This window comes from Kribbella sp. NPDC004875 (genome assembly GCF_042873375.1).
Classification (GTDB): Bacteria; Actinomycetota; Actinomycetes; order Propionibacteriales; family Kribbellaceae; genus Kribbella.
Map to the genome: position 1 here is coordinate 1 of NZ_JBIALI010000009.1, position 55,586 is coordinate 55,586.

At 69.7% G+C, this 55,586-nt stretch carries 57 protein-coding genes (1 of these 57 running past the window's edge); 20 read left to right on the plus strand and 37 right to left on the minus strand.

The window, feature by feature from the left end:
* Positions 1-462 precede the first annotated feature (462 nt).
* Positions 463-804 (minus strand): prolyl oligopeptidase family serine peptidase, encoded by a 342-nt coding sequence (locus ACFYRH_RS37865; protein ID WP_387785121.1) that lies wholly within the window; start codon positions 802-804, stop codon positions 463-465.
* On the minus strand, positions 770-1,351 hold the full coding sequence (locus tag ACFYRH_RS37870; RefSeq protein WP_387785123.1) for an alpha/beta hydrolase fold domain-containing protein: 582 nt from the start codon (positions 1,349-1,351) through the stop codon (positions 770-772). The genes ACFYRH_RS37865 and ACFYRH_RS37870 overlap by 35 nt, the downstream gene beginning before the upstream one ends.
* Before the next feature lie 229 nt (positions 1,352-1,580).
* Here ACFYRH_RS37870 and ACFYRH_RS37875 point away from each other — a divergent pair, with 229 nt between their 5' ends.
* Both ACFYRH_RS37875 and ACFYRH_RS37880 read left to right on the plus strand, forming a co-directional pair.
* The gene (locus tag ACFYRH_RS37875) at positions 1,581-2,249 is read left to right on the plus strand and encodes a Type 1 glutamine amidotransferase-like domain-containing protein (RefSeq protein WP_387785125.1); all 669 of its coding nucleotides are present in this window, start codon (positions 1,581-1,583) and stop codon (positions 2,247-2,249) included.
* Between the two features lie 61 nt (positions 2,250-2,310).
* Entirely contained in the window at positions 2,311-2,955 is a 645-nt protein-coding gene (locus tag ACFYRH_RS37880) for an alpha-ketoglutarate-dependent dioxygenase AlkB (RefSeq protein WP_387785126.1), read from the plus strand.
* 31 nt (positions 2,956-2,986) lie between these two features.
* On the opposite strand, the gene ACFYRH_RS37885 is transcribed toward ACFYRH_RS37880, so the two are convergent.
* Entirely contained in the window at positions 2,987-3,439 is a 453-nt protein-coding gene (locus ACFYRH_RS37885) for a hypothetical protein (RefSeq protein WP_387785128.1), read from the minus strand.
* A gap of 120 nt (positions 3,440-3,559) precedes the next feature.
* Between ACFYRH_RS37885 and ACFYRH_RS37890 the strand changes: the two genes are divergently transcribed.
* The 3 genes from ACFYRH_RS37890 (at position 3,560) to ACFYRH_RS37900 (ending at position 6,673) form a co-directional block, all read left to right on the plus strand.
* The gene (locus tag ACFYRH_RS37890; RefSeq protein ID WP_387785129.1) at positions 3,560-4,816 is read left to right on the plus strand and encodes an MFS transporter; all 1,257 of its coding nucleotides are present in this window, start codon (positions 3,560-3,562) and stop codon (positions 4,814-4,816) included.
* A complete protein-coding gene (locus tag ACFYRH_RS37895) occupies positions 4,816-5,454 on the plus strand; it encodes a pyridoxamine 5'-phosphate oxidase family protein (protein ID WP_387785130.1) in 639 nt (212 codons plus the stop codon). The genes ACFYRH_RS37890 and ACFYRH_RS37895 overlap by 1 nt, the downstream gene beginning before the upstream one ends.
* 79 nt (positions 5,455-5,533) lie before the next feature.
* A complete protein-coding gene (locus ACFYRH_RS37900) occupies positions 5,534-6,673 on the plus strand; it encodes a sensor histidine kinase (protein WP_387785132.1) in 1,140 nt (379 codons plus the stop codon).
* A gap of 3 nt (positions 6,674-6,676) precedes the next feature.
* Here the strand turns inward: ACFYRH_RS37900 and ACFYRH_RS37905 are convergent, their stop codons facing one another.
* Complete coding sequence (locus tag ACFYRH_RS37905) at positions 6,677-7,888, minus strand: alpha-hydroxy-acid oxidizing protein (RefSeq protein ID WP_387785133.1); 1,212 nt, start codon at positions 7,886-7,888, stop codon at positions 6,677-6,679.
* Between the two features lie 74 nt (positions 7,889-7,962).
* Between ACFYRH_RS37905 and ACFYRH_RS37910 the strand changes: the two genes are divergently transcribed.
* A complete protein-coding gene (locus tag ACFYRH_RS37910) occupies positions 7,963-8,718 on the plus strand; it encodes a FadR/GntR family transcriptional regulator (protein ID WP_387785135.1) in 756 nt (251 codons plus the stop codon).
* Here the strand turns inward: ACFYRH_RS37910 and ACFYRH_RS37915 are convergent.
* On the minus strand, positions 8,647-9,111 hold the full coding sequence (locus ACFYRH_RS37915; protein WP_387785136.1) for a DUF6069 family protein: 465 nt from the start codon (positions 9,109-9,111) through the stop codon (positions 8,647-8,649). The two genes, ACFYRH_RS37910 and ACFYRH_RS37915, sit on opposite strands and share 72 nt — an antisense overlap.
* A gap of 154 nt (positions 9,112-9,265) precedes the next feature.
* Between ACFYRH_RS37915 and ACFYRH_RS37920 the strand changes: the two genes are divergently transcribed.
* The 6 genes from ACFYRH_RS37920 to ACFYRH_RS37945 all read left to right on the plus strand — a co-directional run bounded on the left by ACFYRH_RS37920 (position 9,266) and on the right by ACFYRH_RS37945 (position 13,998).
* A complete protein-coding gene (locus ACFYRH_RS37920; RefSeq protein WP_387785137.1) occupies positions 9,266-10,408 on the plus strand; it encodes a sensor histidine kinase in 1,143 nt (380 codons plus the stop codon).
* Positions 10,405-11,052: a response regulator gene (locus ACFYRH_RS37925; protein ID WP_387785139.1), complete on the plus strand. Its 648-nt coding sequence runs from the start codon at positions 10,405-10,407 to the stop codon at positions 11,050-11,052. The genes ACFYRH_RS37920 and ACFYRH_RS37925 overlap by 4 nt, the downstream gene beginning before the upstream one ends.
* A gap of 10 nt (positions 11,053-11,062) precedes the next feature.
* On the plus strand, positions 11,063-11,728 hold the full coding sequence (locus tag ACFYRH_RS37930; RefSeq protein WP_387785140.1) for a response regulator: 666 nt from the start codon (positions 11,063-11,065) through the stop codon (positions 11,726-11,728).
* Between the two features lie 33 nt (positions 11,729-11,761).
* Entirely contained in the window at positions 11,762-12,187 is a 426-nt protein-coding gene (locus tag ACFYRH_RS37935) for a hypothetical protein (RefSeq protein WP_387785142.1), read from the plus strand.
* 76 nt (positions 12,188-12,263) lie between these two features.
* The gene (locus tag ACFYRH_RS37940) at positions 12,264-13,163 is read left to right on the plus strand and encodes an ABC transporter ATP-binding protein (RefSeq protein WP_387785144.1); all 900 of its coding nucleotides are present in this window, start codon (positions 12,264-12,266) and stop codon (positions 13,161-13,163) included.
* On the plus strand, positions 13,153-13,998 hold the full coding sequence (locus ACFYRH_RS37945; protein WP_387785145.1) for an ABC transporter permease: 846 nt from the start codon (positions 13,153-13,155) through the stop codon (positions 13,996-13,998). The genes ACFYRH_RS37940 and ACFYRH_RS37945 overlap by 11 nt, the downstream gene beginning before the upstream one ends.
* Here the strand turns inward: ACFYRH_RS37945 and ACFYRH_RS37950 are convergent.
* The 4 genes from ACFYRH_RS37950 to ACFYRH_RS37965 are packed head-to-tail and all read right to left on the minus strand — an operon-like array spanning position 13,991 to position 19,302.
* A complete protein-coding gene (locus ACFYRH_RS37950) occupies positions 13,991-15,259 on the minus strand; it encodes a glycoside hydrolase family 125 protein (RefSeq protein WP_387785147.1) in 1,269 nt (422 codons plus the stop codon). The genes ACFYRH_RS37945 and ACFYRH_RS37950 overlap by 8 nt on opposite strands.
* Positions 15,260-15,267: 8 nt before the next feature.
* On the minus strand, positions 15,268-16,479 hold the full coding sequence (locus ACFYRH_RS37955) for an ROK family transcriptional regulator (protein ID WP_387785149.1): 1,212 nt from the start codon (positions 16,477-16,479) through the stop codon (positions 15,268-15,270).
* Positions 16,472-18,064, minus strand: a complete 1,593-nt coding sequence (locus tag ACFYRH_RS37960; RefSeq protein WP_387785150.1) for a hypothetical protein — start codon at positions 18,062-18,064, stop codon at positions 16,472-16,474. The genes ACFYRH_RS37955 and ACFYRH_RS37960 overlap by 8 nt, the downstream gene beginning before the upstream one ends.
* Positions 18,065-18,096: 32 nt before the next feature.
* Complete coding sequence (locus ACFYRH_RS37965) at positions 18,097-19,302, minus strand: cysteine desulfurase-like protein (protein ID WP_387785151.1); 1,206 nt, start codon at positions 19,300-19,302, stop codon at positions 18,097-18,099.
* Between the two features lie 109 nt (positions 19,303-19,411).
* Here ACFYRH_RS37965 and ACFYRH_RS37970 point away from each other — a divergent pair, with 109 nt between their 5' ends.
* Entirely contained in the window at positions 19,412-20,365 is a 954-nt protein-coding gene (locus tag ACFYRH_RS37970; RefSeq protein ID WP_387785152.1) for a DMT family transporter, read from the plus strand.
* Positions 20,366-20,471: 106 nt separating this feature from the next.
* On the opposite strand, the gene ACFYRH_RS37975 is transcribed toward ACFYRH_RS37970, so the two are convergent.
* Genes ACFYRH_RS37975 through def form a run of 4 tightly spaced genes read right to left on the minus strand, consistent with a single transcriptional unit; the run spans position 20,472 to position 24,354 of the window.
* The gene (locus tag ACFYRH_RS37975) at positions 20,472-21,464 is read right to left on the minus strand and encodes a DMT family transporter (RefSeq protein ID WP_387785153.1); all 993 of its coding nucleotides are present in this window, start codon (positions 21,462-21,464) and stop codon (positions 20,472-20,474) included.
* 48 nt (positions 21,465-21,512) lie between these two features.
* A complete protein-coding gene (locus tag ACFYRH_RS37980) occupies positions 21,513-22,889 on the minus strand; it encodes an RsmB/NOP family class I SAM-dependent RNA methyltransferase (protein ID WP_387785155.1) in 1,377 nt (458 codons plus the stop codon).
* Positions 22,886-23,809 (minus strand): methionyl-tRNA formyltransferase, encoded by a 924-nt coding sequence (gene fmt, locus ACFYRH_RS37985; protein WP_387785156.1) that lies wholly within the window; start codon positions 23,807-23,809, stop codon positions 22,886-22,888. The genes ACFYRH_RS37980 and fmt overlap by 4 nt, the downstream gene beginning before the upstream one ends.
* Positions 23,806-24,354 (minus strand): peptide deformylase, encoded by a 549-nt coding sequence (def, locus tag ACFYRH_RS37990; RefSeq protein WP_387785157.1) that lies wholly within the window; start codon positions 24,352-24,354, stop codon positions 23,806-23,808. The genes fmt and def overlap by 4 nt, the downstream gene beginning before the upstream one ends.
* A 476-nt stretch (positions 24,355-24,830) precedes the next feature.
* On the opposite strand from def, the gene ACFYRH_RS37995 reads away from it, so the two are divergent.
* Entirely contained in the window at positions 24,831-25,940 is a 1,110-nt protein-coding gene (locus ACFYRH_RS37995) for a C39 family peptidase (RefSeq protein ID WP_387785158.1), read from the plus strand.
* Positions 25,940-27,070, plus strand: a complete 1,131-nt coding sequence (locus tag ACFYRH_RS38000) for a hypothetical protein (RefSeq protein ID WP_387785554.1) — start codon at positions 25,940-25,942, stop codon at positions 27,068-27,070. Before ACFYRH_RS37995 ends, ACFYRH_RS38000 begins: the two co-directional genes overlap by 1 nt.
* Here the strand turns inward: ACFYRH_RS38000 and ACFYRH_RS38005 are convergent, their stop codons facing one another.
* The 3 genes from ACFYRH_RS38005 to ACFYRH_RS38015 form a co-directional block, all read right to left on the minus strand.
* The gene (locus tag ACFYRH_RS38005) at positions 27,071-27,613 is read right to left on the minus strand and encodes a DUF1707 domain-containing protein (RefSeq protein WP_387785160.1); all 543 of its coding nucleotides are present in this window, start codon (positions 27,611-27,613) and stop codon (positions 27,071-27,073) included. It lies immediately after the preceding gene.
* A gap of 18 nt (positions 27,614-27,631) precedes the next feature.
* The gene (locus ACFYRH_RS38010) at positions 27,632-28,240 is read right to left on the minus strand and encodes an HAD family hydrolase (RefSeq protein ID WP_387785162.1); all 609 of its coding nucleotides are present in this window, start codon (positions 28,238-28,240) and stop codon (positions 27,632-27,634) included.
* A gap of 74 nt (positions 28,241-28,314) precedes the next feature.
* Positions 28,315-29,529, minus strand: a complete 1,215-nt coding sequence (locus ACFYRH_RS38015; RefSeq protein ID WP_387785163.1) for an MDR family MFS transporter — start codon at positions 29,527-29,529, stop codon at positions 28,315-28,317.
* A 64-nt stretch (positions 29,530-29,593) separates the two neighbouring features.
* Between ACFYRH_RS38015 and ACFYRH_RS38020 the strand changes: the two genes are divergently transcribed.
* A complete protein-coding gene (locus tag ACFYRH_RS38020) occupies positions 29,594-30,583 on the plus strand; it encodes an ArsR/SmtB family transcription factor (protein ID WP_387785165.1) in 990 nt (329 codons plus the stop codon).
* Here the strand turns inward: ACFYRH_RS38020 and ACFYRH_RS38025 are convergent, their stop codons facing one another.
* From ACFYRH_RS38025 to ACFYRH_RS38065, 9 genes are all read right to left on the minus strand, one after another.
* Entirely contained in the window at positions 30,584-32,617 is a 2,034-nt protein-coding gene (locus tag ACFYRH_RS38025; protein ID WP_387785166.1) for a primosomal protein N', read from the minus strand.
* A gap of 111 nt (positions 32,618-32,728) precedes the next feature.
* Positions 32,729-33,922, minus strand: coding sequence for a methionine adenosyltransferase (metK, locus tag ACFYRH_RS38030; RefSeq protein WP_387785168.1), 1,194 nt, complete (start codon positions 33,920-33,922; stop codon positions 32,729-32,731).
* 189 nt (positions 33,923-34,111) lie between these two features.
* On the minus strand, positions 34,112-35,224 hold the full coding sequence (locus tag ACFYRH_RS38035; RefSeq protein WP_387785169.1) for a winged helix DNA-binding domain-containing protein: 1,113 nt from the start codon (positions 35,222-35,224) through the stop codon (positions 34,112-34,114).
* A 550-nt stretch (positions 35,225-35,774) separates the two neighbouring features.
* Positions 35,775-36,701 carry a type IV toxin-antitoxin system AbiEi family antitoxin domain-containing protein gene (locus ACFYRH_RS38040; protein ID WP_387785170.1) on the minus strand — a complete coding sequence of 309 codons (927 nt, stop codon included), beginning with the start codon at positions 36,699-36,701 and terminating at the stop codon, positions 35,775-35,777.
* 334 nt (positions 36,702-37,035) lie between these two features.
* Positions 37,036-38,328 (minus strand): bifunctional phosphopantothenoylcysteine decarboxylase/phosphopantothenate--cysteine ligase CoaBC, encoded by a 1,293-nt coding sequence (gene coaBC, locus ACFYRH_RS38045; RefSeq protein WP_387785172.1) that lies wholly within the window; start codon positions 38,326-38,328, stop codon positions 37,036-37,038.
* A gap of 35 nt (positions 38,329-38,363) precedes the next feature.
* The gene (gene rpoZ, locus ACFYRH_RS38050; RefSeq protein ID WP_355478349.1) at positions 38,364-38,666 is read right to left on the minus strand and encodes a DNA-directed RNA polymerase subunit omega; all 303 of its coding nucleotides are present in this window, start codon (positions 38,664-38,666) and stop codon (positions 38,364-38,366) included.
* 2 nt (positions 38,667-38,668) lie between these two features.
* On the minus strand, positions 38,669-39,262 hold the full coding sequence (gene gmk / locus ACFYRH_RS38055; RefSeq protein WP_387785174.1) for a guanylate kinase: 594 nt from the start codon (positions 39,260-39,262) through the stop codon (positions 38,669-38,671).
* A gap of 64 nt (positions 39,263-39,326) precedes the next feature.
* A complete protein-coding gene (gene mihF / locus ACFYRH_RS38060) occupies positions 39,327-39,641 on the minus strand; it encodes an integration host factor, actinobacterial type (RefSeq protein WP_387785175.1) in 315 nt (104 codons plus the stop codon).
* 116 nt (positions 39,642-39,757) lie between these two features.
* The gene (locus ACFYRH_RS38065; protein ID WP_387785177.1) at positions 39,758-40,132 is read right to left on the minus strand and encodes a hypothetical protein; all 375 of its coding nucleotides are present in this window, start codon (positions 40,130-40,132) and stop codon (positions 39,758-39,760) included.
* 236 nt (positions 40,133-40,368) lie between these two features.
* Between ACFYRH_RS38065 and ACFYRH_RS38070 the strand changes: the two genes are divergently transcribed.
* Both ACFYRH_RS38070 and ACFYRH_RS38075 read left to right on the plus strand, forming a co-directional pair.
* A complete protein-coding gene (locus tag ACFYRH_RS38070; RefSeq protein ID WP_387785178.1) occupies positions 40,369-41,196 on the plus strand; it encodes a hypothetical protein in 828 nt (275 codons plus the stop codon).
* Positions 41,132-41,383, plus strand: coding sequence for a hypothetical protein (locus ACFYRH_RS38075; protein ID WP_387785180.1), 252 nt, complete (start codon positions 41,132-41,134; stop codon positions 41,381-41,383). Before ACFYRH_RS38070 ends, ACFYRH_RS38075 begins: the two co-directional genes overlap by 65 nt.
* 40 nt (positions 41,384-41,423) lie before the next feature.
* Here the strand turns inward: ACFYRH_RS38075 and ACFYRH_RS38080 are convergent, their stop codons facing one another.
* Both ACFYRH_RS38080 and ACFYRH_RS38085 read right to left on the minus strand, forming a co-directional pair.
* Positions 41,424-41,804: a hypothetical protein gene (locus tag ACFYRH_RS38080; RefSeq protein ID WP_387785181.1), complete on the minus strand. Its 381-nt coding sequence runs from the start codon at positions 41,802-41,804 to the stop codon at positions 41,424-41,426.
* Between the two features lie 8 nt (positions 41,805-41,812).
* Complete coding sequence (locus tag ACFYRH_RS38085; protein WP_387785182.1) at positions 41,813-42,778, minus strand: DMT family transporter; 966 nt, start codon at positions 42,776-42,778, stop codon at positions 41,813-41,815.
* Between the two features lie 69 nt (positions 42,779-42,847).
* Here ACFYRH_RS38085 and ACFYRH_RS38090 point away from each other — a divergent pair, with 69 nt between their 5' ends.
* Positions 42,848-43,711 (plus strand): LysR family transcriptional regulator, encoded by an 864-nt coding sequence (locus tag ACFYRH_RS38090; protein WP_387785183.1) that lies wholly within the window; start codon positions 42,848-42,850, stop codon positions 43,709-43,711.
* Here the strand turns inward: ACFYRH_RS38090 and ACFYRH_RS38095 are convergent.
* The 9 genes from ACFYRH_RS38095 to pyrR all read right to left on the minus strand — a co-directional run bounded on the left by ACFYRH_RS38095 (position 43,684) and on the right by pyrR (position 54,437).
* Complete coding sequence (locus ACFYRH_RS38095; protein ID WP_387785184.1) at positions 43,684-44,640, minus strand: DUF4037 domain-containing protein; 957 nt, start codon at positions 44,638-44,640, stop codon at positions 43,684-43,686. The genes ACFYRH_RS38090 and ACFYRH_RS38095 overlap by 28 nt on opposite strands.
* Positions 44,641-44,752: 112 nt before the next feature.
* Complete coding sequence (pyrF, locus tag ACFYRH_RS38100; RefSeq protein WP_387785555.1) at positions 44,753-45,589, minus strand: orotidine-5'-phosphate decarboxylase; 837 nt, start codon at positions 45,587-45,589, stop codon at positions 44,753-44,755.
* Positions 45,590-45,612: 23 nt separating this feature from the next.
* Positions 45,613-46,698: a quinone-dependent dihydroorotate dehydrogenase gene (locus ACFYRH_RS38105; protein ID WP_387785186.1), complete on the minus strand. Its 1,086-nt coding sequence runs from the start codon at positions 46,696-46,698 to the stop codon at positions 45,613-45,615.
* Positions 46,691-49,996: a carbamoyl-phosphate synthase large subunit gene (carB, locus tag ACFYRH_RS38110; protein WP_387785187.1), complete on the minus strand. Its 3,306-nt coding sequence runs from the start codon at positions 49,994-49,996 to the stop codon at positions 46,691-46,693. Before carB ends, ACFYRH_RS38105 begins: the two co-directional genes overlap by 8 nt.
* Positions 49,996-51,138, minus strand: a complete 1,143-nt coding sequence (gene carA, locus ACFYRH_RS38115; protein WP_387785189.1) for a glutamine-hydrolyzing carbamoyl-phosphate synthase small subunit — start codon at positions 51,136-51,138, stop codon at positions 49,996-49,998. Before carA ends, carB begins: the two co-directional genes overlap by 1 nt.
* A complete protein-coding gene (locus ACFYRH_RS38120) occupies positions 51,135-51,620 on the minus strand; it encodes a hypothetical protein (protein ID WP_387785190.1) in 486 nt (161 codons plus the stop codon). Before ACFYRH_RS38120 ends, carA begins: the two co-directional genes overlap by 4 nt.
* Positions 51,617-52,909, minus strand: a complete 1,293-nt coding sequence (locus ACFYRH_RS38125; protein ID WP_387785191.1) for a dihydroorotase — start codon at positions 52,907-52,909, stop codon at positions 51,617-51,619. The genes ACFYRH_RS38120 and ACFYRH_RS38125 overlap by 4 nt, the downstream gene beginning before the upstream one ends.
* The gene (locus ACFYRH_RS38130) at positions 52,906-53,841 is read right to left on the minus strand and encodes an aspartate carbamoyltransferase catalytic subunit (RefSeq protein WP_387785192.1); all 936 of its coding nucleotides are present in this window, start codon (positions 53,839-53,841) and stop codon (positions 52,906-52,908) included. The genes ACFYRH_RS38125 and ACFYRH_RS38130 overlap by 4 nt, the downstream gene beginning before the upstream one ends.
* On the minus strand, positions 53,841-54,437 hold the full coding sequence (gene pyrR, locus ACFYRH_RS38135) for a bifunctional pyr operon transcriptional regulator/uracil phosphoribosyltransferase PyrR (RefSeq protein WP_387785194.1): 597 nt from the start codon (positions 54,435-54,437) through the stop codon (positions 53,841-53,843). Before pyrR ends, ACFYRH_RS38130 begins: the two co-directional genes overlap by 1 nt.
* A 206-nt stretch (positions 54,438-54,643) precedes the next feature.
* Between pyrR and ACFYRH_RS38140 the strand changes: the two genes are divergently transcribed.
* Positions 54,644-55,159: a transcriptional regulator gene (locus tag ACFYRH_RS38140; protein WP_387785195.1), complete on the plus strand. Its 516-nt coding sequence runs from the start codon at positions 54,644-54,646 to the stop codon at positions 55,157-55,159.
* Positions 55,160-55,422: 263 nt separating this feature from the next.
* Here ACFYRH_RS38140 and nusB read toward each other — a convergent pair whose 3' ends face one another.
* On the minus strand, positions 55,423-55,586 hold the 3' portion of the coding sequence (gene nusB, locus ACFYRH_RS38145; protein WP_387785197.1) for a transcription antitermination factor NusB. Its footprint extends 247 nt past the window's final position; only the last 164 of its 411 coding nucleotides appear in the window; its start codon lies off the right edge, out of view; its stop codon occupies positions 55,423-55,425.

Here is a 55,586-nt window from a genome sequence, read left to right on the forward strand (position 1 = left end):
CTGAGCGTGCTCCAGCAGCCGCGCGTCGGCCCGGTTGGCGATCGCGCGGTGCGCGGCGGCCGACTCCAGCAGGTCGGCCGTCGCGAGCTCACTCAGATCATCCTCGAACATGTGTTCGATTCTATGCCATCGGGATCGCTCAGCCAAACCCGGACATCCACAAAACCCTTACCTGTAAGGGATTTCGCGGGACTCACGCGCCGCTCGTGCATGGCCTGCAATCACGGGCAACGAGACTCTGCAGCGGCTGGCGCGTCGGCGCGTTGCGGATTCTGGCCTGCCACCTCCCCCGTCACCTTCAATCGCCGCATTCAGCCCCAACTCGACTACGCATGGGCGACGGCGGCTGCGGGTGACCGAGGGGCGATCATGCAGTCCCCCTGCTCGACGTGCGGCGGCCGTGGTCGCGGGCAAGCTCCACGCAAGGTAGGTGGGCGCGGCGCCTCACCGTCATGGTCGGCTTCACGGGCATTGTCTGGGGCGCGCATGGTCGCCATCTTGCGGTCGTAAGTGGCGGTTGAAGAAGGTTGCGGCTTCGCTCGCGACGTAGTCCCAGACCTGCCCGCCGTACCGACGATGTGGATCGCGTTGGAGGTTGTGATGTCCGTGAGCGATCGGGAGCAGTTGGGTTTCCGTACCTGACGTGAGCAGGGCGCTCCACAGAAGTTCGGCTTGCTCGTACGGGACCGTTTCGTCGGAAGTGCCGTGGATGATGAGGAATGGCGGCGCAGCAGCACTGACGTGAGTAATCGGGCTGGCTGCACGCAACTCATCCCGATGAGTGCTGATGTCGCCGCCCACCACACGCAGTAACCGGCGAGGGTCGATCGATCCGCATGGCCCCGCCCGAGCGCGCGAGGTCGCTCGGCCCGCTGATCGTGACGACTGCCTGGACGTCGTCGCGGAGTGTGGCGGTTCGGTGTCCGCGACCCGCAGTACTCGGCTTGAGTCCGGCCATCGCAGCCAGGTGGCCGCCGGCCGAGTGCCCCCAGACACCGACGCTGTCCGGATTTACCGGCAGGCCGAGAGGATTGCGGCGCAGCCATCTCAGCGCAGCCTGTACGTCGTGCAACTGCGCGGGAAAGCGTGCCTGCCTGCTGTGGCGAACCGAAACAGCGATGGTCAGGAACCCAGCTCGAGCGAGTGCGGGATTGGCGAAGGGCAGCAGTGCAGACGAGCGGTCGCCAGGGCCCCAACCCGGACAGCCATCGATCCGCACGACGGCCGGAAGCGGATCTGTGGGTAACGGCGCCGGCGCCACAATATCCAGGCGGAGATCGACACCATCTGGCCTGTCGTAGCGAATATCCGGGACGTACGTGAGCTCGGCCAACGTTCGCGCATCAGACATCAGCGTTGCCCTTCCGACGAGATTCGACGAACGGACCGTCGCACTCTGGCAGGTGCGAAGCCAGAGCGCACCGCGTAGTCGGCATCTGTCGCTGCCTGTCGAAGGTCCTCAGGTGGGTGCTGGGTTGGGGTACGACAGGTGGACGGCGGCCGGTTGAGGGGGGCACGGGGTCAGAGAAGGCGCGGTGGTTGGGTTAGGTGGAGTCGGCGGGCTTGGATGGGGAGGGATTGTGAAGCTTCTTCTTACTTCTGGAGGGGTTAGTAACGGGAGCATTCGGGAGGCGCTGGTTGAGCTGCTGGGTCGGGCGGTCTCCGAGGCTTGTGCGCTCTACGTACCGACGGCGCAGTGGGGGCATCCGATGCTTGGGCCGGGGTCGGTGCGGCGGTCTGTTGCAGGTGAGGCTCCGTTTCATAGGTTGACCGGGCTGGGCTGGGGGTCGTTGGGGGTTCTGGAGCTGGCGGCGTTGCCCAGCGTTGGCGAAGAGCGGTGGGTGGCGTGGGTGCGTGAGGCTGATGCGCTGCTGGTGGACGGTGGCGACGCGGCGTACCTGTGTCACTGGATGCGGACGTCTGGGCTGGCAGAGGTGCTGCCTTCGCTGGACGACAAGGTCTGGGTGGGGATGAGTGCCGGCAGCATGGTGCTGACGCCGCGGATCGGTGACGACTTCGTCAACTGGCCTGCCGCGCCGGACGATCGCACCCTCGGGGTCGTCGACTTCTCGATCTACCCGCACCTGGACCACGAGCAGATGCCGGGGAACACGCTGGCCGATGCGGAGCGGTGGGCCGCGGAGATCGAAGGTCCGGCGTACGCGATCGACGACGAGACCGCCATCAAGGTGGTCGGCGGCACCGTCGAGGTCATCTCCGAAGGACAGTGGAAGGCCTTTCCCGGCTAGCCGCCGGCATCAACCTGGAACCCAGGGGAACATATGTTCGAGTTTCGGGTATGGTGGACATATGGGTGCTGATCTTCAGGGCTCGTTGCTGGATGCTTTCGAGGATCCGGCGCTGGGGTCCTTGGACGGGCTGGCGCGGACCGAGTTGGGCCGCGGGGCCTGGGTGGATGTGCTGCCGGGGTGGTTGACCGGGGCTGATCAGGTATACGAGCGGTTGGCTCGGGATGTGCCGTGGCAGGCGGAGCGGCGGCAGATGTACGACCGGGTGGTCGACGTGCCGCGGTTGTTGTGCTTCTACGGGGAGAACGCCGAGCTGCCGCTGCCGATCCTGGACGAGGCGCGGGATGCACTGAGCACGCGGTACGCCGAGGAGCTCGGTGAGCCGTTCCGGACAGCGGGATTGTGCTTCTACCGCGACGGCCGGGACAGCGTCGCGTGGCATGGCGATCGCATCGGTCGTGGCGACCGTGAGGACACGATGGTCGCGATCCTCTCCGTGGGCGAGCCGCGTGTGCTCGCGTTGCGCCCGCGGCCGGGCGGGTCGAGTGGTCCGGTCAGCTCGACCATCCGCTATCCCCTCGGCCATGGCGACCTGATCGTCATGGGCGGCTCCTGCCAACGGACCTGGGAACACGCCATCCCCAAGTCGTCCGGCCACATCGGCCCCCGGATCAGCATCCAGTTCCGCCCCCGCGGAGTCCGCTGACCGGCCGGCGAAACGGGGCGACCACCGACGATCATGCTGCCTGCCGATGCGTGATCGCCGGCTGATGGACGCCCTCGCTCGTGGCGATGTAGAAGCCCAGCAGACGGATGTCGGCCGCCTGGCAGATGGCAGTGGCCGCTCGCGACCACTGATCGTCCAACTCGCAGACCCCGCCCGGCCCAGGTCTCCCCAAGGCGAGGATCATGCCAGTGCCAGGCGCTGTGCGGACCGCGGTAACGATCGGAGACAGCGCGGACGAGCACAGGCCGGCGGTATCGAGGCCGGGACTGAGGTGTTCGAACTCGGTCGGTAGGTCGATGGTCACGGTGGCTCGGTAGTAGTCGTCGGGATCGCAGAGGAGCACGGCGAACGTGCCGCGCTGCCGATCGCCGAGACTGACCATCAGGTCGACGACATCGGCGGCGAAGCCGGGCGTGGTGAGGGGCTGATCGACCCAGGCAGGAGTCAGGTTGTGGAAGCTCATGCCTAGAAAGATGCCGCGATTCGACTCCCCTGTCCGAGTTGTCCACAGGCCAAAGTGGCCCATGTTTTGACGCCGAGAATGGATCTCCACCCTGGGCCGCTGAATCCCTAGGCTCAAGGCATGAGCAGCAGACTCGGACAGATGCTTCCCCCGGCCGGAGCGCCGCGGGACCTCGCGATGGCGCAGTTGGCCAACTCGGTCGGCGACGGTGCGTTCGTCGTCACGTCGGCGTTGTTCTTCACCCGGGTCGTCGGCCTCTCGACGGCCGAGGTCGGGCTCGGACTGACCGTCGCCTGGCTGGCCGGCTTCCTCGCGGGCGTTCCGCTCGGCAACCTCGCCGACCGGCGTGGCGCCCGCGGTACGGCGGTCCTGCTCGCGCTCACCACAGCGTCCGCCGTGGCAGCGTTCCTGGTCGTCCGGAGCTTCGCGGGCTTCCTGATCGCGGCAATCGTCTACGCGTGCAGCCAGACCGGCCTGACCGCCGCGCGGCAGGCGTTGCTCGCGGGTCTCGTCCAGCCGGCCGAGCGCACCAGGATCCGTGCCTTCCTGCAGTCCACGGTGAACGCCGGTCTCGCGGTCGGCGCGCTCCTCGGCGGCGTGGCGCTCCGCTTCGACACACAGGCGGCGTACCTGGTCGTGTTCGGGATCGACGCGGTGAGCTTCCTGGTCGCGGCCGGGCTCATCCACCGCGTGCCGCCGATCGCGGTCAGGGTCCGCAGCGCCGGTGAACCAAGGCTGGCCGTGCTGCACGACCGTCCGTACGCCGTCCTCGCTCTGATCAACGCGATCATGCTGCTCTTCATGCCACTGATCAGCCTGGTCGGCCCACTCTGGATCGTCACCCGGACGAACGCCCCGAGCTGGGTCGTCGCCTCGCTGATGATCGTGAACACGATCGGCGTCACGCTCTTCCAGGTACGGGTCGCCAGGGCCGTGAAGGATCTCCGCACCGCCACCCGCTCGGTCCGGTACGCCGGACTCGCGATGCTGGCCGCCTGCGGGGTATTCGCAACCACCGCCGCCAATCTGAGCGCCACCGTCACGGCCGGAGTGCTTGTCGTGGCCGCCGCGCTCCTCACCCTCGGCGAGATGAAGCTCGCCTCGGGCGCCTGGGAGATCAGCTTCGGACTGGCCCCCGCCGACAAGCAGGGTCAGTACCAAGGTTTCTTCGGCACCGGCCCCGCGGTCGCCCGGATGCTCGGCCCGGCGCTGCTCACCACGGTGATCCTCGGATGGGGTCCGATCGGCTGGCTGATCGTCGGTGCACTGTTCCTGGGGACCAGTTGCACAACTGGTCCCGCCGTACGATGGGCGGTGCGGACGAGGGCCGTCAACGAGGACGCCACGCCGTCGTTGGTAGAGGAGAACGCCGCCTGATGGAGATTCCCGGACTGGTCGAGATCACGACGTACGACGAGTTGCGCGACCTCGTGCCGCAGCCGCTGGCAGCCGCCGCCGGCAAGGAGCGCAAGGAGCTCCACGACCTCGACCTCGACTGGCTGGCCGCATCACCGTTCTGCCTGATCGCCACCTCCGCCGACGACGGGACCTGCGACGTCTCGCCGAAGGGCGACCCGGCCGGGTTCACGAAGGTCCTGGACCGATCGACGATCGCGATCCCGGACCGGGCCGGCAACCGCCGCGTCGACGGTTTCGCCAACATCCTCAGCAACCCGCACGTCGGCCTGATCTACTTCGTCCCCGGCCGCGGCGACACGCTGCGGATCAACGGCCGGGCCCGGATCGTCAAGGAAGCGCCGTTCTTCGACGACATGGTCGTGAAGGGCAACCGCCCGCAGCTGGCCCTGCTGGTGGAGATCGAGCAGGTCTTCCATCACTGCTCGAAGGCCTTCCTGCGCTCGAAGCTGTGGAAGCCCGAGACCTGGAACCCGGACGCCGTCCCGACCCGCCCGCGGATCGCGCAGGCGCTCGAGCGCCCCGACGAGGATCTCGCGGCGCTCGAGGAGTACTACGGCCAGGCGTACGAAGAGAAGATCTACAAGGTCAAATACTGAACTACCACGCCGGGCGCAGTCCGAAGTACTCCATGGCGACGATGACACCGGCTCCGCCCGACCTCTACGGTTGCGTACTGTGAGCACGACCGAGCCGATCGCCGCGGCGCGCCTGGGAACCAGGGCACGCCGCATCGCGCTGCCGTTGGTGATCTCGGTGATCGGCGTGGTCGGCTCGCTCGGTGCCTCCCGCGGCGAGGTGGACCGGCGGCCGGCGGACTGGTTCATGATCGTGCTGATCCTGATCGGATCGGTGTCGCTGTACTGGCTCCGCACCAACCCTGTGCCGGTGCTGTGGGCAACAGTCGTCTCGACGCTCGTCTACATGTTGATGCAGTACGCGTACGGCCCGGTCATCTTCCCGTTCGTGATCGCCGTGTTCACCACGATCCGGTTAGGCCACCGGTCAGCCGGCTGGGCCGGTCTGGCCGCGCTGTACGTCGGCCACGTCGGCGGCCGCATGGTGCTCGGGATCAACGAACAAGGCGTGTACCAGGTCCTCCTGGTCGGCACGTGTTTCGTCGTACTCGGATTCCTCGCCGAGCTCTTCCGCGCGCACCGCGACCGGGTCAGCGCCGCGGCACGTACCAGGAAAGAGGAGGAGCTGCGCAGGGCCGGCGAGGAGCGACTCCGGATCGCGCAGGAGCTGCACGACGTCGTGGCGCACCACATCTCGCTGATCAACGTGCAGGCGTCCACAGCACTGCACCTGGTCGATCGGCAACCCGAGCAGGCCGCTCCGGCGCTGGCCGCGATCAAGGACGCCAGCAAGGAGGCGCTGGTCGAGCTCCGCTCGATCGTCGGGGTACTGCGCCAGTCGGACGAGTCGGCGCCCCGCCAGCCGTTCGCCGGACTCGATCTCCTCGACCACCTGGTCAGCCGCACGGCCCGAGCCGGCCTGGAGGTGCACAAGATCATCCACGGCGACCCGCGCCCACTGCCGAGCGGCCTCGACCGCGCCGCGTTCCGGATCGTCCAGGAGTCCCTGACGAACGTCGTACGGCATGCGAAGGCGACGTCGGCAACGGTCCGGATCCAGTACGGCGAGCAGTCGCTGGTGCTGCAGATCGACGACAACGGCGAGACGCTGACCGCTCCCCCGACCGAAGGCAACGGGATCTCCGGCATGCGGGAACGCGCCACCGCGCTCGGTGGCACGCTCACAGCCACCCGCACGCCGACCGGCGGTCTGCGGATCATCGCGACCCTGCCGCTGTAGATGTCAGGGCAGGCGGACGTGGGACGGGTTGAGCTCGGCCACGCTGGAGACGCCGAGTAGCGCCATCGTGCGGCGGACCTCCTTGGTGAGGATGTCCGCGGCGCGGGCGACACCACGCTGGCCACCGGCCATCAGGCCGTACAGGTACGCGCGGCCGACGAGGCAGGCGTCGGCGCCGAGCGCGATCGCCGCGACGATGTCCGCGCCGGACATGATGCCGGTGTCGAGGTAGACCTCGGCGTCGCTGCCGACCGCCTTGCGGACCTCCGGGAGGATCCGCAGCGGTGTCGGCGCCCGGTCCAGCTGACGGCCGCCGTGGTTGGACAGCACGACCGCGTCCGCACCGGCGTCGACCACACGCCGCGCGTCCTCGACCGTCTGGATGCCCTTGACGATCAGCGGCCCGTCCCAGATCGAGCGCAGCCAGTTCAGGTCGTCGATCGTCATCGTCGGGTCGAAGAGCTTGTCGAGCAGCTCGGCGACGGTGCCGTCCCAGGTGGACAGCGACGCGAACGTCAGCGGCCGCGTGGTCAGCAGGTTCGCCCACCAGGCCGGGTGCATCGACGCGTCCAGGACGGTCTTCGCGGTCAGCGACGGCGGGATCGTGAAGCCGTTGCGTACGTCGCGAAGCCGGGCGCCCGCGACGGGTACGTCGACCGTCAGCATCAGCGCCTCGAACCCGGCGGCCGCCGAGCGCTTCACCAGGTCCTCGCCGGCGTCGCGGTCCTTCCACACGTACAACTGGAACCACTTGCGCGCGCTCGGCGCGGCCGCGGCGACGTCCTCGATCGAGGTGGTGCCCATCGTGGACAGCGCGTACGGGATCCCGATCTGCTCGGCGACCTTGACCACCGCGCTCTCGCCCTCGTGGTTCATCATCCGGGTGAAACCGGTCGGCGCGAACGCGAACGGCAGCTCCGAGCGGCCGCCGAGGATCGACGTCCCGAGGTCGATCTCCGAGACGTCCCGCAGGATCGACGGCTGCAGCTCCATCTCGGCGAACAGCCGGCGGGCCCGGCGCAGGCTGATCTCGGCCTCGGCGGCGCCGTCGGTGTAGTCGAAGACCGAGCGCGGCGTCCGCCGTCGCGCGATCGCCCGCAGGTCCGCGATCGTCAGCGCCTTGTCCAGCCGCCGGTCGGTGGGATTCACCGTGATCGGCTTCGGCCGCAGCCACGGCTTCAGCTCGGACCATTTGGGCATCTGTCGATCGGTCATCACAACTCCCGGCTGATTCTGTGGTCGGACCACACCCTACCCTGTGGTCCGACCACACAGATAGAGTCGTCCACATGAAGAACTACGAGCTGGTCCTGCACCGGGTCGAGGCGGACCTCGCGGCCGGGCGGCTGCGGATCGGCGGCCGGCTGCCGGGTGAGCGGGCGCTGGCCGAGCAGCTCGGGATCAGCCGGCCGTCGGTGCGGGAGGCCGTCCGGGTGCTGGAGGCGATGGGCGTCGTCCGGACCGCGACCGGGTCCGGTCCGGAGGCGGGTGCGGTGATCGTCGCGGAGCCGGTGTCCCCGCTGACCGCCGTACTGCGGTTGCACCTGGCAACGAATCACCTGCCGATGGGCGACGTGGTGCAGACGCGGCTGCTGCTCGAGTCGTGGGCGGCTCGGGAGGCCGCGGGGCGGGCGCTCGAGACGGGCGAGCTGAAGGTCGCCGAGGAGTTGCTCGACCGGATGGACGACAGCGAGCTGTCCCCGGAGCAGTTCCATGTGCTCGACGCGGAGTTCCACGTTGCACTGTCCGGGCTCGCCGGGAACGTGCTGATTGCCGCGGTGATGACCTCGTTGCGGTCGGCGATCCACGGGTACGTGCTGGCCGCGGTGCCGAATCTGCCGGATTGGGAAGGGACGGCGGTCGGGTTGCGGGCCGAGCACCGGGCGATCCTGGCCGCGGTGCGCGGCGGGGAGCCGGAGCGCGCGGCCGAGTTGCTGACCGCGCACATCCAGGGGTTCTACCAGGCCGCCCAGTTAGCACCGTTCGGCGGAGCTGGTCCGGCGGAGGCCGAAGATCACCGTCGCTCCGACGATCAGGTGGAGTGAGGCCAGGCCGAGTTTCGCGCCGAGGCCGATGCCGTTGGTGAGCGGGCTGCCGAGCGACGTGAGGCAGACGATGGTGGCGACGACGGTCCAGATCTCGCGCGCTCGCGCCGTACGGCGCTCGAGGATCGCGAGCAAGCCCCAGCCGGCGAAGCTGACGGCGACCGAGGAGAGCAGGACGGCGACGACGCCGATGTGCTGGACGCCGCCCTGACGGGCGGTCAGCGTGAGGCCGGCCAGCGGGGCGAGGACCGCCCAGCCGGCGACGGCCGCGGCGGCGGTGACGCCGACGACCGTGAGCCGACTCCGGCCAGGGACCCGGCGTGAGGCAGGCTTGGTGCTCTCGGTCGCGGTGTTGTGCTCGATGGGGTACGTGTTCGAGCTCGGGGTTCGCATTGTGGCTCCTTCATGGCGAGGTGTTGGCAGCACAGTGCCGGAGCGCGGGTATTCGCGGCATCGGCCGCGAAGCTGGGCCAGGCTGGTCCGAAGTCGGTGCGGCTTCGACTTTGGTCGGTGGTGGGGAACGGGGCCTCCGCCTAGTCTCGGCGGCATGGAGGAGACCTGTGTGCCACCGAAGGCACCTCGCTGGACTGTCGCCGCCGCGACCGGACTGATCGCCGTGATGGTGGCCGCGACGATCGTCGGGCGGTTGCCGGATCCTGAGCACCGCAAGTTCCTGGTGCTCGACATCGTGGTCGGTGTCGTGTCGGTCGCGCTGATTCCGCTCGTGATCCGCCGGCCGGTGCACGGGGCGATCGCGGTCGCGATCCTCGCGATCTTCTCCCCCGCCGCCACGCCGCCATCCACCGTCGGCACCCTCACCGTTGCCCTCCGCCGCCCGTTCCGGACCGCGCTTCTGGTCGCCCTGGCCGGCACCGTCGCGCACCTGATCCAGGGTGCGTGGCAACCGATCCACGGCCTGCCGTTCCTCTGGTTCGCCGTACTCGACGTCGTCGTCCACGCCGCGCTCCTCGGCTGGGGCCAAGGCACCCAGGCCCGTCAGCAGCTTCTCCAGTCGCTGCGTGAACGCGCCCGCCGCGCCGAGGACGAGCAGGGTCGTCGGGTCGCCGAGGCGCGCACACTGGAACGTACGAAGATGGCCCGCGAGATGCACGACGTACTCGCGCACCGCTTGTCCCTGCTGGCCACGTACGCCGGTGCGCTCGAGTACCGCCCCGACTCGTCACCGGAGAAGCTCGCGAAGGCCGCCGGCGTGATCCGCACCGGCGTACACCAGGCGCTCGACGAGCTGCGGGAGGTGATCAACGTCCTGCGCGACGAGGACGTCTACGAGGGCCGGCCGCAGCCGACGTTCGACGATCTGCGGGCGCTCGTCGACGAGTCCCGTGAGGCGGGAGCGACGATCGCGTACGACGATCACGTGGCGGATCCGGCTTCGTTGCCACCGGCAACCGGGAGGACGGCGTACCGGGTCGTGCAGGAAGGGCTGACGAACGCACGCAAGCACGCCGCCGGTCACCCGGTGAACCTGACGGTGGACGGCGGACCTGGTGACGGCCTGCGGATCGAGCTGACGAACGCGGCCTCCAACGGTACGTCGCTCGCGCCCGGCAGCGGGACCGGCCTGGTCGGGCTCACCGAGCGGGTGCAACTGGCGGGCGGCACGCTGGACCACGGGCGGGTCCCCGGTGGCGGGTTCCGGCTCGAGGCCTCGCTACCGTGGCCCTCATGAACATCCGGGTCCTGGTGGTGGACGACGACGCGTTGGTCCGGGCCAGCCTGGAGATGATGCTGGACGGCGCGAACGGAATCGCGGTCGTCGGGCAGGCCGCGGACGGCGACGAGGTCCCCGCCGCGGTGGACGCGCACTTCCCGGACATCGTGCTGATGGATCTCCGGATGCCGCGCGTCGACGGCATCGTCGCGACCCGCCGGCTGCGTGCCCGGACGAACCCGCCCGAGGTCGTCGTACTGACCACGTTCGACACCGACGAGAACGTCCTGCACGCGTTGCGCGCCGGCGCCAGCGGGTTCCTGCTCAAGGACACCCCGCCGGCCCAGATCGTCGACGCCGTACGTCGGGTCGCGGCCGGTGACCCGATCCTCTCCCCCGCGATCACCCGCCGCCTGATGGACCGCGCCGCCACGCAGGCCGACGCGCACACGATCGCGCGGCAGAAACTCGAGCGCCTGTCGCCCCGGGAGTACGACGTGATGCTCGCCGTCGCCCAGGGCCAGGCGAACGCGCAGATCGCCACCGAGCTGTTCATGAGCCTCGCGACCGTGAAGGCGCACATCTCGCACATCCTCACCAAGCTCGAGCTCGGGAACCGGACCCAGATCGCCCTGCTCGCCCACGACGCTGGGCTCGCATAAGCTCCAGCGCATGATCAGGGTGCTGCTGGCGGATGATCAGGCGTTGGTGCGGGCCGGGTTCCGGTCGTTGCTGAACGCCGAGGACGACATCACGGTGATCGGCGAGGTGCCGGACGGCGCCGCGGCGGTCACGGCCGCGCGAGCGGAGAAGCCCGACGTCGTGTTGATGGACATCCGGATGCCCGGCACCGACGGGCTGGAGGCCACCCGGCAGATCGGGGCGGATCCCGAGCTGACCGACGTCCACGTGGTGATCCTGACGACCTTCGATCTGGACGAGTACGTGTTCGAGGCGCTCCGGGTCGGGGCGAGCGGGTTCCTGGTGAAGGACACCGAGCCGGTCGAGCTGCTGCAGGCGGTCCGCGTGGTGGCGCGCGGGGACGCGTTGCTCTCCCCCGGCGTCACGCGGCGGCTGGTCGCGGAGTTCGCGTCGCGCAGCCGGCAGCCGCACGCGAGCACGGAGCTCGACGTACTCACGGATCGCGAGAAGGAGATCGTCGCGCTGGTCGGCGAAGGGCTGTCGAACGACGAGATCGCCGAGCGGCTGGTGCTCAGCCCGGCGACCGCGAAGACACATGTCAGTCGCGCGATGATCAAACTCGGCGTCCGCGACCGCGCCCAGCTCGTCGTCGTCGCCTACCAGACCGGCCTCGTCCGCCCCGGCTGGCTGGGTTGACCTTCCAGCCGCTTGAAGCCCGAGGGTGCCCGTATGACGCACCTCGAGGAAATCATGGCTGCCGTCGAGCTCGGACGCTCCGGTGATCGCGGCGCCGCCCGTTCGCAACTGACCGCGCTGTGGGACGCGGTCGGCGACCGGCAGACCCGTTGCGCGATCGCGCACTACCTGGCCGATGTCCAGGACGAGACCGCGGACGAGCTCGCCTGGGATCTGCGGGCGCTGGAGGTCGTGGAGGACGACGGCTGGCTGCCGTCGCTGCATCTCAACCTCGCCGATGACTATCGCAGGCTGGCGGACCGGGAGAAGTCGGCGGAACACCTGCGGCTGGCCCGTGAGCATCTCCCGAAGCTCCCCGACGGTGGTTACGGTGACCTGATTCGCAGCGGCGTACAGCATGTTGCGGATGCGCTTTCGGCGGGGAGTGTGCAACGTCTGGAGACCAGCCCGAGCACCTGAGTACTCCGTCCGGGGTAGCCGTGGTCACTCCCCCGAGGCGACGCGGGCGAGGGGGCGCGGGCGGCAACCTCGAGGTATGGATGCGCTTGTCGAGGTCAGTGGGCTGACGAAGAGGTACGGCGACACCCTCGCGGTCGATGGTGTCGATCTGACGGTGCTGCCGGGTGAGGTGTACGGGTTCCTCGGGCCCAACGGAGCGGGTAAGACGACCACGCTCCGGATCCTCACCGGGTTGATCGCACCGACGAGCGGGAAGGTCCGGGTGCTCGGCGGCCGCCCGGGCGAGGCCGGCGTATTGGGGCGCACCGGGTCGATGATCGAGTCGCCGGCGTTCTACCCGTACCTGTCCGGGCTGGACAACCTGCGGCTGCTCGCCGAGTACGCCGGGGTGTCGCGGCCGCGGATCGACGACGTACTGGAGCTCGTCGACCTCGCCGATCGCGCGCGGGACCGGTTCTCGACGTACTCCCTGGGGATGAAGCAGCGGCTCGGGGTCGCGGCCGCGCTGCTCAAGGACCCGGAGCTGGTGATCCTCGACGAGCCGACCAACGGGCTGGATCCGGCCGGGATGCGCGACATGCGCCGGCTGATCCGCGAGCTCGGGACCGGCGGCCGGACGGTGCTGCTGTCCAGTCACCTGCTCGGCGAGGTCCAGCAGATCTGCGACCGGGTCGGGATCATCAACGCCGGACACATGGTTGCCGAACGCAACGTCACCGAGCTGCGCGGCGAGCAGGAGCTGGTCATCCAGGCCGCTCCGAGGGACCGGGCCCAGAAGCTGCTCGCCCGGTTCGGCACGGTGCACCGGTACGACGACACGCTGCGGGTGAAGGTCGCGCCGGACCGGGCCGCCGAGGTCAACCGGGTGCTGGTCGAGGCCGGGATCGCCGTGTCCGCGCTGCACAGCACCGAACGAGCTCTCGAGGACATCTTCTTCGAGCTCACCACGACGGAGGAGAAGGCCGATGTTGGGTAGCTACCGGGCGGAGATCCTCAAGCTCCGCAAGCGCGCCGCGGTCTGGGTGCTGTTCGCCGCCGGTCTGGTGCTGAGCCTGATCTTCGGCTACCTGCTGCCGTACGTCGCCTACGCGACGGGCGACGACACCCCGAGCACGACGGGCGTACCGCGGGCCGAGGTCCTCCGCGGAATGCTGCCGGCGCGCGTCATCGACAACACGATCGGCGGGTACCCGATCTTCGCCGGTGCGCTCGCGCTGGTGCTGGGCGCGATCGTGCTCGGCGGCGAGTACAGCTGGGGAACACTGAAGACCGTGCTCACCCAGCGCCCGCGGCGCGGCACGATCCTCGGCGCCCAGTTCCTGGCGCTCGGCACGATGATCGCGCTCTGGGTGCTCGGCATCTTCGCCGCCTGCGCCGCGTGCAGCGTCGCCGTCGCCGCCGCGGAGAACGGCGCGACGAACTGGCCGAGCATCGGCGATGTCCTGCAAGGGCTCGGCGGCGGTTGGCTGGTCCTGATGACGTGGTGCCTGGCCGGCGCCGTCCTGGCCGTTGCCTTCCGCAACGTCGCGCTGCCGATCGGCCTCGGTGTCGTTTGGATCCTCGGCATCGAGACCCTCCTGGCCGGCGTTGTCAGCACCCTGCTCCCCAGCCTGAAGTGGCTCGCCAACGCCCTCCCCGGAACCAACGCCGGTTCCCTCGTGTTCAGCGTGACAGGCATGGCAGCCGCCGACGCCCCACCCGGCGTACGAGACGCAGTCGGCGGCGGCCGAGCCCTCCTGACGCTACTCGGCTACTGCCTACTCTTCGGCGTCCTCGCCGCCTGGACAGTGCGGCGCCGCGACGTCAGTTGATGCCTGCGTGGACCAGGGCCAGTTCGCAGAACATGGCGTTGGCCCAGGAGAACCATTCGCGGGTGTACTTGGTGGGGTCGTCCACGTCGAAGCCTTCGTGCATCTGGCCGGTGCCGCCGGTGGTGTCGCGGAGGAGTTCCAGGAGCTGCTGGCGCTCCTCCGCCGATGTGCTGGAGATGCCCTGTACGGCGAGGGCGATGTGCCAGATGTAGCGCGGGGGCGTGTGCGGGCTGCCGATGCCGGAGGCCGCCGTGCCGCTGTAGTAGTACGGGTTCTCCGGGCTCAGCAGCAGCTCGCGCGTCGCGAGGTACGTCGGGTCGTCCGGGGCGGCGTACCCGGTCAGCGGGATCCCGAGCAGGCTCGGCATGTTGGCGTCGTCCATCACCAGCGACCCGCCCAGACCGTCGACCTCGTACGCGTAGACGCGGCCGTGCGTGGCGTGATCGATCGTCCCGTGCTGCGCGATGCCCTCGTCGATCTCGGCCTTCAGCGTCTTCGCGCGATCGGCCAGCGGCTCGTCCCGCAGTACCTCGGTCGCGATCTCCTCCAGGTAGCCGAGCACCACCGACGCGAACATGTTGCCCGGCACGTTGAAGCCCAGCTCGGTCGCGTCGTCACTCGGCCGGAACGCGCTCCAGGACATCCCGGTCGGCTTCGTCAGCCGGCCACGGCCCTCGCGCACCAGCGTGTCCGACGGCCGGTCGTCGAGCCGCTGGAACCGGTACGGCGAGTTCGCCTCGTGGTCCTGCTCCACGGTCCACAGCTCGATGATCGCCTCCGCCGCGGCGCGGTACCGGTCGTCGATCACGTCGGCGCGGCCGGTGATCCGCCACAGCCGGTACGCGAGCTCCAGCGGGAAGCAGAGCGAGTCGATCTCGTACTTGCGCTCCCACACCCACGGCGACATCTCGGTCTCGTCGGTGACGTGACCGGCGCCGTTCGCCTCCTTGTTGAAGGCGTTCGCGTACGGGTCCAGGACGACGTACTCGAGCTGGCGGTGCAGGACGCCGATCAGGACGTCCTGCAGGCCCGGATCGTCCTTGCACAGCAGCAGGTACGGGCGCAGTTGCGCGGCCGAGTCGCGCAGCCACATCGCCGGGATGTCGCCGGTGAGCACGAACGTCGTCCCGTCCGGCAGCCGCTCGGCGACCGCGGGCAGGTTCTCGGCCATCGAGCGCCGGAACATCTCCGCGATCGCGGCGTCACCGGTGGCCTGCTGAACAGCCGCCGTGGCGCGGGTCAGGACCTCGGGGTCGATCATCAACACATCTACCTTTCACCGACGAGTGAGGGGTTGGGCGAGAAGGTCTGGTCGAGGACCAGACTGGCGGCGCCGATCGCGCCGACCTCGGCGCCGAGCGCCGTACCGGCGACCTCGAACGGGTGCACCGCGCGGACCAGGAACCGGTCCGTCAGCGCGTCCCGCACCGCGTCGCCGAAGACCGGCGCGAGCTGTTCCCAGTGCGGACCGCCGAAGACGACGCGCTCGAGGTCGAGCAGGTTCGCGATGTCCTCGACGACCTTGGCGATCCGGGTCGCGAGCGCGGCGACGATGGCCCGCGCGGGACCGTCGACGGCCAGCTCGCAGAGTCGCGCGAACGCCGCGTCCACCGCCGACCGGTCGTCGAGGTCGATGCCTGGGGCAAGTACTCCGGTTTCGACCGCCTGCTGCACCAGGTACCGCGGCTGGCTGGACTCACCGACGCACCCGCGGCGGCCGCAGTAGCAGAGCGGACCTTCGGGATCGACGATCACGTGACCGATCTCGCCGACGTTGCTCGACGATCCACGGACCAGCTCGTCCTCGACGACCAGGCCGGCGCCGACCCCGGTACCGAGGTAGAAGAACAGGAAGCTGCCGCCCTGCCCGGCCCAGCGCTCTGCGGACGCGGCGGCGGTGACGTCCTTGTCCAGGACGACCGGGAGCCCGGTGCGCTCCCGCAGCTCGTCCCGGAGCGGAACGAGATGCCAGGTCGACAGGTTCGGTGGGTCGACGACCACGCCGCGCTCGACGTCGATCGGACCGGGCGCGGCGATCCCGACCCCGGTCACGCGGTCACGCGGAGCGCCGGATTCCGCGATCACGTCCTCGATCGTCTTCGCGATGCCGTCGATGAGTACGCCGGGGTCGTCGGCGCCCTGGTCGACGGGGCGGCGCGCGACGACCCCGCCGGTGAGATCCAGCAGGACGACGGTCACGACCGACGGATCCAGGTGGACGCCGGCGGCGTACCGGCCGGTGGGCTCGAGCTCGAGCAGCGTCCGCGGCTTGCCGAGGCCCGCGCCGCGCAACCGGCCGGCCTCGCGGACCAGGCCGGCGTCGAGCAGCCGGCGCGCGATGTTCGAGATCGCCTGACCGGACAGCCCGGTCGCTTCGGCGAGCTCGACACGGCTGAGCTGCTCGCTGCGGCGGATCGCGTCCAGGACGACAGCATCGTTGAAGTCGCCGACGCGATCGAAGTTCGTGCCCCGTCTAACCATTCGGGTCCGCACCCCAGGGAAGGGACCAGTCGTAGCGAACGGTTTCGGCGCCCGACCGCCACTCGGTCGGTGTGGTGTTCACCAGCCAGTCGGCCGGTTCGATCCCGGACTCGTCACCACCGTCGAGCGCGAGCCGGATAGCAGCCCGCAACGCCCGGTCCGTCCGCTCGCTCCGGGCCGCCGGGTCGATCGAAAGGAACAGCGCCGTCCCTGATCGCGCCACCAGGTCCAGGAAGCGCTCGTTGAGCTCCCACGGCGTCTGCGGCGTGCACGGGACACAGTCCGCGTCGACGGCGAAGAACCGGTTGTGCTGCGGGAGCCGGAACGCGAGCGTGTTCACACCCATCTTCCGGGTCCGCTCCCAGTCCCGGCCGGACGTGTCGTCGCCGGTCCGCTGGATGTCGACCAGGCCGGCGGCGAGATGACCGACGGTGTTGCAGCCGATCAGTACGACGTCTTCCGCAGCGGCCCGGATCTCGCGGTAGAACGCGAGTACGATCTCGGCCGTCGTCCGCGACCGGTCGTGGAACTGCCAGCCGTCCCGCGTCAGCCGGGACCCCATCGCGGGACCGAACCCACCGAACACGTCGTACGTGCTGAAGTCGTGCTTGACCAGCTCGAAACCCCAGTCCTTGAACCGTCGCAGATCCGCCCGGATCCCGTCGAGCACCTCGGGGTACGTCGGGTCGAGCGCGCGCCCGGGTTTGTCGTGCGGGGCCGTCGACGTCAGCGGAGAAGGCTCGCGGACCAGCAGCGGGCGGAACCACAGGCCCGGCCGCGCACCGATCGCCTTGATCGCGGCCGCCGTACCGGCCATGTCGTCGAAGACGCCGGGGATGCCGCGGTCCCAGGGGCCGCCGGAGCAGATGCCGCCCGGGTACCAGCCGTCGTCGACGACGCTGAACGGCTTCACCCGGTGACCGTCGGCGAGCTCGACAAGCGTGGACGCGTCCTGCAGGACTGCCTTCTCGTCGAAGTTGGCGCCGTAGGCGTAGTACCAGTTGTTGGCCCCGACGAAAGGCCCAGACAAAGGCCCGGCCACCGGCGCGGGCTCAGGTCGCGCCGGTAGCCGGGTGCTCATGGTGGCGACGGCTGCGTGCAGCGTCTGCCACGGTGTCCCCGCGTCCTCGAATCGTCGCACGGTCGCGGCGGAGACGGTTCGGCCCCCCAAGTGTGCCGCGCCGCCGCCGTTGCGGAGGTCGAGCCAGAGGGTGAAGCCGTCGCCGTCGACCGTCCACGAGCAGAACGCGTTCGGCTGCACGTCCACCCCGGCGCCGCTGGTGGCGCCCGTCGAGGGGTCGTGGGCGAGGAAGTACCACGGGAGGAACCGCTCGGGCTGCTGGTGACGCCACTGCAGATCGCCGTACGAGCGCTCCCACGCGTCACCGAGGATCAGGGCGCCAGTCGGCAGCCGGTCCGCCCAGCGGAGGGCGACCCGGGACACCGCGGCCGCGGTCACGTCGACCGTGCCGTCGTCCCAGCCGACCTCGACGCCGGCCGCTGACCAGGTCGTGCCGGAGCGGATCGCTGTGGTCAGTCCGTCCGAGGGATCCGCCTGGACGAAGACAGCGCTTGGTTCTCTCACCTGACTCCCTCGGGTTAATTTCCCCAGGGACTTTAATTAGTGCTTGATCGGACGGTCAAGGCGGAGACCGCGGCCACGAGACGGTCGACGTCCGACTGGTCCGTGTACGGCGCGAGCCCGGCGCGGACCGCGCCGGCCGGACCGAGACCGAGGTGCCGCGCCGGCTCGTAGGCGTAGAACGATCCTGCCGGGGCATTCACGCCGGCTGCCGCCAGCCGCTCGGCGACCTCGGACGGAGCGTGGCCCTCGACGCTGAAGAGCAGGGTCGGCGTGCGGTGCGCGGCGTGCCCGTGGAGAGTGACGCCCGGGATCGCCCGGAGGCGCGCTTCGAGGTCGTCGCGGAGGGCGTCCTCGTGCTGCTCGACGGCCTGCAGGGAGCTGGCGAGGCGCTCGCGGCGAGTGCTGCCGGTGCCGGCGAGACCCGCGATGAAGTCGACCGCCGCAGTGGTACCGGCGAGGAGCTCGTACGGCAGCGTCCCGAGCTCGAAGCGCTCCGGTACGGCGTCCGTCGACGGGACCAGCTTGTCGGGCTTCAGCGTCTCGAGCAGCTCGGGCGCGGCAGTGAGCACCCCGAGATGCGGACCGAAGAACTTGTACGGCGAGCACGCGTAGAAGTCGGCGTACCGCGCGTCGACCGGGGCGTGGGCGGTCAGGTGCACGCCGTCGACGTAGATCAGGGCGCCGGCCTCGTGGACCTGCGCGGCGATCCGCTCGGTGTCGGGGCGGGTGCCGAGGAGGTTCGACGCCGCGGTGACCGCGACCAGGCGGGTGCGGTCGGACAGCAGCGGGGCGATGTCGTCGAGTTCGGACGTCTCCGGGTCGAAGCTCAGCCACTTGACAGTGGCCCGGGCCGCCTCGGCCGCCTGCACCCACGGACGGACATTCGCGTCGTGGTCGAGGCGCGTGACGATCACCTCGTCGCCCGGGGACCACGTCTTCGCGAGGGTGCGCGAGAAGTCGTAGGTGAGTTGCGTCATGCTGCGGCCGAACACGATGCCCTGCGCGCTCGTGCCGAGCAGATCGGCCATCGCCTGACGGGCGTTCACGACGATCTCGTCGGCGCGCCGCTCGGCGGCGGTCAGCTGGCCGCGGTTGGCGAGCGCGGACGTCATGGTCCGCGCGACCGCGTCCGCGACGGCCTGCGGGGTCTGCGACCCGCCCGGACCGTCGAAGTGCGCCGCGCCCTCGTCGAGCGCGGGGAACTGCTTGCGGACCGCCACCACATCGAAGGCACCCATGAGCGTCATCCTTTCACCCCACCTGTCACACAACCCGGGATCTGCCCGAATGCGGATAAAAATGCGCGAACTGTCGGAACTGTAGTGCAGGATGTCAGGAGTGAGCACGGTGACGACTCCTGACAAGGCCCCGGTGCGGGCCTGGCTTCCGATCATGGTGGCGCTGGCCGCGATCTGGGGCTGCAGCTTCCTGTTCATCTCGGTCGGCGTCCGCGAACTGCCGCCGCTCTACCTGGCGCTCGGCCGGGTGATCGCCGGCTCCGCCGTACTCCTCGCGATCCTGGCGGTGAAGCGCGAGCCGCTGCCCCGGGATCCGCGGCTGTGGGGACATTCGTTCGTCGTCGGCGCGATCGGCTCCGCGATCCCGTGGACCCTGTTCGGGTACGGCGAGCAACGGATCCCCTCGCTGCTCGCGGGTATCTGGAACGGCATCACCCCACTGATCGTGCTGCCGATCGCGGTCCTGATCTTCCGGACGGAGACGTTCTCGCTGCAGCGCGGGCTCGGTCTGCTGATCGGGTTCGCCGGGATGCTCGTCGTGCTCGGCGCCTGGCGGGTGCAGGGCGGCGCGGACCTGCTCGGGCAGGGGCTGTGCATGCTCGCGGCCGGGTTCTACGGACTGGCCATCCCGTACCAGAAACGGTTCCTGGCCGGTACGACGCTGTCCGGGACGGCCCTGTCCGCGAGTTTGTTGCTCTGCGCAACCGTGCAGCTCGCGATCGTCGCGCCGCTCGTCACCGGACAGGCACCGCCGGCGCCGTGGTCCCTGTCACCCGAGGTGGTGTTGAGCGTCGTCGCCCTCGGAGCGCTCGGGAGCGGTCTCGCCTTCGTGCTCAGCATGCGCAACATCCGCCTGATCGGCGCGAGCCGGTCGTCGATGGTCACCTACCTGATGCCGATCTTCTCGATCGCCGTCGGCGTGATCGTCCTGCACGAGCACATCACCTGGTACCAGCCGGTCGGCGGCCTGGTGGTCCTGCTCGGCGTGGCTGTCTCCCAGGGCGTCCTGACCTCGCGACGCCGCAAGCCGGTCGTCGCCACCCAGGCGCCGGCCACCACCTGAACCCGGACCTCCACCACTCACCAACCCGCACCGATGGGCGAACCGGCGCGCAGGCGAGTCTGAGGTGCCCGGGTTCGGCTCGGTTGCTGAGTGGTGGAGATCCGCGTCAGCGGCTGCGCAGGTTGGGGATCGCCGCGACGATCACGGCGACCAGGGCGAGGAGGGTGCCGGCGACGACCGTCGTGGTGATCGGCTTGTCGGCGACCGGCAGGAACATGTCGATGACCAGGCTGGCGATCAGTTGGCCGGCGATCGTGCCGAGGCCGAGAACGAACACCCCGACGACGCGGACCACTGCGGCGGCAGCGCTGATGAAGATGACGCCGCAGGCACCGCCGAGGTAGAGCCAGGGCTCGCTCGGCAGGTGCCGCGGCGCGCCGCGGAGCGCGAGGTCGACGAGGAAGACGATCAGCAGCGCGGCGAATCCCACCAGGAAGTTCACCACGCCGGCCGCGACCGCGCCGTACGCGTCGGTCGACGCGGTCCGCGCGACCCGCCCGTTGATCGCCTGCTGTACGGCGGTGCCGACGCCGGCGAGCGCGGGCAGGACCGCCAGCAACAGACCATCGGGATGGCTCAACTGCTCCGACACCGCGAGCCCCACGGCGACGAGCGCGATCAAGGCACCGAGGACCCGGACAGCGGTGAGCGGCTGCGGACCGGCCGGACCGAAGCCGAGACGGTCCACGACCAGGCTGCTGATCGCCTGCCCGGCCACGCCCGCGACCAGGAACACCGCGACACCGATGACGGACACGGTGATCGACTGCGTCGCGACGAGGAACGCGCCCGCGACTCCGCCGAGGCACTGCCACCAGCGCAGACCGCCGTACCCCCGCATCGGCGTCCGGATGGCGTGCCAGACCCGGCCGAGCCCGCGGCGAACCGGCGGTACTACCGCGGTCGCGATCAGCAGGATGAGCAGGCCGGAGCCGAACGAGATCAGCGCCGCCGGGATCCCGTCGCCGAGCAGGCCGCCGAGTTCGCCGTTCAGGCGGGACTGGATCGCGACCAGCATGCCGATCCCGAACGCCGCCGCCAGGCCGATGACCTGATGGTTCCGGGTGGACGCTGCCGGACGCGTCGCGGTTGTTGTCACGTCACAATCATGACCGTTCGGACGGTAGCGCCTGACAGCAGGTCCGGATTATGACCGCCGGATCAGCGCCAGGTACATCGCGTCCGTCCCGTGCAGGTGCGGCCACAGCTGCACGTCCGGCCCGTCGGCCAGCTCCGGTACGCCGGGGAACAGCGGCCGCGCATCCTCCAGCGCAGCGTCGGTACGCCGACCCAGGACCGCATCGACGACCGCACGCGTCTCGTCGGGATGCGGCGAGCAGGTCACGTACGCGACGACCCCGCCCGGGCGAACCGACTTGATCGCCGAGTCGAGCAGTGCCTCCTGGAGCGGGCGAAGCTCCTCGACGTCGGCCGGCGTGCGGCGCCAGCGGGCCTCCGGACGGCGACGCAGCGCACCCAGGCCGCTGCACGGTACGTCGGCCAGCACGCGATCGAACGAACCCGCCGGCCACGTCGGCTTCGTCCCGTCCCCGACCAGCACCTTGTGATTGCCCGGAATCGCCCGCAAGTTCTGCCGCACGAGATCCGCCCGGTGCTTGAGCGGCTCGACAGCGGTCAGTTGCCCGTCACGCTCTTGCACCAACGCCGCGAGCAACGCCGACTTGCCACCCGGCCCCGCGCACAGGTCGAGCCAGTTGGAATCGTCACCGTCGACCTTGGCCGCGGCCAGCGCGAGCGCGACGAGCTGCGAGCCTTCGTCCTGTACGCCGGCCCGCCCGGTGGCGACCGCTTCGATCCGACCCGGATCACCACCACCGTCGAGAACCGCGCCGTACGGCGACCACCGTGCCGGCGCCGCACCGGCGGCCACCAACTCGTCCACGTCGGCCAGCCCCGGCCTCGCCACCAGCGTCACCCGTGGCGGCTCGTTGTCGGCCACGAGCAGATCTTCCAGACCGTCGTCGAGCACCCGGTCGAACGCCTCGATCACCCACCGGGGGTGCGCCTCCGCGATCGCGAGATGACCGAGCGGGTCCTCCGCCATCGTCGGAGCCACGGTGGCGATCCACTGGTCGAGCGAGCGTTGGCTGATCTTCCGCAGTACGGCGTTCACCAGACCGGTGCGCTTCTGACCGAGCTCGGAGCGGGTGAGCGTAACCATCTCGTCCACCGCGGCGTACGAGTCGACGCGCATGTTCAACAGCTGGTGGGACCCGAGTCGCAGCAGGTCGAGGAGCTCCGGGTCGAGATCCTCCAGTGGACGGGAGACGCTGCGCGCGAGGAACGCGTCGTACGTGCCCTGCCAGCGGAGCGTGCCGTGCACCAGCTCGGTGCAGAACGCGGCGTCCCGGCCCGAGAGGCGGGCCTCGCGGAGCGCCTTGTTGAGCTCGAGGTTCGCGTAGGCCCCCGCCGCGGTCACCTGGCGGATGACCCGGTACGCGACCCCGCGGACCCGATCCGGCCGGCGCTGCGGACCCCGGTTGCGGGGCGAACGGTCGCTCACCCCAGCCGGTCCTCGTCGGTCAGCCGGATGCCGCGGGCCCAGTCGGCGGCCGCCATCGGCTTCTTGCCCTGCGGCTGGACCGTCACGAGCTCGACCGCCTTGCTGCCGGTGCCGGCCGTCACGCTCGACTTCGTCGCCCGCAGCTCGCCGGGCTTCAGCTCCTCGTCGGTCAACCGGACCTTGAGCACCTTCAGCCGCTCGCCGCGGAACGTCGTCCATGCGCCGGGCGCCGGGTTGCACCCACGCACCAGCCGGTCCACCCGCTGCGCCGGCGCGCTCAGATCCAGCTCCGCGTCCTCGACCGTGATCTTCGGCGCCAGAGACACCCCGTCGCTCGGCTGCTCCCGCGCTTCGAGGACGCCGGCCTCGATGCCGTCCAGCGTGTCGACCAGGAGCTTCGCGCCGGAGACCGCCAGTCGATGCAGCAGATCACCCGCCGTGTCCTCCGGACCGATCGGCTCGGTCAGTACGCCGAACACCGGGCCGGCGTCGAGCGCCTTCACGATCCGGAACGTGCTCGCGCCCGTCACGTCGTCACCCGCGATGATCGCGTGCTGCACCGGCGCCGCCCCACGCCACGCGGGCAGCACCGAGAAGTGCAGGTTGACCCACCCGTGCCGCGGGATGTCGAGCGCCGCCTGCGGCAGCAGACCGCCGTACGCGACGACCGGGCAGCAGTCCGGCGCGATCTCCCGCATCCGGGCCAGGAACTCGGGGTCACTCGGCTTCACCGGCTTCAGGATCTCGATCCCGCCGAGCTCCTCGGCGTACTGCGCGACCGGCGAGGCGACCAGCTTGCGGCCGCGGCCGGCGGGGGCGTCCGGCCGCGTCACCACCCCGACCAGTTCGTGGCGGCTGGCAACGATCGCCTCGAGGGCGGTGAGCGCGGGTTCCGGCGTACCGGCGAAGACGACTCTCACAGACCGAATCCGTTCATCGGGTGGGGCGAGACCTTGACCTGCGGCGGACCGGCGAGGCCGGACCATTCGGCTTCGCGGATCGCCTTCATCGCCTGCTTGCGGGTCTCGCGGTCGAGCCGGTCGACGAACAGGACGCCGTCCAGGTGGTCGGTCTCGTGCTGGATACAGCGGGCGAGCAGGTCCGAGCCCTCGATCACCACCGGGTCGCCGTACATGTTGAAGCCCTTGGCGATCACCGACAGGGCGCGGCGGCAGTCGAAGGTCAGGCCGGGGATCGACAGGCAGCCCTCGGGACCGAACTGGTCCTCGGTGGACAGTGTCAACTCGGGGTTGATCAGGTGCCCGAGCTCGCCCTCGACGTGGTACGTGAACACCCGCAGGCCGACGCCGATCTGCGGCGCGGCCAGACCGGAACCAGGCGCGTCCTGCATGGTGTCGGTGAGATCGGCGACCAGGCGGCGCAGCTCGGCGTCGAAGTCGACGACCGGCTCGGCCTTGGTGATCAGTACGGGGTCGCCGAACAGGCGGATGGGTTGGACCGACACAGACTCTCCACACGGGTTCCACGGACCGGGACCGAGCAAGTCTAGTGCGCGGCCGCGCGGGATTCAGGCCCCAGGCCCCCTCCCCATCGTTGCCTCAAGCACGTACTGTGGTCCCAGGCGTACCCTCAGTCACTGCCGTCACACGCCGCACGGGAGACCCAATGCTCACTGCAGCACGGGGGGCAACTCTGATCCTCCTGGGCGCACTGCTTGCGCAGGCGCCCCTCACCGCCCAGGCCTACCAGCCGCGCCAGCCGGAGTTCCGCGCGAACCCGACGCCGGCGACACCTACAGGCACACCTACAGACACACCTGCTGGCACACCTGCTGGCACACCTGCTGGCACACCCACGGAACCGTCCACGACGCCCACCCCCACGTCGTCGCCCACCGTGTTGCCCAGCCGCGTGACCCCGTCCCCGTCCACGACGCCCAGTGCGACGGACGAGCCGGTCGCGCGGACCTGGAGTGACGTGGTGAAACAGGTCACGGAGACGTCGCCGGGTGATGTCCAGCTACGGTCCGCGGACCAGTCGGCGCAGGCCGCGTCGATGCTGCGGTGCTTCAAGCTCGATACCGAGAACTACTGCCTCGGGCTCGGGTTCGTCGAGCAGGTGCCGACGGGTGCCCAGCGGCACGCCCTGATGAGCGAGCCGACGACCGAGCCGAGCCTGCGCGCGTCGGACGAGGCCGGGACCGAGCAGGACATCCCGACCGGTGACCTGACGCCGGCCACGTTCGTCGAGCAGCGCGCGGCACTGCCGAAGAGCCAGCGGGTCACGGCCGAGCTCGACGAGATGCAAGCCGCGTGGAGCGGCCGCGAGAAGGCCCGCGAACTCCGCGAGATCGCGCAGGCGAACACACCGCCACCGAACCCGGAAGCCCCCGCCGCGACACCGCAGCCGAGCGACACGACGCCGGCGCAGGCACCGACCGCGACTCCGACGACGACACCGGCGGTTGCGCCGACGCGGACTGCTCCGACGGTCGGGCCGTCCACTCCGGTGCCGTCGCAGACTCCCGCGGCTCCGGTGGCCGCGCCCGCGTCGGCGTACATCATGAAGGGCTTCCAGACCTCGCAGGAGAAGGGGTACTGGTGTGGTCCGGCGACGTTCCAGTCGATCGACTGGGCCGACGACAAGCAGAAGGACACCCAGGCGTCCTGGGCCAAGGACCTCGGCTCGACCACCGGCGGGACCGCGATCTCCGCGATGGTGAAGCAGACGAACGCGAAGACCGCCTGGCCGAAGGCCGCCGGCCCGTACATCGTGCAGAACGTGAAGGGCTGGAACTCGCAGACCTTCTTCGAGGTGCACCAGAAGCATCTCGGCGTCTACAAGGCCCCGGTGATCGAGCACGTCCAGCTGCTCAAGCGGTACTTCCCGTACCTCGCCTTCAACCACAGCGGTCACTACCAGGTGGGCCGCGGCTACAACAAGGCGAACGGGACGATCGCGATCTTCGAGGTCTTCAACGAGCGCCGCTTCAACAGCCGCGGCAACGTCACCGACGGCCCGCGGAACATCCCGGCGAGCGCCCTATTCAACGCCACGCTGGCCAACTCGTTCCAGAACATCGGCCTGTGATGCGTCGCCGTACCGTTGCTCTAGGCACTCTTCTCGTCCTGGCCGTGGCCGGCTGCTCGTCCACCAAGGAGGCGGGCCCGGCCACGACGCCGTCACCAACGCCTACGCCGACGCCGTCACCGTCACCAACGCGGCCGAGCGACACGGGGACGGCGGTGCCTGGCTGGACCGCCGTCCTCAAGCAACCCGTCGACGGCCAGCACCTCGTCACCCAACAGACCAGGTACGTCGTCACGCGCGGCAGCGACGAGGCGGGGACGACCACAATCACCGCCCGCGCCGGCAAGAAGGTTGTCGTCCGGCACGTCCCAGCGGCAGGTTTCGTGGCCCAGTCCCCCGTCGTCATCGACGACCACTGGGCCCTGATCCAGGACATCCGATCCGACGGCCCGGACCCCCAGATCAAGATCGTCCGCTACGACCTCACCACCGGCAAGGCGACCACCCCGACCGGACTCCCGCCCGTCTCCGAACCCGAGATCGGCGCGTACAACGGAACCTTCGCGTACAGCTCGACCGACGCGAAGAACCGTTCGTGCCTGATCGTCGCCGACCTGGCGACTCTCAAGGCACGCCCGGTGACCTGCGTCGCCGCACCCGGGTACGTCGCCGACCCTGTGGTGTCGGCCGACGCGGTCACCTTCAGCGAGATCACCGCACCCGAGACGGCCCGCCGCTGCAAGCGGATCCTCACCGCGCCGCTGACCGGCGGCGCGGCCCGTCCGGTGCCGGCGGCGACCGATTGCAACCAGTGGAGCGGCGCGACGGTCGCCGGCGCCACCGTGTGGTCGGAGGTCGGCGCCACGGACCCCGACCAGTACCAGAGCAAGGCGTACCTGCGGGAGTCCGGAGACTCCCCCGCCCGCGCGCTCGGCACCATCGTCACCGACACGATTCTTGCCTGCGGCAACTGGATCCTCTGGGAGACCCGCACGGTCAGCGCCGCGGGCGAGGAGACCTACCAGATCAATCGCTGGCGCCACGGTCTCGCCGCACCCCAACGGATGTACGCCGCCAAGTCCGGCGTGGCACTGACCCCGATGACCTGTCAGGCCAACACGGTGTACGTCGAGGCGGCGTACCTCGCGAGCACACCGACATACACCGAAACGATCTCGGCAGCAGTCTGACTACCAGCGGGCGTGCCGGATCCGCACCCGGCCGAACCCGACCGCACCGGTGATCCGGATCCGCGGACCGGTGCCGGCGGACCCACGCGGCGGCTTGTACTGCGAGTCCTTCCAGGTCGTGTGCAGGCCCTCGAGCTCGACGACCGCGTTCCGCGGCACCCGGATCTTCGCGCCCCCGGTGCCGAGCCGGAGCTCGATGTCGACCTCGTGGTGCTCGAAGATCGCCCGGGACAGATCGAGCCGGACCCGGCCGAACGCGGAGTGCACCTTCAGCGTGCGCGGGACCCGCCAGACCCCGGCGCGCGAGATCCGCCCGGACGCCGCGCCGATCGTCGCCGAACGCCCGGGGTCCGGGGCCGGAAGTGACCGCAGCGCCCGCTCGATCTCCCGCTTGGTCCGGGCGCTCAGCACCTCGTGCAGCCGGGCGTCCATCTCCTCGTGGGTGAGGATCCCGTCGGTGTAGGCCTCCTGCACACGACGCACAGCGGTGTCGCGATCCGCATCCCCGACAGCGGGCGAGCGGTCTCCAGGCACAGGGCTCACAAATCCACTGTAGTACCGCTACACGGCCAGGCCGCGGGCCCGGAGTTGCGCGCGAAGATCGGCCGCGCCGGTGAAGACCTCGGCGTCGATGCCGACCGCGCGAGCGCCGTCGACGTTGTAGGCCATGTCGTCGGTGTAGAAGGTGTGCGCGGGGTCCAGTCCGAAGCGGTCGAGGAGGATCCGGTAGATCTTCTCGTCCGGCTTCGCCGTCTGCTCGACACCTGACACGACCTCACCGTCGAAGTGCGTGAGGATCGGGAACGCGTCCTTCGCCACGCCCCACTTCTCGCCGGAGAAGTTGGTCAGCGCGTACGTCGGCACTCCGAGCGCCTTGAGCTCGGTGAGGACCGCGGCGGTGTCCTCGAACACGCCCTTCACCATCTTCAGCCAGCCCGTGTCGTACGCCTCGATCCACTCGGCGTGCTCCGGGTGCAGACCCTTCAGCTCCGCAACCGCCTCGGCCCATGTGCGGCCCTCGTCCTGCTTGTGGTTCCAGGCCGGCGTGGCCACGTTGGTCAGGAAGTGCGAACGCTGCTCCGCGTCGGGAATCAGCTCGGTGTAGAGGTAGTCGGGGCTCCAGTCGAGCAGCACCCCGCCGATGTCGAAAACCACCGCGTCGATCGTCATGTCCGCAACCCTAGTGGGGCACGAGACATGGGTTGCGGTCGCCGTCGTCGTGGTGACGGCGACGACCGCTCACCTCAGGCGGTCGCCGAGTTTGCTGCAGCGCGGGCGTGCAGCGCCGGCGCCAGCGAGTACTGCCCGATGAAGATGACGACACCGAGGACGGCGCAGCCGAGCCAGGTCGCCGTAGGCCCGAGGTACTCGAGGGCGTTCGTGCCCGCGAGCGGACCGATCACCGTGCCGACGCCGAACGCCATCCCGGACAGGCCCAGGTAGCGCCCGCGCAGGTCGATCGGCGCGAGGTCGGCGAACACCGCGCCGATCACGGCGGCGAACCCGATCTCGCCGATCGTCCACACGACCACCGACAGCGCGTACCCCCACCAACTGTGCACGACCGCGCCGATGCCGAAGCCGAGCCCGACGACGAGCATCGAGGCCGCCAGCAGCTTCGGCCGGTCGAGCTTGACCATCCACTTGCCGAGGAAGGGCTGGATCAGCACGATCACGACGCCGTTCAGCGCGATCACGAGACCGTACGTCCGGGACGACAGGCCGTCTCCCGACATGGCGAGCGGCAGGGTCGAATAGCCCTGCATGTAGATGGTCGCGTAGCCGATCTGGATCAGGATCATCAGCAGGAACACTGTGTCGCGCGCGACGACCGGCAGGAGTGCCCGGCGTACCGCGTCTTCTTCCAGGGCCGGGCGACTCTCCGGCACCATCGTCCAGATCACCAGACCGGCGATCACCGACGTGGCGGCGTTGACCCAGAACAGCAGGCCATAGCCGAAGGACGCGAGAACGCCGGCGCTGACGGTCGAGACCGAGAAGCCGAGGTTGATCGCCCAGAACAGCAGACCGTACGCGCGGACCCGCTCCGTCGGCTGCAGCAGGTCCGCGACCGTCGCCTGGACCGCGGGCCGGAACAGGTCGCTGAGCAGACCGACCAGGAAGGCGGTCACCCAGATCAGCGCCATCGAACGGGCGGACCCGAGCAGGATCAGCGCGGCGCCGGTGCCGAAAAAGCAGATCAGCATCGTCACCCGGCGGCCCACCCGGTCGGCCAGCCAACCGCCGACGAGCTGCGCGCACACGGACCCGGCGCCGACGGCAGCCGCGACCGCTCCCGCCGTACCGGCGGAGAGGTGACGGTCGTGGGTCAGGTAGAGGACGAGGAACGGTTGCACGAAACTGCCGAGCCGGTTGACCAGCTGGCACACCCACAGCGCCCAGAAGGCCCGCGGCAGGGCGGTGGCTCCAGGGGTCGTGACTGCGGTGGCTGCGCTCATGGAGACAACTCTCCGTGGCCCGCCGGCGGTTGTCGACGATTAGGGTCAGGACTAATCTGGTCCGGTGATCACGATCAGGCTGAGCGCCGGCGACGTCGGGCGGATCCGGTTCGCGCTGTCACCGGTCTGGGAGGCGGTGACCAGCGTGCGGGCGCTGAGCAACAACACCGCGCGCAGCGTGCACGGGCCGTGGCTGCAGAAGGTCCGGCCGACCATCGAGGGCGACGACCTGACGTTGCTCAGGGCCCTCATTCCGTCGTCCGGGTACATCCCCGACTTCCTGACCCCGGCGCCGCCGCGGCGCTCGACGAGCCTGGAGTCGGGTCTCGCCGCGATCGCCGCGACGCCGCACGAGCTCGTGGTCGACGAGCTCGGGAAGCTGCACACCGATACCCCGCACCCGGTGCTGCCCGAACTGATCGCGCACCCGGCGAAGGCCCTGGAGCGGATCACGTCGGCGCTCGAGTCGTACTGGCGGCGTGCGATCGACCCCGACTGGCGGCGGATGCGGTCGCTGCTGCAGGAGGACCTCGCGTTCCGGATGGAGGAGCTCGCCAGCGGTGGGATCGAGCGGCTGTTCCGCAACCTGCACCCGTCGATCCGCTACAGCAGCGACCGGATCGAGATCGACCGTCCGTTCTGCTGTGACGGCGAGCCGATGGCCGGGCAGGGCGTGCTGCTGGTGCCGTGCGTCTTCACCTGGCCCGCCGGACTGGCGGTGACGGGAGCCCCGCACGTACCGACGATCACCTACCCGCCACGCGGCCTCGGCCGGTTGTGGGAGGACCGCCAGGACACCACGGACTCCCCGCTCGCGGACCTCGTCGGTCGCACCCGAGCCGCGATCGTCAGCCACCTGGACCTGCCGATGTCCACTACGCACCTGGCCAACCAGCTAGGCGTCTCGGCCCCGACCCTCAGCGTTCACCTGAGCATCCTGCGCAACGCCGGCATCGTCGACTCCCGGCGCGACGGCCGAGCTGTTCTCTACCACCGCACGTCTCTGGGCCATCAGTTGCTGACCGCGGCAACTCCCCTCACCGCTTCCGCTTGATCAGCCGAAGCTCGGCGGATCGATCTGGGTGCGGACCGTGCCGGGATTCTTCTTGGTGGCGCGTGCCGACTGGGCCTCTTTGAGAGAACGGACCAGGGTGGTGCCGTGGGCGCGCGGGGTGCGGACGACCGCACGGACGGACTCGTCGTCGACATCGACCGGGCCGAGGACCTCCAGACCGGTGGATGGAGGCATCAGGTCGCGCAAGCGGGCGATGAGGTCGTTGACGGACTCACTCGGGCCGGTCAGCTCCGCAAGCTTCGCCGCGGGCGCCAGCCGAGCGGTACGGCGTTCCTCGATCTCACGCGTCGCGTACCCCTCGGGACTCCACCGGACGATCGCCTGCAGCGGAAGCGCGGACGGGTCGCCGACGAGGATCACGGTGCCGCCCTCACGGGCCGGCTTGACCAGTGCGGCCGCGTTGAACCACCGGCGTACCGCTTCCTCGGGGGCGCGGAGGTCGGGGCGGGCGAGCATCAGCCACGTGTCGAGGAGCAGCGCGGCGCTGTAACCATCCGCGGCGACGGGCTCCGCGCCGGGGGTACTGACGATCAGCGCCGGCGCGTCCGACACGGCGTCGAGCATGTTGTCGCCACCCGACGTCCGCACCACGACTCCCGGGAACGCGCGCCCCAACTCCTCCGCCGTACGACGTGCTCCGATGACCGCCGCGCGCATCCGGGTGTCACCACACTCCGGGCACCGGTGATCGGCCGCCGGGCGCCCGCAGACACTGCAACTCGCCGGCCCCGATCCCCCGGTACGGCGCAACGTCCCACCGCACGTCGCGCATCGCGACGGCGCCCGGCACGTCTGGCACACCAGACTCGGCAGATAACCGGCCCGCGGCACCTGGACGAGCACCGGCCCCGAGCGCAGCCCGTCCCGCGCGATCTCGAAGGCCCGGTGCGGCAACCGCGCCGCCCGCGCGCTCGGATCGCGCGCCAGGTCGATGTCCGACTCCCCCGCGATGTGCACCGCCGGCGCCGCCGCGCGGATCACCGACCGGTCCGCGATCAGCTCGTGCGCGAACCCGGACTCGATCAGCGCCGCCGCCTCCGCGGACCGCGCGAACCCGCCGAGCAACGCCGCGCACTTCTGCCGGAACGCCCGCAGCAGCAGGACCTCGCGCGCATGCGGGTACGGCGCGCGCGGCTCGGCGTACGACTCGTCGCCGTCGTCCCAGATCGCGACCAGCCCGAGATCGGAGACCGGCGCGAACGCGGCCGCCCGCGTCCCGATCACGACCCGCGCGCAGCCTCGCAGCGCGGCCAGGAACGACCGGTACCGCGCCGTCGGGCCGAGATCCGCCGACAGCGTGACGAAGCCGGATTCGCCCAGTACTTCGGTGCAGGCCGCCGCGAGCCGCTCGAGGTCCCGCGCGTCCGGTGCCAGCAACAGCGCGCCCCGCCCGGACGCCGCGCACACCGCCGCGGCCTGAGCGAAGGCGAGCGCCCAGTCGGCACCGGGCACGGCGGTCCAGACGGCGCGTGGCGCTTCACCGCGCTCGACCGCATCCAGGAAGCCGGCCGGGTACGGCGTCCACTCCGAACGTGACGTCGACACCGGCGGGCGCGGCGGCTGATCGCAGCGCAGCGGCTCGGCCTCGACCTTCGCGTGGCGTGGCGGCACCGCCAACCGGGTGACGTCCGCGAGGACTCCGGCGTACCGATCCGCGACCGCTCGGCAGAGGTCCGCGACCTCCGGGGTCAGCACGCGCTCCGGGGAGACGACCTTGCGGATCCGGACGAGCTTGCCGTCGTGGTCGGACTCGTCGAGCCGCTCCAGCACGAACCCGTCGAGATCCTTACCGGCGAAGCGGACCTTCACCCGGGCACCGGGCTGCGCCGCCGTGGCCATGTCCTCGGGCACGAGATAGTCGAACGGCCGATCCAGATGCGGCAGCGAGACATCCACCGCGATCCGCGCCACCGGCAAGGTCGCGGTGATCTCGGCCGGTTCTTTCGTCCGCGACCTGCGAACGGTGTCCCGCAACAGCGTCAGCTGCTCCGGCGCGTCTCCGTTCGATGTCACCGGGAAACTCTAGTCGGCCGCGAGGACAGGACGGCGGAAGCCGGCGCCGGCCTGTGGACAACTCAGGACGTGCAGCGGCCCGGCCGCCGGAGCAGCAGGGCCGTGCGGGACTTACTTGTTGACCGCGGCCTTGAGGGCCTCGACGCGGTCGGTGCGCTCCCAGGTGAAGTCTTCGCCGGTGCGGCCGAAGTGGCCGTTCTTGGCGGTCTGGGCGTAGATCGGCCGGAGCAGCTCGAGGTCGCGGATGATCGCGGCCGGGCGCAGGTCGAAGACCTCGCGGACGGCGTCGGCGATCTTGCCGACCTCGACCTTCTCGGTGCCGAACGTGTCGACGTAGAAGCCGACCGGCGCGGCCTTGCCGATCGCGTACGCGACCTGGCACTCGACCCGGTCCGCGAGGCCGGCGGCGACGATGTTCTTCGCCACCCAGCGCATCGCGTACGCCGCCGACCGGTCCACCTTGGACGGGTCCTTGCCGGAGAACGCGCCACCACCGTGCCGCGCCATCCCGCCGTACGTGTCGATGATGATCTTCCGCCCGGTCAGCCCGGCGTCGCCCATCGGGCCGCCGATCTCGAACCGGCCGGTCGGGTTCACCAGCAGCTTGTAGTCGGTCGAATCGATGTCGAACTGCTCGAGCACCGGGTCGACGACATGCTTCTTGATGTCCGGCGTCAGCATCGAGTCCAGGCTGATGTCCGCCGCGTGCTGGCTGGACACCACCACCGTGTCGATCCGGACCGCCTTGTCACCGTCGTACTCGACCGTGACCTGGGTCTTGCCGTCCGGCCGCAGGTACGCCAGGGTGCCGTTCTTGCGCACCTCGGCGAGCCGCTCGGACAGCCGGTGCGCGATCGTGATCGGCAGCGGCATCAGCTCCGGCGTCTCGTTCGACGCGTAGCCGAACATCAGGCCCTGGTCTCCCGCCCCCTGCAGGTCCAGAGCGTCCTGGGACGCGGCCGAGCGCGTCTCGTACGCCGTGTCGACACCCTGTGCGATGTCCGCCGACTGGCTCCCGATGGCGACCTGCACCCCACAGGACGCACCGTCGAAGCCCTTCAGCGACGAGTCGTAGCCGATCTCGAGGATGCGCGACCGCACGATCCCCGGGATATCGACGTACGCCGTCGTGGTGACCTCACCCGCGACGACGACCAGACCCGTGGTGATCAGGGTCTCGACCGCGACCCGGCTCTTCGGGTCCTCGGCCAGCAACGCGTCGAGGATGGAGTCGCTGATCTGGTCAGCGATCTTGTCCGGGTGACCTTCGGTCACGGACTCGGACGTGAAAAGGCGCCTCGCCACAGTTCTCCCTCGGATTCCTCTCGTGCCGCCCGGCTGAGCGTTGACACGGCCGCGCGATCCCCCCATGCACCGGCGGTTGGCGATGCATCTTGGGAAGTATGCCAGCAGTTTCCCGCGAGGTCCCGGCGACGCTCCGAAATCATCCGGAATACGAGACCCTTCTCCACATTCTGGACAATCCGCCCGATTTCACGCGTGTGGGCCGACGGCCACGTCGCCGAGTGTGAGCGACGGCGTACCGCCGAGGATCGCTGCCAAGCGGTCCACCTCGACGTCCAGGAGCGCGCGCCGGCGCCGGTCGAGCGGGGTCAGCGCCTCGACCGTGACCCGCACAGTCCGGCCGGACTTCTTCTGGTGCCAAACCCCGGCGACGACACCGTCGACGAGCAGCAGCGGGTAGTTGCCGGCCTGGCCACGGGCGGTCGCGCGCTCGAACGCGCGACCGGGGAACAGCAGTTCGCGTGGATAGCTGCCGACGCCGTACGCGTCGAAGTACGGCAGCAAGCGGACGCCGCTCGCGCGTTCATCCGGGAAGTCGTTGTCGCCGGGCGCGACGTACGCGATCTCGCCGTTGAGGACGACCTGCGGCAGGTCGTCGAAGTACGGCTTGACCTGTGCCGGGGTCGTCTTGAGCCAGCGAGCGAACTGCTGCGGTGTCGCGGGACCGTAGGAGTAGAGGTAGCGGTGCAGGAGTTCGGTGAGCGCCTTCTCGGCGGGCATCGGGTCGAACGGCCTTAGCCGATGCGGGTTCGAGTACGTCGTGAGCCGCCCGCGCATCGGCCCGTGACAGAGCACGCCGGCGTTCGCGGCGACCGAGATCGCCTGCCGCCAGCGCGACCACTCGCCCTGGAACGCGGGCAGCGTCGGTGCGTGCGCCCACGGCCCGGTCCGGCGTACGACTTCCTCGGACAGCTCGTCGACGGTCAGGTCCTCGTGCGCGAGCGCCTCGCCGATCGCGACGATCACCTGGTCGATCTCGTCGGCTGTCATCCGGATCGGCACCGGCTGCTGCGACGCCGGCGGAAGGGCGGACAACGCGCCGGTCCACATCGGCAGGTCCTCCAGCGGCAGCAGATGCACGGTCCCGCGCGGCCCGAACGTCTTCACGAGCCCCTCGTCCTGCTGGACGGTCGCCCGCGTCGCCCCGTCCACCCGCAACGCCACCGAGGCCTCCCCCGCCGCCGCGATCTGCGCATGCGCCCCACACATCGCCCGGACGACGTCCACCGCCGTACCAGCAGGCTCCACCAGCCAATGCCGCCGCATCCGCCGAGCAACCACGGCCCCCCAGGTGATCTCCACCCCCACGACGCTAACCCCAGAAGCGGCCACCCCCCGACCTCTTCCACCGGCCTCTTCCACCGGCCTCTTCCCCCACTCCACGCCCACCCCACCCGCGCCCCGCGCAACCCCACGCCCACCCCACCCACGCCCCGCGCCCGGCGCACCCCCGCCCCGCCCGCGCCCGGCGCACCCCGCCCCACCCGCGCCCGCGCCCGGCCCACCCCACCCACGCCCATCGTGCATTTGATGGGTGAACCCTTCCAGGTGCCCGTTTCCCTCGGGTATGCGGAGGGGGAACGGACAAGCCGAGGGGTTAACCCCGGCGCGGATCAGCCGGCCTCGCGCGGATCGGGCGGCGTGGCGGGAGCGGGAGAAAGCGGAGGGGGAACGGACAAGCCGAGGGGTTAACCGCGGCGCGGATCAGCCGGCCTCGCGCGGATCGGGCGGCGTGGCGGGAGCGGGAGAAAGCGGAGGGGGAACGGACAAGCCGAGGGGTTAACCGCGGCGCGGATCAGCCGGCCTCGCGCGGATCAGGCGGTCTCGCGCGGATCAGGCGGTCTCGCGCGGATCAGGCGGCGTGGCGGGAGCGGGAGAAAGCGGCGTGGATGTCGGTCAGGAGCCGCTCGGGGTTGTTGAAGTCCGTCCAGTAGGCGCGGACGACCTGGAGAGCCAGCGCGCGCAGCCGATCCTCACGGATCTTCTCCCGCATCACTACCTCGCTCGGCGCATCCGCGTACTTCAACTGACCGTCGAACTCCACCACCGTGTTGAACTCGCGGAAGAAGAAGTCGACCCGGGCGACGATCCCCCGACCGTCGCGGAACACGACCTGCAGCTCAGGAGCAGGCAGGCCAAGGTCCGCCATCAGGACCCGAAGGCGAGACTCCCCGACCGACTCCGAGCGTGCGTCGCTGAAGTTCAAGGCAGCCCGCGCCGTCGCGCTTCCGGGCCAGTACTGCGTGACGTCGAACAGCCGGCGTACCTCGTCCGCGCGGATCGGATGATCGCGGAGCGCAGCGTCGAAGGCCACGACGGCCGCCTCGAAGGACGTCGTACACGCGGTTTCGAACACCGCGCGAGCGACAGTCGTGACCGCCAGACCTTCAACTGTCGTGAGGTCCGCGTCGGCCAGGTCGCCGGCATGATGATTGACGCCCGCGATCGTCCCGCTCGTCGTCCCGTCCAGTGGAGTGACGTGGACCCGTCGCAGGTCGAGGTCCCAGAGTGGCAATCCGTGGAGCGCGAGCGCGGATTGATGACTGATCGCGATTCTGCTGCTGCGCCGTGAGTTCACCACCGCATGAACCATCCGCAGATGTTCCTCCCGTGCGCGGATCCACGGCTCGAGTGCGGACAGGTCAAGCCGCTCGGCGTACTGCCCGTGCCGGATGCGGACCCACCGGCCGTCCGTGAGCCGTAAGCGAATCTGCTTCGGGGTGTAGCCGCTTGCGAGTGCCTGGTGCCGGCCGAACACACCGCGCTGTCGCTCCGCCACCAGTCTGAGCTTCGAATTCACCCCAACAGCATCCCCGCCCCAAGCCCTCCCCGGAGCCCCAACCGTCCCGCCTGTGGAAAAACCGTTTCAGAGGTTCACCTGTGAAAGTGCCGGTTGGCCCACCGCACACAAGGCAGGAACGGACCAGACCACAGGTTCACCCCTCAAATGGCCCGTTGTGCGGGGCGGGGTTGCGCGCGCGGGGCGGAGCGGGGTTGCGCGGGGCGGGGCCGGGATTGCGCGGGGCCGGGATTGCGCGGGGAGAGGCCGGGATTGCGCGGGGAGAGGCCGGGATTGCGCGAGGAGAGGCCGGGATTGCGCGGGGCGGGGCGGGTCAGGGCCAGTGGGTGGCGACCAGGTTCCAGATGACGCCGGCGAGGGCGTCTTTGCTGCCGGAGGGGACCGGGAGGGCGGTGCCGGAGCGGTCGAGGATGACGGCCTCGTTGACGTCGCTGCCGAAGACCTTGCCGCCGGAGACGTCGTTGACGACGAGCAGGTCGCAGCCCTTGCGTTCGAGCTTGGCGCGGCCGAGCTCGAGGACCGTGTGATCGGCGTCGCCGGTCTCCGCGGCGAAGCCGACGATCACCTGGCCCGCGCGGGCGCGGTCGTGCGAGACGGTCTGCAGGATGTCCGGGTTCTGCACCAGGTTCACCGCGGGCACCGAGCCGTCGGCGGTCTTCTTGATCTTGTGCTCGGCCACGTCGGCGGGGCGGAAGTCGGCCGGGGCCGCCGCCATCACGATCGCGTCCGCGTCGCCCGCGCGCCCGGTGATCTCGTCGTACAGATCGCGGGTGCTGGTCACCGGGACGACCTGGACGCCGGCCGGATCGGGCAGCTCGGAGTTGGCCGCCACCAGCGTGACCTTGGCGCCGCGGGCGGCGGCGATCCGGGCCAGCGCGTAGCCCTGCTTGCCGGACGACGAGTTGCCGAGGTACCGCACCGGATCGAGATGCTCACGGGTGCCGCCGGCGCTGATCAGGACCTGCTTGCCGGTCAGGTCGGCGACCGCCTGGCCGGCCGCGCGGGCCGCCTCGTCGGCGAGCATCAACTGGCTGATCGCGAAGATCTCCGACGGCTCCGGCAGCCGGCCACGGCCCGTGTCGGCGCCGGTCAGCCGCCCGACGGCCGGCTCCAGGACGGTGATGCCGCGGGAACGCAGCGTCGCCACGTTCGCCTGGGTGGCCGGGTGTTCCCACATCTCGGTGTGCATCGCGGCCGCGAACAGGATCGGGCAGCGCGCGGTCAGCAGGGTGTTCGTCAGCAGGTCGTCGGCCAGCCCGTGGGCCGCCTTGGCGATCAGGTTCGCGGTCGCGGGCGCGACGACGACCAGCTCGGCGGCCTTGCCGATCCGGACGTGCCGCACCTCTTCGACGTTGTCGAACGGGTCGGCCGTCACCGGCTGCCCGGACAGCGCGGCCCAGGTTGCGGCGCCGACGAACTCCAGCGCGGCCGCGGTCGGCACCACCCGCACGCTGTGCCCCGACTCGGTCAGCCGCCGCAGCAGGTCACAGACCTTGTACGCCGCGATGCCGCCGCCGACCCCGAGGACGACGTTCGGCTTGTGCTTGGGCACGACGACAGCCCCCGGGTCGCTGGGGACACCGGGGGTCTCACCGGTTGCGGACATCTGCGTCGACTCCGTTCCCGGTCGTCAGCTGGGTCTTACTCGGACTTCTCCGCTGCCGCGGCTTCCGCCTCGGCCTCGGGGTCGATGTCGGTACAGGTCAGCACGCCGTCGTTGATCTCGCGCATCGCGATCGACAGCGGCTTCTCCTGGACGTGCGTCTCGACCAGCGGTCCGACGTACTCCAGCAGGCCCTCGCCGAGCTGCGAGTAGTAGGCGTTGATCTGCCGCGCCCGCTTGGCCGAGTACAGCACCAGCTTGTACTTGGAGTCGGTGTGGGTGAGCAGGTCGTCGATCGGCGGAGAGGTGATGCCGATGGCGACGGGCTGGTTGCCAGACAAGTTCAGCTCTTTCCAGAGATGGAGGGTGATCGAATCAACTTTACCAACTGATCGGCGGCCTCCCGAACCGAGGCGTTCACGATCGTGACGTCGAACTCCTTCTCGGCCGCGAGCTCCAGCACCGCGGTCTCGAGCCGGCGCTCGCGCTCCTCCTGCGTCTCGGTCCCGCGACCCACCAGGCGGCGTACCAGCTCGTCCCAGCTCGGCGGGGCCAGGAACACGAACTGGGCCTCCGGCATCGTGTCGCGGACCTGGCGGGCGCCCTGCAGGTCGATCTCCAGCAGTGCCGGCCGGCCCGCGGCGAGCTTGTCGAGCACCGGCTGCTTCGGCGTGCCGTAGCGGGCCGCCTTGTGCACCACCGCCCACTCGAGCAGCTCGCCGTCGGCGATCATCCGGTCGAACTCGGCGTCGGACACGAACAGGTAGTGCACGCCGTGCACCTCGTTCGGCCGGGGCTTGCGGGTAGTCGCCGAGACCGAGATCCAGACATCCGGGAACCGCTCGCGGATGTCCGCCGCGACGGTCCCCTTGCCCACCGCCGTCGGCCCGGCCAGCACGGTCAGCCGGGCCGGGGTCTCACCTGGGTGCGTGGTCATGGTCACACCAGTGTCCAACGAACCGGGCAGCATTTCGGTCTGGCTCACCCTGGATCACTCAGCTTCACTCAGCGAATTCGCGCTCGAGCGCGGCGATCTGGTTCGAGCCGAGGCCGCGCACCCGCCGCGTCTCCGAGATCCCCGCCCGCTCCATGATCTGCTGGGCGCGGACCTTGCCGACGCCCGGGATGCACTGCAGCAGCTGGCTGACCCGCATCTTGCCGATGACCTCGTTGGTCTGCCCCTCGTGGAGCACCTCCGTCGGAGACGCTCCCGAATGCCGGATCCGGTTCTTGATCTCGGCTCGTTCACGCCGCGCCGCCGCGGCCTTGTCCAGAGCTGCCGCACGCTGCTCTGGGGTCAAAGTAGGAAGTGGCACCGTTTCACCTGTCCCGTTGTATGGCTTCGCATGGGAACCTAACACGGGTACAGCCCTCGGCCGGGTCGCGGTGCAGGGAGTCGCGCGGCAAGCCTGCGTTTGGAACGATCAGTTGATCAGTTCAGCGCCGGGAGGTCGACCTTGCAGCTGTCCTTCGCCTGGCTGGAGATGTTCTTGTACGCCGTCATCACCGCGCCCGTCTCCTTGCTCAGCTTCGCCAGCTCGACCCGGTCCGAACCGGCCTGCTTCGCCTTCTCCGCGAAGCCGGCGACGACACCCCAGTCGTCCTTCACATCCGTCGGCGCGGACTGCTGGAGCTTCTTCGCGTCGTCCAGGATCTTCACGTAGTCGACCGGCTTCTGCGGGTCGACGTCGACCGCCTTGGCGGCGTACTTGGCGAGGTCCACACAGTAGGCCTGCTCGTCGGTGCAGGCGGTCAGGACACCGGCTCCGGCGGCCAGGGTGGCGACAAGGGCGAGAGAACGCTTCACGGCTTCATCCTCGGGGGTCGGGAGGTCGTGTCCGGCCGACGCTACCGGGAGTCACCAAACCATCCGAAACGAATACGTTCCGCCGTCCACCGGATGCGAACAGGACCGGCATCTGCAGCAAGGTGCAATCTGTGAGCAACCGCTTGCCCACCGGAACCGGCCCCTGAACCACTTCGACCATCAGGGCGAACGCATCCGGCCAGCGCCCGATCCGTGAGGCAAAGGGGTGGTGACCGGTGACACGTCTGCGCACAGCAACTCTGGCCGGCGTCTTGGCAACGCTGTCGACGGCAATGGGCGTGGTCGGCGTGACGGACGCCGACGCGAAAAGTCCGGAGCCGATCCGCCGGAACGCGATCGCGAGGCATTCGTTCGACATCCCGACCGCTGCGGACAAGGTCCGCCAACTGTCGCGAACGACTTCGACCTGGGCGGGCGACTACGCCGGGGACATTACGTTCATCCATCCGGGCGATCACAGCCTGGTGGTCCTTGTCAGCGATCACGTCAACGAGATCTACGACCGTGTACCTGCCGCCTTCAAACCGTTCGTGACCGTCAGCCTTGGCGGTGTCGCCGACATGGCTGGGTCGCCTGCCGACGACAGAGGGGGCTGGACCGGTGGGAACTGGATCGATGGCTGGAACAGCGGTAGCAGTTCCTCGGGCTGCACGGAAGGCTTCACCTGGCGGACCTGGGGCGGCGCAGTGCTCGGGAGTACGGCGAAGCATTGCGTCGCGCCGACCTCGTCCGACCCGTACAACGACTGGTCCAACAACGGCAGATGGCTCGGAAAGCGCAGTCAGGACGGGACCGGGACGCTTGACGTCACGCTCATGAACGCCGTACCCAGGTACGTCGTTCAATGCGAGCATCTGGGTTCGGCTGTCTGCCGGCGCGGTCGAAGAGCGGATCGTTACCACCGCCACCGTCAACGCGGAGGGGCAGGCCATCGCGTTCTACGGAAGGACGTCCGGAGGCGGCAGCGGGACGATCCTGATGCACGGCGCACCGCTGTACAACTCGTGGATTTACACCGACGCGAAGGCGGTCCGGCCCGGTGACTCCGGCGGACCGGTCTACCGAACGACCAGCACCGGGACCGTCGACGCCCGCGGGACTCTGTCCGGCGCCACTTGGGAGGACAAGGACGGTGACCGGAAGTACGACCCCGACGAGACGACCGGGATGATCTTCATCGACGCCGGACTGACCTCATCCGACTTGCGCGCTTCGATCTACACTCCGTGATCGCAGTGGGACGGCGCGCCGCGCCGTCCCACTGCCCGGATCAGTTGTTGCCGGCGCCCGGGAGGTCCATCTTGCAAGTGTCCTTGGCCTGCTTGGTGATGGCCTCCATCGAGGTCTGGATCTTGGGGCCGTCAGACTTCGCGAGTTCCAGCAGCTTGTTCGTGTCGCCCTTGGCGTCCTGGGCCTTCTCCGCGTAGTCGATGACGACCTTCCAGTCGTCCTTCAGGTCGTCCGGCGCGGACTTCGACACCTTCTTCATCGAGTCCAGCATCTTGCCGACCTGGTCGGAGTCCTTGATGTCGACGCCCTTCGCCGAGTCGACGTAGCCCTTGAGGTTGTCGCAGTAGTTGCCGCCCGAGCAGGCCGTCAGGGTGCCAACACTCATCGTCACAACGGCCGCGAGGGCTGCGAGCTTCCGCATCGTGTTCCTTACTGTGTCGCGCGGGAAGACCGTTGCTCCCCGTCCGCGGACACCTTTCCGAACGCCGGGGTCATCGCGAGCTCCGGCACGCCGTGAAGAACATCGCACGGCGTGACTGGAACCGGGTTGTGATCTGCCGCGTCGCGCCCGAACGAGACCGCCACCGCGTTCGCCGCGACGATCACCAGGATCGCCACCCAGTCGAGGACCGCCGGCCGCTGGTGCAGCACCACCAGCCCGACCATTGCCGCCAGCACCGGGTTCACGCTCATGAACACCCCGAAGAACTGCGCGGGAACCCTGCGCAACGTCAACAGGTCAACGAGAAACGGCACCGCGGACGACATCACCCCGGCCACCAGCGCGTACGACGCCGCGGCGGCCGTCGGCGGATGATGCCAGAGCACGACGGCACCGATCGGCACGTACGCGAGCCCGGACAGCCCGGCGGCCACGGCCGAACCCGTTGCGCCCGGCAACTCTCTCCCGACGACACGGTTCAGCAGGATGTAGAACGCCCAGCACATCGCGGCCAGCAGTCCCAGCCCGATCCCGAGGTAGTCCGTCGTCGCCTGCGGCCGCATCAGCAGCAGCACCGCCGGCGCCGCGACCAGCGCACACACCAGGTCGAGTACTCGCCGCGACCCGAGCAACGCGACGGCCAGTGGACCGAGGAACTCCAGCGTCACGCCGAGCCCGAGCCCGACCCGGTCGATGGCCGTGTACAGCGACAGGTTCATCACCGCGAACACCGCCGCCAGACCCACCACTGGCCGCCACTGCCGGGCCGTGATCGACCGCAACCGCGGCCGGCCGACCGCGAGCAGCACGATCGCCGCCACCCATTGCCGGATCGCCACCACACCTGCCGGACCGATCACCGGGAACGCCAGCGCCGCCACGGACGCACCGATCTGCGTCGAGAGTCCACTCCCGAGCATCATCGCCACACCGACCAACCGATTTCGCCTCACGCTGACGAGAGTCGGTCCCCGGGTGAGATGCGCAAAATGCATCGCGTCGCGAATCTATACGCTGGAGTCATGGATATCCGGCAGCTGCGATGTCTCGTCGAGATCGTGGACTCCGGCACGTTCACCGACGCGGCCATCGAGCTGGGTATTTCGCAGGCCGCGGTGTCGCGGAACCTCCTCGCCCTGGAGCGCGAGCTCGGCGTACGGCTCCTGCATCGCACGAGCCGTTCCCTGACGCCGACCACCGCCGGCGTGCGGGTGCTCGCTCGCGCGCGCCACATCCTCGCCGAGCTCGACGAGTTGGTCGCCGAGGCGACCAGTGGTCACACCCGCCTTCGGGTCGGACACGCGTGGTCGGCGTTCGGCAGCCACACGCGCGAGTTCCAGCGCCGGTGGGCCGCCAACCACCCCGGCGTCGAGCTCCAGCTGATCCGCACCAACACCACGACCGGCGGCCTCGCGGAGGGCCTCTGCGACCTCGCGGTCGTCCGCAGCCACCTCGACCTGCGCCGCTTCGCCCACGTGCTCCTCACCCAGGAGCAGCGGTACTGCGCTCTGCCGGCCGACGACCCGTTGACGCGCAAGCGGTCGGTGACCCTCGACCAGCTCCGCGACCGCACCCTCGTCATCGATCGCCGTACCGGCAGCACCACGGCCGATCTCTGGCCGGAGGACGCCCGACCGGCGCTGGAGTACACCCAGGACGTCGACGACTGGCTGGCGGCCATCGCCTCGGGTCGATGCGTCGGGATGACCCCGCAGGCGACCACGACGCAGTACCGCCGGGACGGGGTGACCTATCGTCCGGTGCGGGATGCGCCGCCGGTCGACGTACACCTGATCTGGAATCGGGAAGATCCCCACCCGGCGACCGAGGCGGCGGTCGGCCTGCTGAGGAAGCTCTATCAGGAGTCCAGCAGCTCGACCAGGTGACGCCGATCCGACGGTTTCCACAACACGTTCCGGATCTGCTCGATCCCGCCGACCGGCCAGCGTTCGGCAAGGCGTCGTACCTCGGGGTCCTTGATCCCGGCGTCGAGGGCGCCCAGGAAGTCTCCCCACAGGACCTTGAACGGCCGGCCGCACATCTGCTCCACGCTCATCTCGACGGGAGCCGTGACGCCGAGCCGATTGTGCAGCTCCCCGACCGCGCGGTACGCCGCCATCAGCGCTTCCTCGCGCCGCTGCCACGTCTCCGCCCGCAAGACCTCGCGCAGCACCGGCGTCATCGCCGGCCCACAGGACAGCCGACCGAACGCCGTACCGAACCACTTGCGGTACGGCGCGTACCGGCGCTCGATCAGGAAGCACAACCGCATCAGATCCTGGACCAGCTGAGCGCCGATCAACGCCGACCCGAGTTCGTCCCCCACCGATCCGGAACGGCCGACCAGGTTCATCTCCGGATGGACGCACCACCAGGCGGTGATCATCAGATAACGCCAGACGTCGTCCGGGTAATACGCGAGCCGGTCACGCACCGCCGCCAACCCGAGGTCGTCGTGGAAAACAGCGCCTGCGGTGAGTTGGCCCAGAATCGACTCGGGAAACGTCAACCAATCCCGCGGCGTCAACGGCAGATCGATGTCGATCACCAGTTGGTCGCGGAAATAGCCGCGCAGCGTGTGGATCTCGACCAACGCCGGGAAACCCTCGAAGGTCTCCGGAATCTCGGGCTGGATCTCCGCACCCTCAGGGACGAACAATAACGCGCGGGACTCGCAGTTGTGGTCGGTCGACATCGCGTCGTCGTACCCGAGGACTTCCGAGCCGCGGCCCAGCAGCGCCGCGCTGTACGGCCCGTCCACTTGCGGCCGCAGGACTTCTGTGTAGAAACGCTCGCACCTGCGCAGAACCGACATACGCAGGAAGATCGCACGCCGGCAGGCGGTAATTCAAGAGAAATCAGCAAATCCCGCGAAAATGGCTCGCGGGATTTGCTGATTCATATTCTACCGGTTTTTCCGGCGTTTTTCAGTAGCCGAGCGCCGTCCGGTACGCCGTGTTCGCGCGGTCGGCCGCATCCTGCAGGGCGGTCGCGGTCGGGCCGGCGCCGAGGATCTCCCGCGAGCTCGCCGCGACGACGTTGCGTACGGCGGACCCGAACACCTTCTTCAGGCCCTCGGCGGTCCCGCCCTGCGCACCCAGCCCGGGCGCGAGCAGGGGGCCGTTGATATCGAGGTTCTCCGTGGTCGGATTGATGGTCGCACCAACCACCGCACCGAACGAGCCGAGCCCGTCGGCGTCCGCGTTCAGCTCGCGCAGACCGTCCAGCACGGCACCTCCGACGGTCGAGCCGTCCGCCGTCCGCGCGGACTGGAACTGCGGGCCCTCGGGGTTCGAGGTGAGGGCCAGCACGAACAGGCCGGCACCGGACTCGCGGGCCTCGTCGATGGCCGGCTGCAGCGAGCCGAATCCGAGGTACGGGCTGACCGTCAGCGCGTCACACGCCAGCGGCCCCTTCTCCGAGAGGTACGCCGACGCGTAGCCGGCCATCGTGGTACCGATGTCACCGCGCTTGGCGTCGATGATCACCAGCGCACCGGCCTCCCGCAGCCGGATCGTGGCCTGCTCGAGAACGGCGATCCCCGCCGACCCGAAGCGCTCGAAGAACGCGGACTGCGGCTTGAACACCGCGACCCGGTCGGCGAGCGCGTCGACGACGCCGTACGTGAACGACGCCAGCCCTTCCGGGGTGTCCGGCAGGCCCCAGGCGTCCAGCAGGTGCGCGTGCGGGTCGATGCCGACACACAGCGGACCACGGGTGTCCATGGCGGCGCGCAGGCGGGCGCCGAACGGTTTGTTCCGCATGTCGCTCTCCAAGGTCTCGTTGCTCAAGGCAAGCTCCTGTTGATCTTCCGGATCAGTCCGGGGCCGCGGTAGATCAGGCCCGAGTACACCTGGACGAGGCTCGCGCCCGCGTCGAACAGGCGGGTGGCGTCGGCAGGTTCGAGGATGCCGCCGACGCCGATGATCGGCAGCGCTCCCCCGGTCTGTGCGTGGATGTGCGCGACGATCTTGGCCGAGGTCTCGGTCAGCGGGCGCCCGGACAGACCGCCGGTCTCGCCGGCCAGCGGGTGTGACTCGACACCGGGGCGGCCGATCGTGGTGTTGGTGGCGATGATGCCGGCGACGCCGACGTCGGTGCAGACCTGCAGCAGTTCGTCGATCGCTGACGTCGTCAGGTCGGGGGCGATCTTCACCAGGATCGGTTTCGGCGCCAGCCCGGTCACACTCAGCGAAGCGGCCTCGGTGCGCAGCGCCGTCAGCAGTTCGCGGAGGTGCCCGGCGTCCTGCAGTGCACGCAGTCCCGGGGTGTTCGGCGACGACACGTTGACCGCGAAGTAGTCGCCGTACCGGTAGAGCCGGCGCAGCGAGGTCACGTAGTCCTCGACCGCCTCCTCGAGCGGCGTGATCTTCGACTTCCCGATCGAGATCCCGAGCGGGTACCCGAGATCGCCGTACGCCGCCAGTCGCGCGGCCAGCGCCTCGCTGCCGAGGTTGTTGAAGCCCATCCGGTTGATGACCGCCTCGTGGTCGACGAGGCGGAACAACCGCGGCTTCTCGTTGCCCGGTTGTGGGTGGGCCGTGACGGTCCCGACCTCGACGAAGCCGAAGCCGATCGCGGGCCACGCGCGCAGGGCGATCCCGTTCTTGTCCATGCCGGCCGCCAGCCCGACCGGTGACGGGAAGCGGACGCCGAAGACGGTCCGGGGCGCGGGGGTGCCGGACAGCCGCGCCCCGGCGCGCGCGGCGCCGGGGATGCGGCCGAGCAGGCGGAGGCCGGCGAGCGTCTGCTCGTGCGCGACCTCCGCGTCACCGCGACCCAGCCGATACAGCACCGGCCGGACCACCCGCTCGTACGCCGACCTCCGGCCACGCTGCCGCGCCGGGAGCGCTGGATCGTACAGCTCAGACACCGTGGATCCTCGGCACCCAGTCCTGCAGCGAGCGGACGCCGATATCGCCGGCCCGCTGCGCCTCGATGCCCTGGACCGCCGCCGCGAGCCCCTGCACGGTGGTGATGCACGGGATGTTCCGCGCCACCGCCGCGCTCCGGATCTCGTACCCGTCGAGCCGCGGCGAACCGCCCTGGGTGATCCCGATCGGGGTGTTGACGATCAGGTTCAGCTCACCGTCCTGGACCATCTGGACGATCGTCGGCTCACCGTTGGGGCCCGGGCCCTGGCTGCTCTTGCGGACCGTGACCGCCTCGACCCCGTTGCGCCGCAGCACGTCCGCGGTGCCCTCGGTGGCGTAGATCTGGAAGCCGAGATCCGCGAGCCGCTTGACCGGGAAGATCATGTGCCGCTTGTCCCGGTTCGCGACCGACACGAACACCTTGCCGTCACCCGGCAGCGGCTGCGACGCCCCCGCCTGCGACTTCGCGAACGCCGTGCCGAAGGTGTCGTCGATCCCCATCACCTCGCCGGTCGACTTCATCTCCGGCCCGAGCACCGTGTCGACGGACGAACCGTCGATGGTCCGGAACCGGTTGAACGGCATCACGGCCTCCTTCACCGCGATCGGCGTGGTCGGCGGCAGCGTGCCGCCGTCGCCCTCGGCCGGCAGCATGCCCTCGCCGCGCAGGTCGGCGATGGTCGCCCCGAGCATCACGCGGGCCGCGGCCTTCGCCAGCGGCGTCGCGGTCGCCTTCGACACGAACGGCACCGTCCGGGACGCCCGCGGGTTCGCCTCCAGCACGTACAGCACGTCGCCGGCGAGCGCGTACTGGACGTTCAGCAGACCCCGCACGCCGACGCCGCGGGCGATCGCCTCGGTGGACCGGCGGATGTTCTCGATGTCCGCGTTCCCGAGCGTGATCGGCGGCAGCGCGCAGGACGAGTCGCCCGAGTGCACCCCGGCCTCCTCGATGTGCTCCATCACGCCACCGAGGAACAGCTCGTTGCCGTCGTACAGGCCGTCGACGTCGATCTCGACCGCGTCGTCGAGGAACCGGTCGATCAGCACCGGGTGCTCCCACGAGACCGATCCGGCGCTCAGCCGGCCCAGCGCCGCGCTCAGCTCGGCCGAGCTGTAGACGATCTCCATCCCGCGACCACCAAGCACGTACGACGGCCGGACGAGCACCGGGAACCCGATCTCCTCCGCCACCGCGTGCGCCTCGTCGGCGGACATCGCCGTGCCGTGCTTCGGCGCCGGCAGCTGCGCGTCCGCGAGCACCTTGCCGAACGCGCCCCGCTCCTCGGCCAGGTGGATCGCCTCCGGCGACGTCCCGACGATCGGTACGCCGGCATCCGCGAGTCGCTGCGCCAGCCCGAGCGGCGTCTGGCCGCCGAGCTGGACGATCACGCCGGCCACCGGGCCCGCCTGCATCTCGGCGTACACGATCTCGAGCACGTCCTCGCAGGTGAGCGGCTCGAAGTACAGCCGGTCGGAGGTGTCGTAGTCGGTCGAGACCGTCTCCGGGTTGCAGTTCACCATGATCGTGCAGTAACCGGCCTCGCGCAGCGCCATCGACGCGTGCACGCAGGAGTAGTCGAACTCGATACCCTGCCCGATCCGGTTCGGCCCGGAGCCGAGGATCAGCACGGCCGGCTCGGTCCGCGGCGCGACCTCGGACTCCTCGTCGTACGACGAGTAGTGGTACGGCGTCTCGGCCTTGAACTCGGCCGCGCAGGTGTCGACCGTCTTGTAGACCGGCCGGATCCCGAGCGCCTGCCGGACGCCGCGGACCACGTCCTCGGTGAGCCCGCGGATCTCGGCCAGCTGCAGGTCGGAGAACCCGTGCCGCTTGGCGAGCTTGATCACCTCGGGCGTCAGCCGCGGCGCGGCCGCGACCTGCAGCGCGGTCTCGTGGATCAGGTACAGCTGGTCGACGAACCACGGGTCGATCTTCGTCGCGTCGAAGATCTGCTCCGGCGTCGCGCCGGCCCGGATCGCGTCCATCACGATCCGCAGCCGTCCGTCCTGCGGGGTCTTGATCGCCTCCAGCAACGGCTCCAGGTCCGTCGCCGGCTGGCCCTTCCAGGAGAACCGGGCCTCCGGCTTCTCCAGCGAGCGCAGCGCCTTCTGCAGCGCCTCGGTGTAGTTGCGGCCGATCGCCATCGCCTCGCCGACGCTCTTCATGTGCGTGGTCAGCGTCGCGTCCGCGGCCGGGAACTTCTCGAACGCGAACCGCGGCACCTTCACCACGACGTAGTCCAGCGTCGGCTCGAAGCTGGCCGGGGTCTGCTTGGTGATGTCGTTCGGAATCTCGTCCAGGGTGTAGCCGATCGCCACCTTGGCGGCGATCTTCGCGATCGGGAAGCCGGTCGCCTTCGACGCCAGCGCCGAGGACCGCGACACCCGCGGGTTCATCTCGATCACGATCAGCCGGCCGTCGGCCGGGTTCACCGCGAACTGGATGTTGCAGCCGCCGGTGTCGACCCCGACCTCGCGGATGATGCCGATCGCGAGGTCCCGCATCACCTGGTACTCGCGGTCGGTCAGCGTCATCGCCGGCGCGACCGTGATCGAGTCACCGGTGTGCACCCCCATCGGGTCGACGTTCTCGATCGAGCAGATGATCACGACGTTGTCGGCCTTGTCGCGCATCACCTCCAGCTCGTACTCCTTCCACCCGAGGATCGATTCCTCGATCAGCACCTCGGTGGTCGGCGAGGCGTGCAGGCCGGCGCCGGCGATCCGGCGCAGGTCGGCCTCGTCGTACGCCATCCCGCTGCCGACGCCGCCCATCGTGAACGACGGCCGGACGACCAGCGGGTACCCGAGCTGGTCCGCGGCGCCCATCACGTCGTCCAGCGTGTGGCAGATCACCGAGCGGGCGACCTCCGCGCCGAGCTTCTCGACGATCTGCTTGAACGACTCCCGGTTCTCACCGCGCTGGATCGCGTCGACCGACGCGCCGATCAGCTCGACGCCGTACTTCTCCAGGACCCCGTTGTCGTGCAGCGCGATCGCCGCGTTCAGCGCGGTCTGGCCGCCCAGCGTCGCGAGCAGCGCGTTCGGGCGCTCCTTCTCGATCACCTTCTCGACGTACTCCGGGGTGATCGGCTCGACGTACGTGGCGTCGGCGAACTCCGGGTCGGTCATGATCGTGGCCGGGTTGGAGTTCACCAGGACGACGCGGAAGCCCTCCTCCCGCAGCACCCGGCAGGCCTGGGTCCCGGAGTAGTCGAACTCACAGGCTTGGCCGATCACGATCGGGCCGGAGCCGATCACGAGGACCGACTCGATGTCTGTACGGCGCGGCATCAGTTCCGCCCCCCTTCGTTCTCCGAATGAACAGTCATCAGCTCGACGAACCGGTCGAACAGGTAGGCCGAGTCGTGAGGCCCTGCTGCCGCTTCGGGGTGGTACTGCACGGAGAACGCGAGCACCCGGCCGTCCTTGCCGGTGAGCTTGAGTCCTTCGACGACGCTGTCGTTGAGCGAGACGTGGCTGACCTCAGCCGTTCCGTACGGCGTCTCGACGGTCTGATCGATCGGCGCGTCGACCGCGAACCCGTGGTTCTGCGCGGTGATCTCGACCTTGCCGGTGGCCCGGTCGAGCACCGGCTGGTTGATCCCGCGGTGCCCGTACTTGAGCTTGAACGTGCCGAGTCCGAGGGCCCGGCCGAACACCTGGTTGCCGAAGCAGATCCCGAAGTACGGCTTGTCCTGCTCGAGCAGCCGCTTGAGCAGCGTGGTCGGGTGCTCGGTGGTCTCCGGGTCGCCGGGGCCGTTGCTCATGAAGATGCCGTCCGGGTTCACCGCGAGGACTTCCTCGAGTGCGGCCGTGGCCGGCAGCACGTGTACCTCGATACCGCGTTCGGCCATCCGCTTCGGCGTCATCGACTTGATCCCGAGGTCGAGCGCGACCACGGTGAACCGCTTCTCGCCCTCGGCCGGGACGACGTAGGGCTCGAAGGTCGTCACCTCGGTGGCGAGGTCGGCACCGACCATCGGCGGCTGCTCGAGCACCTTCGCGAGCAGCTCCGCCGGGTCCAGGATCTCGGTGGAGATCCCGGCCCGCATCGCGCCGCGCTCACGCAGGTGGCGGGTCAGGGCGCGGGTGTCGATCCCGGAGATGCCGACGATGTCCTGCGCCTTCAGCTGGTCGTCGAGCGACCGCTTGGCGCGCCAGTTCGACGGGACCCGGGCGGGGTCGCGGACGACGTACCCGGAGACCCAGATCTTCTGCGACTCGTCGTCCTCGTCGTTGATCCCGGTGTTGCCGATGTGCGGCGCGGTCTGGGTGACGATCTGGCGGTGGTACGACGGGTCGGTCAGTGTCTCCTGGTATCCGGTCATCCCGGTGGTGAACACCGCCTCGCCGAAGGTCTCTCCAGTTGCCCCGTACGACGTACCGGCGAACGACCGGCCGTCCTCGAGGACCAGCAAAGCGGGCTGGCTCATTGTGCTCCGATCAGGGTCGAGATGGATGCGGTCAGGGCGGCGGTGTCGGCCTTGCGACGCGGGCGGAAGCCGGTGTCGAGCTGGTGGCCGTCGTGAGTCCAGGTGACCACGACCAGGCCGGACTTCTCCGCGGTCACCTTGCCGGCGATCCCACGGTCGGTCCGGACGCCGGTCACCTGGTCCGCGGGGATGAACACATCCGCCGCGCCCTGCCGGTGGAAGATCAGGCCGTCCGCACTGACGGCCAGGTCCGCGATGCTGCGGACGCCCAGTTCGTGCACGGCGATCCGGTCCATCCAGTCGCCGGCCGTGGTGGTCGCGACGTAGACGCCCTCGACGCCGCGCGTCTTCTCCTCAGGCACCGCGGGCAACGGCGCGAGGTCGGCCTGCCGGGTCTGGCGGTTGCGCCAGCCCCGGTACATACCGAAGTAGCCCGCTGCCAGGACCAGCAGCGTGCCCAGAACGCCCAGGAAGGCCTTCACCGGGTCAATTCACCGTCCAGGACGGCCGGCGTCCCGCGGAGGAACGTCGCGACGACCTTGCCCGGCAGCGTCATCCCCTCGAACGGCGTGTTCCGCGACAGCGACACCGATGCGTCCGGTACGACGGTCTGCTCGATGCGCGGGTCGTAGAGCACGACGTTCGCCGGCGCGCCGGCTTCCAGCGGACGCCCCTGCTCGGCCGCCTGGCCGATCGCGGCCGGGCGGTAGCTCATCCGGTCCGCGACATCGGCCCAGGTGAGCAGGTTGGTGTCGACCATCGCCTGCTGTACGACGCTCAGCGCGGTCTCCAGCCCGGTCATACCGAACGCGGCGGCGCTCCACTCGCAGTCCTTGTCCTCGACCGGGTGCGGCGCGTGGTCGGTGGCGACGATGTCGATGGTGCCGTCGGCCAGGCCCTCGCGGACCGCCTCGACGTCCGCCTTGGTGCGCAGCGGCGGGTTCACCTTGTACACCGGGTTGTAGGAGGCGGCCAGGTCCTCGGTCAGCAGCAGGTGGTGCGGCGTGACCTCGGCGGTCACCTCGAGGCCGCGGCGCTTGGCGGCGCGGACGATCTCCACCGAGCCCTTGGTCGACAGGTGGCAGATGTGCAGCTTCGAGCCGACGTGCGCGTTCAGCAGGATGTCGCGCGCGATGATCGCCTCCTCGGCGACACTCGGCCAGCCGGTCAGGCCGAGGACGCCGGACAGCGCGCCCTCGTTCATCTGCGCGCCCTGGGTGAGCCGCGGCTCCTGCGCGTGCTGCGCGATCACGCCGTCGAACGCCTTCACGTACTCCAGCGCGCGACGCATCAGCGCGGCGTCCCAGACACAGTCGCCGTCGTCGGAGAAGACCCGGACGCGGGCCGCCGAGTCCGCCATCGCGCCGAGCTCGGCGAGCTGCGTGCCCTTCCGGCCGACCGTCACCGCGCCGATCGGGTACACATCGGCGTACCCGGCGTCGCGGCCGAGGCGCCAGACCTGCTCGACGACGCCCGCGGTGTCCGCGACCGGGTCGGTGTTGGCCATCGCGAAGACCGCGGTGAACCCGCCCTTGGCCGCGGCCCGCGTGCCGGTGAACACCGTCTCGGCGTCCTCGCGCCCGGGCTCGCGCAGGTGGGTGTGCAGGTCGACCAGGCCGGGCAGCGCGATCAGCCCGGTGGCGTCGATCGTCGTCGCGTCCGGGGCTGCGTCCAGGTTGGTGCCGACAGCAACGATCTCGCCGTTGTCGATCAGCAGATCCGCCACCTCACCGCCCACGATCTTGGCTCCGGTGATCAGGTGTGCGGTCATGCGTTCTGCTCCTCTTCGTTACTACCTGACAACAGCAGATAAAGGACGGCCATCCGGATCGCCACGCCGTTCGTGACCTGCTCGACGATCACCGAGCGGGTGGAGTCGGCGACCTCGGCGCTGATCTCCATCCCGCGGTTCATCGGGCCCGGGTGCAGCACGATCGCCTCGTCCGGCAGCTGCGCCATCCGGGGCTTGTCCAGGCCGTAGCGGCGGGTGTACTCGCGGGCGCTCGGGAAGAACGCGTCGTTCATCCGCTCCCGCTGCACTCGCAGCATCATCACCGCGTCGCTCTTCGGCAGCACCGCGTCGAAGTCGTACGACGTGACGCACGGCCAGCTCGTCATGTCCACCGGCAGCAGCGTCGGCGGGGCGACCACGGTGACCTCGGCGCCCAGCGTCGACAGCAGCAACACGTTCGACCGGGCGACCCGGGAGTGCAGGACGTCGCCGACGATCGTGATCCGCCGGCCCTCCAGCGACCCGAGGTGGCGGCGCATCGTGAACGCGTCCAGCAGCGCCTGCGTGGGGTGCTCGTGGGTGCCGTCGCCGGCGTTCACCACCGAGCCGGTCATCCAGCCCGACTTCGCCAGCAGGTGCGGCGCGCCGGACGAGCCGTGCCGGCAGACGACGCCGTCGGCGCCCATCGCCTGCAGGGTCAGCGCGGTGTCCTTGAGGCTCTCCCCCTTGCTCACGCTCGAACCCTTGGCGGAGAAGTTGATCACATCCGCCGACAGCCGCTTGGCGGCCGCCTCGAACGAGATCCGGGTCCGGGTGGAGTCCTCGAAGAACAGGTTCACCACGGTGCGCCCGCGCAGCGCGGGCAGCTTCTTGATCGGGCGGTCGGCCAGCGACCGCATCTCCTCGGCGGTGTCGAGGATCAGCTGCGCCTCGTCGCGACTCAGGTCGCCGGCGCTCAGCAGGTGCTTCATCAGCCCTTCGCTCCCTTGTCCGCGATCAGCACGGCGTCCTCGCCGTCGAACTCCTCGAGGTGCACGGTGACGCGCTCCACGAGCGAGGTGGGCAGGTTCTTGCCCACGTAGTCGGCACGGATCGGCAGTTCGCGGTGGCCGCGGTCGACCAGGACCGCCAGCTGCACGGCCCGCGGCCGGCCGATGTCGCCGAGCGCGTCGAGCGCCGCGCGGATGGTGCGGCCGGAGAACAGCACGTCGTCGACCAGTACGACGACCTTGCCGTCGATCCCGTCCGCCGGGATGTCGGTGTGCTCCAGGCCACGGGGCGGTTTGAGACCGATGTCGTCGCGGTACATCGTCACATCGAGTGACCCTGTGGGCACACTCTGCCCCTCGACGGCCTGGATCCGGGCGGACACCCGCTGCGCCAGCGGGACGCCGCGGGTCGGGATGCCGAGCAGGACGACCGGGTCGGCGCCGCGGTTCCGCTCGAGGATCTCGTGGGCGATCCGGGTCAGTGCCCGGGAAATATCGGAAGCGTCGAGAACCTCGCGGCCGCTGTGTTTCGGCGGCTGCGCGAGCTCGGGTTGCTCTGCGCTCTGGGCAGGGCTCATCGCTACCGTTCCTCCTTTCCCGCCTCTCGGGACGGGTCTTTAAAGGACGTTCGGACCGCTTGACATGGTATCGGAAGTGACACGCCGTCTTGACGCTGGCCTCCCGCCCGGCCTAATGTTACTCTGTGTAATCGAGGGGGGTTTCACCTACCCGGCCCGTTCCGGCGGGCCGGACATGACGAAACTAGTCGGAGGGAAGAACCAGCGTGCCTAGCGAATACGCGAAGACACTGGGTGGCAAGCTACGTGCCATCCGCCAGCAGCAAGGACTGTCGCTGCATGGCGTAGAAGAGAAGTCCAAGGGTCGCTGGAAGGCGGTCGTCGTCGGCTCGTACGAGCGCGGCGATCGAGCCGTCACGGTCCAGAAGCTCGCGGAGCTCGCCGATTTCTACGGCGTTCCGATCCGTGAACTGCTTCCTGGGTCCGCCAGCGCAGCGGCTGCGGCCGCGGCTCCGCCCCGGTTGATTCTCGACCTGGAGGCTCTGCAACACCTCGACGCGAGCGAGGCCGGTCCGCTGACGCGGTACGCGGCCACGATCCAGGCTCAGCGTGGGGACTACAACGGCAAGGTGCTGTCGATCCGTCAGGACGACATGCGGACGCTCGCGGTCATCTACGACGAGTCGCCGACGACGCTGACCGAGCGCTTCATCTCCTGGGGTGTGCTGAACCCGGAGGCGAAGGGTGAGGTCGAGGAACCGTCCGAGGCCGCCGGCGCCTGATGCTGTGCTGACTGACTGAAGGCACCAGACGGTCGGGGCTTGTAGCAGCTGGCCCGCGGCCGCCCGCCTTCCTCAGTTGACCGAACAGAGCGGTACCAGCAACAAACGCAGTAAAAACTGAAGGTCCAAGTGGCGGGTATCCACCTCACCCACCCGCCCGGACCCGGGGACGCACCAGCGGCCCGGGACCGTACCGAGACGGTCACCGGGCCATGACAGCGGACCGAGACAGAGGATGGAGAGGGCTCGCCCCCCTCGCACTCTCAGACGCCCAGGGTGGGCTTCAACTGCAGCAGCCTGGCCAGCAGGCCGTTCACGAACGTCGGCGACTCGTCCGTCGACAGATCGCGCGCCAGCGCGACCGCCTCGCTCACCGCGACCACGTCCGGGACCTGGTCGTCGAACAGCAGCTCGTAGGCACCGATCC

Bases quoted from the DNA above. Each gene is read 5' to 3' on its own strand.
- ACFYRH_RS37870 (WP_387785123.1), bottom strand. From the start codon at position 1,351: ATGTCTGATGCGCGAACGTTGGCCGAGCTCACGTACGTCCCGGATATT.
- ACFYRH_RS37880 (WP_387785126.1), top strand. From the start codon at position 2,311: ATGGGTGCTGATCTTCAGGGCTCGTTGCTGGATGCTTTCGAGGATCCG.
- ACFYRH_RS37885 (WP_387785128.1), bottom strand. From the start codon at position 3,439: ATGAGCTTCCACAACCTGACTCCTGCCTGGGTCGATCAGCCCCTCACC.
- ACFYRH_RS37890 (WP_387785129.1), top strand. From the start codon at position 3,560: ATGAGCAGCAGACTCGGACAGATGCTTCCCCCGGCCGGAGCGCCGCGG.
- ACFYRH_RS37895 (WP_387785130.1), top strand. From the start codon at position 4,816: ATGGAGATTCCCGGACTGGTCGAGATCACGACGTACGACGAGTTGCGC.
- ACFYRH_RS37905 (WP_387785133.1), bottom strand. From the start codon at position 7,888: ATGACCGATCGACAGATGCCCAAATGGTCCGAGCTGAAGCCGTGGCTG.
- ACFYRH_RS37910 (WP_387785135.1), top strand. From the start codon at position 7,963: ATGAAGAACTACGAGCTGGTCCTGCACCGGGTCGAGGCGGACCTCGCG.
- ACFYRH_RS37915 (WP_387785136.1), bottom strand. From the start codon at position 9,111: ATGCGAACCCCGAGCTCGAACACGTACCCCATCGAGCACAACACCGCG.
- ACFYRH_RS37920 (WP_387785137.1), top strand. From the start codon at position 9,266: ATGGAGGAGACCTGTGTGCCACCGAAGGCACCTCGCTGGACTGTCGCC.
- ACFYRH_RS37925 (WP_387785139.1), top strand. From the start codon at position 10,405: ATGAACATCCGGGTCCTGGTGGTGGACGACGACGCGTTGGTCCGGGCC.
- ACFYRH_RS37930 (WP_387785140.1), top strand. From the start codon at position 11,063: ATGATCAGGGTGCTGCTGGCGGATGATCAGGCGTTGGTGCGGGCCGGG.
- ACFYRH_RS37935 (WP_387785142.1), top strand. From the start codon at position 11,762: ATGACGCACCTCGAGGAAATCATGGCTGCCGTCGAGCTCGGACGCTCC.
- ACFYRH_RS37940 (WP_387785144.1), top strand. From the start codon at position 12,264: ATGGATGCGCTTGTCGAGGTCAGTGGGCTGACGAAGAGGTACGGCGAC.
- ACFYRH_RS37945 (WP_387785145.1), top strand. From the start codon at position 13,153: ATGTTGGGTAGCTACCGGGCGGAGATCCTCAAGCTCCGCAAGCGCGCC.
- ACFYRH_RS37950 (WP_387785147.1), bottom strand. From the start codon at position 15,259: ATGATCGACCCCGAGGTCCTGACCCGCGCCACGGCGGCTGTTCAGCAG.
- ACFYRH_RS37955 (WP_387785149.1), bottom strand. From the start codon at position 16,479: ATGGTTAGACGGGGCACGAACTTCGATCGCGTCGGCGACTTCAACGAT.
- ACFYRH_RS37965 (WP_387785151.1), bottom strand. From the start codon at position 19,302: ATGGGTGCCTTCGATGTGGTGGCGGTCCGCAAGCAGTTCCCCGCGCTC.
- ACFYRH_RS38000 (WP_387785554.1), top strand. From the start codon at position 25,940: ATGCGTCGCCGTACCGTTGCTCTAGGCACTCTTCTCGTCCTGGCCGTG.
- ACFYRH_RS38010 (WP_387785162.1), bottom strand. From the start codon at position 28,240: ATGACGATCGACGCGGTGGTTTTCGACATCGGCGGGGTGCTGCTCGAC.
- ACFYRH_RS38015 (WP_387785163.1), bottom strand. From the start codon at position 29,529: ATGAGCGCAGCCACCGCAGTCACGACCCCTGGAGCCACCGCCCTGCCG.
- coaBC (WP_387785172.1), bottom strand. From the start codon at position 38,328: ATGTCCGCAACCGGTGAGACCCCCGGTGTCCCCAGCGACCCGGGGGCT.
- gmk (WP_387785174.1), bottom strand. From the start codon at position 39,262: ATGACCACGCACCCAGGTGAGACCCCGGCCCGGCTGACCGTGCTGGCC.
- ACFYRH_RS38075 (WP_387785180.1), top strand. From the start codon at position 41,132: ATGCACGGCGCACCGCTGTACAACTCGTGGATTTACACCGACGCGAAG.
- ACFYRH_RS38080 (WP_387785181.1), bottom strand. From the start codon at position 41,804: ATGCGGAAGCTCGCAGCCCTCGCGGCCGTTGTGACGATGAGTGTTGGC.
- ACFYRH_RS38090 (WP_387785183.1), top strand. From the start codon at position 42,848: ATGGATATCCGGCAGCTGCGATGTCTCGTCGAGATCGTGGACTCCGGC.
- ACFYRH_RS38095 (WP_387785184.1), bottom strand. From the start codon at position 44,640: ATGTCGGTTCTGCGCAGGTGCGAGCGTTTCTACACAGAAGTCCTGCGG.
- pyrF (WP_387785555.1), bottom strand. From the start codon at position 45,589: ATGCGGAACAAACCGTTCGGCGCCCGCCTGCGCGCCGCCATGGACACC.
- carB (WP_387785187.1), bottom strand. From the start codon at position 49,996: ATGCCGCGCCGTACAGACATCGAGTCGGTCCTCGTGATCGGCTCCGGC.
- carA (WP_387785189.1), bottom strand. From the start codon at position 51,138: ATGAGCCAGCCCGCTTTGCTGGTCCTCGAGGACGGCCGGTCGTTCGCC.
- ACFYRH_RS38125 (WP_387785191.1), bottom strand. From the start codon at position 52,909: ATGACCGCACACCTGATCACCGGAGCCAAGATCGTGGGCGGTGAGGTG.
- ACFYRH_RS38130 (WP_387785192.1), bottom strand. From the start codon at position 53,841: ATGAAGCACCTGCTGAGCGCCGGCGACCTGAGTCGCGACGAGGCGCAG.
- pyrR (WP_387785194.1), bottom strand. From the start codon at position 54,437: ATGAGCCCTGCCCAGAGCGCAGAGCAACCCGAGCTCGCGCAGCCGCCG.